Annotated in this window: 50 protein-coding genes, 2 tRNA genes and 1 pseudogene (2 of these 53 running past the window's edge); 32 read left to right on the top strand and 21 right to left on the bottom strand. The window is 55.6% G+C overall.

The genetic code is table 11. From position 1 onward, the window contains the following. The 3 genes from M2418_RS07315 to M2418_RS07305 all read left to right on the top strand — a co-directional run. On the top strand, nt 1–233 hold the 3' end of the coding sequence (locus tag M2418_RS07315; protein ID WP_192487185.1) for a YqgE/AlgH family protein. The gene continues 373 nt to the left of window position 1, outside the view; the window shows 233 of its 606 coding nt (coding positions 374–606); its start codon lies off the left edge, out of view; the stop codon is at nt 231–233. Nucleotides 234–334: 101 nt separating this feature from the next. Continuing rightward, the gene (locus M2418_RS07310; protein WP_192487186.1) at nt 335–526 is read left to right on the top strand and encodes a CsbD family protein; all 192 of its coding nucleotides are present in this window, start codon (nt 335–337) and stop codon (nt 524–526) included. A 106-nt stretch (nt 527–632) separates the two neighbouring features. Then, nucleotides 633–1721 (top strand): putative zinc-binding metallopeptidase, encoded by a 1089-nt coding sequence (locus M2418_RS07305; protein WP_259145701.1) that lies wholly within the window; start codon nt 633–635, stop codon nt 1719–1721. Here the strand turns inward: M2418_RS07305 and M2418_RS07300 are convergent. Genes M2418_RS07300 through thrC form a run of 4 tightly spaced genes read right to left on the bottom strand, consistent with a single transcriptional unit; the run spans nt 1700 to nt 7991 of the window. Next, nucleotides 1700–4612: a sensor domain-containing phosphodiesterase gene (locus M2418_RS07300; protein WP_259145699.1), complete on the bottom strand. Its 2913-nt coding sequence runs from the start codon at nt 4610–4612 to the stop codon at nt 1700–1702. The two genes, M2418_RS07305 and M2418_RS07300, sit on opposite strands and share 22 nt — an antisense overlap. Before the next feature lie 2 nt (nt 4613–4614). Then, nucleotides 4615–5223, bottom strand: a complete 609-nt coding sequence (locus M2418_RS07295; protein ID WP_192487189.1) for a GNAT family N-acetyltransferase — start codon at nt 5221–5223, stop codon at nt 4615–4617. Between the two features lie 51 nt (nt 5224–5274). Then, the gene (locus tag M2418_RS07290) at nt 5275–6573 is read right to left on the bottom strand and encodes a pitrilysin family protein (RefSeq protein ID WP_259145698.1); all 1299 of its coding nucleotides are present in this window, start codon (nt 6571–6573) and stop codon (nt 5275–5277) included. Nucleotides 6574–6593: 20 nt separating this feature from the next. After that, a complete protein-coding gene (gene thrC, locus M2418_RS07285; protein WP_259145916.1) occupies nt 6594–7991 on the bottom strand; it encodes a threonine synthase in 1398 nt (465 codons plus the stop codon). A 240-nt stretch (nt 7992–8231) separates the two neighbouring features. Between thrC and M2418_RS07280 the strand changes: the two genes are divergently transcribed. Then, the gene (locus M2418_RS07280) at nt 8232–8768 is read left to right on the top strand and encodes a PilZ domain-containing protein (protein WP_259145915.1); all 537 of its coding nucleotides are present in this window, start codon (nt 8232–8234) and stop codon (nt 8766–8768) included. A gap of 99 nt (nt 8769–8867) precedes the next feature. Here the strand turns inward: M2418_RS07280 and M2418_RS07275 are convergent, their stop codons facing one another. Continuing rightward, nucleotides 8868–9557 (bottom strand): HAD family hydrolase, encoded by a 690-nt coding sequence (locus M2418_RS07275; protein ID WP_259145697.1) that lies wholly within the window; start codon nt 9555–9557, stop codon nt 8868–8870. A 113-nt stretch (nt 9558–9670) separates the two neighbouring features. On the opposite strand from M2418_RS07275, the gene M2418_RS07270 reads away from it, so the two are divergent. The 4 genes from M2418_RS07270 to M2418_RS07255 all read left to right on the top strand — a co-directional run bounded on the left by M2418_RS07270 (nt 9671) and on the right by M2418_RS07255 (nt 12878). Continuing rightward, on the top strand, nt 9671–10351 hold the full coding sequence (locus tag M2418_RS07270) for a GntR family transcriptional regulator (RefSeq protein WP_192487193.1): 681 nt from the start codon (nt 9671–9673) through the stop codon (nt 10349–10351). Nucleotides 10352–10534: 183 nt separating this feature from the next. Further along, nucleotides 10535–11110 (top strand): biotin transporter BioY, encoded by a 576-nt coding sequence (locus tag M2418_RS07265; RefSeq protein WP_259145694.1) that lies wholly within the window; start codon nt 10535–10537, stop codon nt 11108–11110. Next, on the top strand, nt 11107–11559 hold the full coding sequence (locus M2418_RS07260) for a DUF1284 domain-containing protein (protein WP_259145693.1): 453 nt from the start codon (nt 11107–11109) through the stop codon (nt 11557–11559). The genes M2418_RS07265 and M2418_RS07260 overlap by 4 nt, the downstream gene beginning before the upstream one ends. 173 nt (nt 11560–11732) lie before the next feature. After that, nucleotides 11733–12878: a site-specific DNA-methyltransferase gene (locus M2418_RS07255; RefSeq protein ID WP_192487196.1), complete on the top strand. Its 1146-nt coding sequence runs from the start codon at nt 11733–11735 to the stop codon at nt 12876–12878. 339 nt (nt 12879–13217) lie between these two features. Here the strand turns inward: M2418_RS07255 and M2418_RS07250 are convergent, their stop codons facing one another. Next, complete coding sequence (locus tag M2418_RS07250) at nt 13218–13829, bottom strand: HAD family phosphatase (RefSeq protein WP_259145692.1); 612 nt, start codon at nt 13827–13829, stop codon at nt 13218–13220. Next, nucleotides 13826–14929: an A/G-specific adenine glycosylase gene (gene mutY, locus M2418_RS07245; protein ID WP_259145691.1), complete on the bottom strand. Its 1104-nt coding sequence runs from the start codon at nt 14927–14929 to the stop codon at nt 13826–13828. Before mutY ends, M2418_RS07250 begins: the two co-directional genes overlap by 4 nt. Nucleotides 14930–15087: 158 nt before the next feature. Here mutY and M2418_RS07240 point away from each other — a divergent pair, with 158 nt between their 5' ends. From M2418_RS07240 to smc, 4 genes are all read left to right on the top strand, one after another. Continuing rightward, complete coding sequence (locus tag M2418_RS07240; protein WP_259145690.1) at nt 15088–16308, top strand: O-antigen ligase; 1221 nt, start codon at nt 15088–15090, stop codon at nt 16306–16308. Continuing rightward, nucleotides 16289–16810 (top strand): DUF721 domain-containing protein, encoded by a 522-nt coding sequence (locus M2418_RS07235; RefSeq protein ID WP_192487200.1) that lies wholly within the window; start codon nt 16289–16291, stop codon nt 16808–16810. Before M2418_RS07240 ends, M2418_RS07235 begins: the two co-directional genes overlap by 20 nt. 172 nt (nt 16811–16982) lie before the next feature. After that, nucleotides 16983–17663: a DsbA family protein gene (locus M2418_RS07230; RefSeq protein WP_192487201.1), complete on the top strand. Its 681-nt coding sequence runs from the start codon at nt 16983–16985 to the stop codon at nt 17661–17663. A gap of 84 nt (nt 17664–17747) precedes the next feature. Further along, nucleotides 17748–21212 carry a chromosome segregation protein SMC gene (gene smc / locus M2418_RS07225; RefSeq protein WP_259145687.1) on the top strand — a complete coding sequence of 1155 codons (3465 nt, stop codon included), beginning with the start codon at nt 17748–17750 and terminating at the stop codon, nt 21210–21212. Here the strand turns inward: smc and M2418_RS07220 are convergent, their stop codons facing one another. Beyond that, nucleotides 21213–22190, bottom strand: a complete 978-nt coding sequence (locus M2418_RS07220; RefSeq protein ID WP_259145685.1) for a VOC family protein — start codon at nt 22188–22190, stop codon at nt 21213–21215. Between the two features lie 229 nt (nt 22191–22419). Here M2418_RS07220 and ppdK point away from each other — a divergent pair, with 229 nt between their 5' ends. After that, on the top strand, nt 22420–25095 hold the full coding sequence (ppdK, locus tag M2418_RS07215; RefSeq protein WP_192487204.1) for a pyruvate, phosphate dikinase: 2676 nt from the start codon (nt 22420–22422) through the stop codon (nt 25093–25095). Between the two features lie 13 nt (nt 25096–25108). Here ppdK and M2418_RS07210 read toward each other — a convergent pair whose 3' ends face one another. After that, a complete protein-coding gene (locus M2418_RS07210; protein ID WP_250983149.1) occupies nt 25109–25381 on the bottom strand; it encodes a hypothetical protein in 273 nt (90 codons plus the stop codon). A 244-nt stretch (nt 25382–25625) separates the two neighbouring features. Between M2418_RS07210 and M2418_RS07205 the strand changes: the two genes are divergently transcribed. Beyond that, complete coding sequence (locus M2418_RS07205) at nt 25626–26534, top strand: DUF1499 domain-containing protein (protein WP_259145683.1); 909 nt, start codon at nt 25626–25628, stop codon at nt 26532–26534. An 11-nt stretch (nt 26535–26545) separates the two neighbouring features. Here M2418_RS07205 and M2418_RS07200 read toward each other — a convergent pair whose 3' ends face one another. After that, nucleotides 26546–27454, bottom strand: coding sequence for an MBL fold metallo-hydrolase (locus M2418_RS07200; RefSeq protein WP_259145682.1), 909 nt, complete (start codon nt 27452–27454; stop codon nt 26546–26548). Nucleotides 27455–27471: 17 nt separating this feature from the next. Next, on the bottom strand, nt 27472–27768 hold the full coding sequence (locus tag M2418_RS07195) for a cupin (protein WP_250983146.1): 297 nt from the start codon (nt 27766–27768) through the stop codon (nt 27472–27474). A gap of 173 nt (nt 27769–27941) precedes the next feature. Between M2418_RS07195 and M2418_RS07190 the strand changes: the two genes are divergently transcribed. The 10 genes from M2418_RS07190 to M2418_RS07145 all read left to right on the top strand — a co-directional run bounded on the left by M2418_RS07190 (nt 27942) and on the right by M2418_RS07145 (nt 38052). Further along, a tRNA-Gln gene (locus M2418_RS07190) sits at nt 27942–28016 on the top strand. A 203-nt stretch (nt 28017–28219) separates the two neighbouring features. Further along, nucleotides 28220–30655 carry an EcoAI/FtnUII family type I restriction enzme subunit R gene (hsdR, locus tag M2418_RS07185; protein ID WP_259145681.1) on the top strand — a complete coding sequence of 812 codons (2436 nt, stop codon included), beginning with the start codon at nt 28220–28222 and terminating at the stop codon, nt 30653–30655. 18 nt (nt 30656–30673) lie between these two features. Beyond that, on the top strand, nt 30674–31207 hold the full coding sequence (locus M2418_RS07180; RefSeq protein ID WP_259145680.1) for a hypothetical protein: 534 nt from the start codon (nt 30674–30676) through the stop codon (nt 31205–31207). Nucleotides 31208–31212: 5 nt separating this feature from the next. Beyond that, the gene (locus M2418_RS07175) at nt 31213–32667 is read left to right on the top strand and encodes a class I SAM-dependent DNA methyltransferase (protein WP_259145679.1); all 1455 of its coding nucleotides are present in this window, start codon (nt 31213–31215) and stop codon (nt 32665–32667) included. After that, nucleotides 32664–34316: a restriction endonuclease subunit S gene (locus M2418_RS07170; RefSeq protein WP_259145678.1), complete on the top strand. Its 1653-nt coding sequence runs from the start codon at nt 32664–32666 to the stop codon at nt 34314–34316. Before M2418_RS07175 ends, M2418_RS07170 begins: the two co-directional genes overlap by 4 nt. Then, nucleotides 34313–35806 carry a hypothetical protein gene (locus M2418_RS07165; RefSeq protein WP_259145677.1) on the top strand — a complete coding sequence of 498 codons (1494 nt, stop codon included), beginning with the start codon at nt 34313–34315 and terminating at the stop codon, nt 35804–35806. The genes M2418_RS07170 and M2418_RS07165 overlap by 4 nt, the downstream gene beginning before the upstream one ends. Nucleotide 35807: 1 nt before the next feature. Continuing rightward, nucleotides 35808–36986, top strand: a complete 1179-nt coding sequence (locus M2418_RS07160) for a phospholipase D family protein (protein WP_259145676.1) — start codon at nt 35808–35810, stop codon at nt 36984–36986. After that, nucleotides 36986–37375 carry a winged helix-turn-helix domain-containing protein gene (locus M2418_RS07155; protein WP_259145674.1) on the top strand — a complete coding sequence of 130 codons (390 nt, stop codon included), beginning with the start codon at nt 36986–36988 and terminating at the stop codon, nt 37373–37375. The genes M2418_RS07160 and M2418_RS07155 overlap by 1 nt, the downstream gene beginning before the upstream one ends. After that, nucleotides 37278–37922: a restriction endonuclease gene (locus tag M2418_RS07150; RefSeq protein ID WP_259145672.1), complete on the top strand. Its 645-nt coding sequence runs from the start codon at nt 37278–37280 to the stop codon at nt 37920–37922. The genes M2418_RS07155 and M2418_RS07150 overlap by 98 nt, the downstream gene beginning before the upstream one ends. A 4-nt stretch (nt 37923–37926) precedes the next feature. Next, entirely contained in the window at nt 37927–38052 is a 126-nt protein-coding gene (locus M2418_RS07145) for a hypothetical protein (RefSeq protein WP_259145670.1), read from the top strand. A gap of 80 nt (nt 38053–38132) precedes the next feature. On the opposite strand, the gene M2418_RS07140 is transcribed toward M2418_RS07145, so the two are convergent. Together M2418_RS07140 and M2418_RS07135 are read right to left on the bottom strand one after the other, a co-directional pair. Continuing rightward, nucleotides 38133–39581 carry a hypothetical protein gene (locus tag M2418_RS07140; RefSeq protein ID WP_259145669.1) on the bottom strand — a complete coding sequence of 483 codons (1449 nt, stop codon included), beginning with the start codon at nt 39579–39581 and terminating at the stop codon, nt 38133–38135. A gap of 878 nt (nt 39582–40459) precedes the next feature. After that, nucleotides 40460–40864, bottom strand: coding sequence for a hypothetical protein (locus M2418_RS07135; protein ID WP_259145666.1), 405 nt, complete (start codon nt 40862–40864; stop codon nt 40460–40462). Between the two features lie 265 nt (nt 40865–41129). On the opposite strand from M2418_RS07135, the gene M2418_RS07130 reads away from it, so the two are divergent. Then, a tRNA-Pro gene (locus tag M2418_RS07130) sits at nt 41130–41206 on the top strand. A 214-nt stretch (nt 41207–41420) separates the two neighbouring features. After that, a pseudogene (locus tag M2418_RS07125) lies at nt 41421–41693 on the top strand (flagellin); the annotation flags it as partial. Nucleotides 41694–41728: 35 nt separating this feature from the next. Here the strand turns inward: M2418_RS07125 and M2418_RS07120 are convergent. Then, the gene (locus tag M2418_RS07120) at nt 41729–42547 is read right to left on the bottom strand and encodes an alpha/beta fold hydrolase (RefSeq protein WP_259145665.1); all 819 of its coding nucleotides are present in this window, start codon (nt 42545–42547) and stop codon (nt 41729–41731) included. A gap of 287 nt (nt 42548–42834) precedes the next feature. Here M2418_RS07120 and M2418_RS07115 point away from each other — a divergent pair, with 287 nt between their 5' ends. Continuing rightward, nucleotides 42835–43884, top strand: coding sequence for a LacI family DNA-binding transcriptional regulator (locus M2418_RS07115; RefSeq protein WP_259145663.1), 1050 nt, complete (start codon nt 42835–42837; stop codon nt 43882–43884). 266 nt (nt 43885–44150) lie between these two features. On the opposite strand, the gene cysN is transcribed toward M2418_RS07115, so the two are convergent. The 3 genes from cysN to M2418_RS07100 are packed head-to-tail and all read right to left on the bottom strand — an operon-like array spanning nt 44151 to nt 47385. Continuing rightward, nucleotides 44151–45626 (bottom strand): sulfate adenylyltransferase subunit CysN, encoded by a 1476-nt coding sequence (gene cysN, locus M2418_RS07110; protein ID WP_259145662.1) that lies wholly within the window; start codon nt 45624–45626, stop codon nt 44151–44153. A gap of 1 nt (nt 45627) precedes the next feature. Then, nucleotides 45628–46578, bottom strand: coding sequence for a sulfate adenylyltransferase subunit CysD (gene cysD, locus M2418_RS07105; protein WP_250983140.1), 951 nt, complete (start codon nt 46576–46578; stop codon nt 45628–45630). 36 nt (nt 46579–46614) lie between these two features. Beyond that, complete coding sequence (locus M2418_RS07100; RefSeq protein ID WP_259145914.1) at nt 46615–47385, bottom strand: phosphoadenylyl-sulfate reductase; 771 nt, start codon at nt 47383–47385, stop codon at nt 46615–46617. Between the two features lie 226 nt (nt 47386–47611). On the opposite strand from M2418_RS07100, the gene M2418_RS07095 reads away from it, so the two are divergent. The 5 genes from M2418_RS07095 to M2418_RS07075 all read left to right on the top strand — a co-directional run bounded on the left by M2418_RS07095 (nt 47612) and on the right by M2418_RS07075 (nt 52341). Continuing rightward, nucleotides 47612–48052: an Rrf2 family transcriptional regulator gene (locus M2418_RS07095; RefSeq protein WP_250983139.1), complete on the top strand. Its 441-nt coding sequence runs from the start codon at nt 47612–47614 to the stop codon at nt 48050–48052. A gap of 263 nt (nt 48053–48315) precedes the next feature. Further along, nucleotides 48316–49341, top strand: a complete 1026-nt coding sequence (locus M2418_RS07090; protein WP_250983138.1) for a sulfate ABC transporter substrate-binding protein — start codon at nt 48316–48318, stop codon at nt 49339–49341. A gap of 228 nt (nt 49342–49569) precedes the next feature. Next, nucleotides 49570–50427, top strand: coding sequence for a sulfate ABC transporter permease subunit CysT (cysT, locus tag M2418_RS07085; protein WP_250983137.1), 858 nt, complete (start codon nt 49570–49572; stop codon nt 50425–50427). Then, nucleotides 50420–51292, top strand: a complete 873-nt coding sequence (gene cysW / locus M2418_RS07080; protein ID WP_250983136.1) for a sulfate ABC transporter permease subunit CysW — start codon at nt 50420–50422, stop codon at nt 51290–51292. The genes cysT and cysW overlap by 8 nt, the downstream gene beginning before the upstream one ends. Nucleotides 51293–51303: 11 nt before the next feature. After that, nucleotides 51304–52341: a sulfate/molybdate ABC transporter ATP-binding protein gene (locus tag M2418_RS07075; RefSeq protein ID WP_259145659.1), complete on the top strand. Its 1038-nt coding sequence runs from the start codon at nt 51304–51306 to the stop codon at nt 52339–52341. 2 nt (nt 52342–52343) lie between these two features. Here M2418_RS07075 and M2418_RS07070 read toward each other — a convergent pair whose 3' ends face one another. The 4 genes from M2418_RS07070 to betI form a co-directional block, all read right to left on the bottom strand. Then, a complete protein-coding gene (locus M2418_RS07070) occupies nt 52344–53708 on the bottom strand; it encodes a chloride channel protein (protein ID WP_259145657.1) in 1365 nt (454 codons plus the stop codon). A gap of 122 nt (nt 53709–53830) precedes the next feature. Next, nucleotides 53831–55483: a choline dehydrogenase gene (gene betA, locus M2418_RS07065; protein ID WP_259145655.1), complete on the bottom strand. Its 1653-nt coding sequence runs from the start codon at nt 55481–55483 to the stop codon at nt 53831–53833. 144 nt (nt 55484–55627) lie between these two features. After that, nucleotides 55628–57091, bottom strand: a complete 1464-nt coding sequence (betB, locus tag M2418_RS07060) for a betaine-aldehyde dehydrogenase (protein WP_250983132.1) — start codon at nt 57089–57091, stop codon at nt 55628–55630. 27 nt (nt 57092–57118) lie between these two features. After that, on the bottom strand, nt 57119–57671 hold the 3' portion of the coding sequence (gene betI / locus M2418_RS07055) for a transcriptional regulator BetI (protein ID WP_259145652.1). Its footprint extends 53 nt past the window's final position; 553 of the gene's 606 nt are visible here — the last part of the coding sequence; the start codon falls outside the window, past its right edge; its stop codon occupies nt 57119–57121.

The following is a 57671-nucleotide window of genomic DNA, read 5'->3' as shown; positions in this document are numbered from 1 at the left end:
TCGTGCGTGCCATTTCCAATGGCCGTGGACCGGATCGTGCGACGATGCTGCTTGGGTATGCTGGTTGGGGGCCGGGCCAACTGGAGGAAGAAATCGTCCAGAATGGTTGGCTGAACTGCGAGGCGAATGAAGGTATGATTTTTGACCGCTCGCTCGATAACAAGTACCAGCGTGCGCTTTCATTGATGGGCATTGAGCTTTCTGCATTGTCGACTACGGCCGGGCACGCCTGATGACTCAAAATAATTCAACAGCGTTTGGAACCAGCCTGCGTCGCTGACGTTTTCTCCACGCTGCCGCTACAGACGGCAGAAAAGTTTAAAGGAGAAGTCCAATGGGTAGCATGTCTGATAAGGTTGCTGGCAAGGCAAACGAAGTCGCTGGCAAGGTGAAGCAGGGCGTGGGCAAGGCAACTGGCAATGACCAGATGCGCGCTGAAGGTGCTGTTCAGGAAACCAAAGGTAAGGTCCAGACAGCAACCGGCAAAGCCAAAGATACCGTGAAGAATGTAGTCGACCGCATGTAAACACCCCATGCTTGACTTGCCGTCTGACCGGCAAAGCAACGTTAAGTGCAGGTAACCTTTTACCTGCGCTTTTATTTTGTTTCATTGATGCGACTGCGGGGTTGAAATGAGACTTTTTACATGCGCGACGTGCGGCCAATCCATTCATTTCGATAATAGATATTGCGTGAAATGCGGAAGCCGTCTGGCTTTCATTCCAGACATGGTTGCGCTGGAAGCGTTGCAGCCAGCTGGTGAACCGCTTTGGAGCTTGGTGTCATCTCCTGAGCGACAAGTTCGTTTCTGCGCCAACGAGGTTCACGACATCTGTAACTGGGCGATCCCTGCCGAGCAGGACGGTGAGTTTTGTGAAGTCTGTAAACACAACAGACTGGTGCCCGATGCTTCGACCGCGGTTGGTCTTGAGCGCTGGAGACGTATTAGCCAAGCGCAGCGCCACCTGTTCTATTCGCTTTTACGGTTGAGATTGCCTGTGCCTGACCGCCTACAAGACCCGCAGAGCGGGCTGGTGTTTGATTTCCTGGTGGACGAGGTAACGCCGGATGGCAATATCATTCCCGCCATGACCGGCCATGAGGAAGGGTTGATCGCCATCCGTGCCGCTGAAGCGGATGACGCGACACGCGAGCAGGTTCGCAGCAACATGAATGAGCCCTATCGCACCATGCTCGGGCACTTCAGGCACGAGACAGGGCACTTCATTTGGAACAAGCTGGTACGTGATGCAAATCGGTTCGAAGCATTCCGCGCCGTGTTTGGCGACGAAACGCAAGACTACGCCGAAGCGCTCGAGCGCAATTACCAGAGTGGACCGCCCGAAGGTTGGCAGGAAAATTACATCAGTACCTATGCCGCCAGCCATCCCTGGGAAGACTTTGCCGAATGTTTTGCCCATTACCTGCATATCATCGATACACTGGAGACGGCTGGGTCTTTCGGCATGGCGATCGAACCTGAAGGTCACAAGGAGATGGCCGCAGAAGTTGAGTTTGATCCGTATAATGCCCGCAGTGCAGAACAGCTCGTATCCGTCTGGGTGCCGCTCAGCGTGGCGATGAATTCCATCCACCGCAGCATGGGGCAGGGAGATCTCTATCCATTTGTCGTTACACCGGTTGTTACCGCCAAGCTCCAGTTCATTCACGAACTGGTGCATGGCGATATTTCAACGGATCAGGCGCGTTTGGCTGGCTGAAAACGCTCGCGCAACAGCTTGAGTGAAGCGTCTGCATTTTCCGGTGTGCCGAAAATGAAGCTTTGGCCGTAATGGCAGTTCATGCGTGCCAGTTCGGCTGCGTCTTCTGGCGTTTCGATGCCTTCGGCCACCACATGCATTTCCAGGGCACGGGCCATCGCGATCACCGACATAAGCAGGATATTGCGCTTCTCTGTAGAATTGGCGACCAGCGCCTTGTCCAGCTTGATCGTATCGAATGGAAAGCGGGTCAGATAGGCAAGCGATGAATAACCGGTCCCGAAGTCATCAAGGGCAAGGCTCAAACCTGTGTCCTTGAGCTTGTTGAGGACAAGCCGTGCCTGCTCGGGGTTTTCCATCACGATGGATTCGGTCAGTTCCAGCTTCAACTGCTTGGGATTGCAGTGTGTGCGTGCCAGCATGCTGCGAACATCGTTGTAAAGTTCGTTGTTTAGCAACTGGGCGCTGGAGATGTTGACGGAAACAAAGATCGGCAATTTGTCGATCGCCTGTTGCCATTCCACGAGGTTGGTCGCAGCGCGCTCAAGTGCAAACATCCCGAGCTGTTCGATCAGGCCTGAGGCCTCTGCAATAGGAATGAACTCACTGGGTGGAATATTGCCGCGCTTGGGATGCTCCCAGCGCATGAGAGCCTCGAAGCCTGCAATGTCGCCATTATCCAGCCGGATGATGGGCTGATAGGCGAGGTAAAGCTCCTTTCGCTCCAATGCTCGGCGCAGGTCGCTTTCCAGCTGCAAACGGTCTGTACCGGAACTGCGGAACGCCGGACGGAACGGTTCGACACGGTTGCCGCCAGACCGTTTTGCACGGTACATGGCAAGTTCGGCGTCGCTGAGCAGTCCGGCTGCACTGTCCTGCTGATCTATCCAAGAAACCAGACCAACCGATGCCGTCAGGATGATTTCACGTCCGGCAAAGTTGATCGGCACCATGATCGCCTTGTTCACCGCATCGGCAAAATCAGCAATACGGGCCGGATCTCGTTCGGAAACGAGGATAAGGCCAAATTCATCACCACCCAGGCGGGCGAGCGTATCCTGCGGTTTAAGCAGGCGGCGCAGGCGGCGGGTCAGTGCAATTAGGATATTGTCGCCGGCGGCAATTCCCAGCGTATCGTTGACCAGCTTGTAGCGGTCGATATCGATGGCAAGAACCGTCGGGCGGACACTGTCGCCCTCAGCGGTCAGGTTAAGGATCGATTGCAAACGATCAAGGAAAACCTGACGGTTCGGTAGGCCGGTTAGATTATCGGTGAGCGCATCCTGCAAGAGGCGCTCCACCGAGTTTTTCTGCTCGGTAATGTCAGTAATCGTTCCCACGCAGCGAATGATTTCACCGTTGGAACCGAGCACCGGCCGTGCCCGAATCTGCAGCCAATGGAAATGACCATCTTCGGCGCGAATGCGAAATTCATGATTGAAACGACCCTTACGGTGGTCGAGCAGTACGTCGAGCGTTGCCTTGAACCGGTCGCGGTCGTCGGGATGCAGGCGTGGCAACCAGTTGCGCGCTGCGCCATGCATGCTGCCGGGATGAAGACCCAGCTTGAGGGAAATGTCTGGCGTGGTCACGATGCGGTCACGGGTAACATCCCAGTCCCAAACGGTGTCGCCGCTGCCGGTTAGGGCAAGTGACTGGCGCTCGAGGTCTGAAAACAGGCCTTGCTGGTAGGCGCTGCCAGCAAAGGCATGCTGGATGACTGTAAAGCCGATCAACAGCACGATCAGGACAAGACCACCACCCAGCGCCGGCTGGATAATGTCATTGTCCAGTTGACCGGTAACGGTCAGCCAGCTGCCGAAAAGCCATGCAAGGATCAACGCCCATGACGGCACCAGCAAAATGGCGCGGTCATAGCGGTTGAAGCCGAGATAAATGATCAGGGCAATACCGACGACACCGGTCAGGGCAAAGGAAATACGGGCGATACCCGATGCCACCGACGGGTCGTAGATCGCAACGCCGAACAGAAGTGCCAGACCGACAACCCAAGCGAATGTTGCGTAACCAAGATGGGCGTGCCACCGGTTGAGGTTGAGGTAGGTAAACAGGAAGATCACAAGGCTGGATGCGAGAGCGACCTCCGCCCCCGCGCGCCATATTCGCTGATCGCTTGAGGTCACGCTGATTAGCTTCTCAAGGAAACCGAAATCCACGCAGATATAGGCGAGAACGGCCCAGGCAAGGGCAGCAGAAGCTGGCAAAACCGATGTGCCCTTGACCACGAACAGAATGGTCAGCAGCACCGCCAACAGGCCGGCAATGCCAAGCACGATACCGCGGTAGAGTGTAAAGGCGTTGACGGTGTCCTTGTAGGCTTCCGGTTCCCACAGATAAATCTGTGGCAGTTGCGGCGTGGAAAGCTCGGCAACGAAGGTAATGACAGAACCGGGGTTCAGGGTGATGCGGAAAACGTCGGCATCCGGGCTTGGCTGACGGTCCAGCGCAAAACCTTCACTGGGGGTGATAGCGATGATGCGCTGAGAACCAAGATCCGGCCAGAATACCTTGGAATTCACCAGACGGAAATGCGGGGCAACGATAACGCGCTCAAGCTGCTCTTCGGACACGTTGGCGAGCGCAAAAACTGCCCAGTCACCCTGGTGGGCAGGAGAGCTGGCACGCACCTCGATACGGCGGCGAATACCATCGGGTCCCGGTGCGGTGGATACCTGAAAGGCTTCACCCTGATTGACATGAATATCGGTCGTGGCGGTCAGGTCCAGCGCGGTGGCATCGCGCGAAATCTTCACCGGCTCAAAGGCAGCAGCAGTCGTTGCGAAACCGGCCAGCGCCAGTAGGGCCGAAAAAAAGATGGCGATTGCTGCGATCAGCCGTGAAACTCGAAATTTTGAATACATGCCAGCCATAATCAGTCCGGTTTCCTACTGTCATGGCGACCATCAGCGATTAAGGAGAACATGGCATGATCGCGCCACTCACCATTGATCTTGAGATATTCTCGCAAGAGACCTTCCCGCTGAAAGCCGGCATTTTCGAGCAACCGGATGCTTTTGAAGTTATCTGGAATACAGGCTGCCTCAATTCGGTGCAACTGTAGCCCATTGAAGATGTAGGGTATTACCAGTCTTAATGCGGCAGACATATGACCTTGTGCCGCATATCGTTCGCCCATCCAGTATCCGATCATGCAGCTTTGCGCTGCACCTCTGCGTATGTAGCCGATTGTAAGACCGCCGAGAAGTAACATTTCGGGCTGTTTGAAAACTAGGAGCGCTACAGCGGTGCCGGAGGAGAATTCCTGACCGTTGCGGATAACCCGCGTTCTGAAAGAACCTTCTGTTAACTCATCTGGCCGCCAGGTCGGTTCCCATGGTTGCAGGAACCGACGACTTTCAGAGCGTAGCCCGTGCCATTGCCGGAAATCCGAATATTGCGGCAGGCGCAGCAGATAGGACGAATCGCGAATTTCCGGTTTGTCGCCGTTTCGTGAGAAAAAACGCAACATGGCTCGGCTCATTCAATTCCCCGTTACGACCATCGCCTCCTGATCGTTGTCAGGGGCGTCAACCTAGGCATTCGCTTTTTTCTGTAAGTGCTGCGGTGCTGAGAGGGCAGCGGAGATATCGTCCATGGACGCGAGATTTTCCAACGGGCCGATGGCAGACAGTGTCGGAGCCTTGTCGAAGAACAGGCGTCCGGCAAGATCCGTCAATCGCTCGGTGGTGATGTCACGCAGGCGCTGCATCATCTCGTCATTGGGGATGGGCCGACCATAAAGCATCATCTGCCGTGCAATCTGTCCGGCACGGGCGGCAGGGCTTTCCTGACCCATCAGCAACTGCGCACGAATCTGGGCCCGGGCACGCTCGATTTCCTGATTGTGGATTTTATCAGAAGACTTGCGCAGCTCCTCCAGAATAACTGGAACCAATTCTGGCAGATCGTTTGCGCCTGTTGCTGCGTGGATGCCGAAAATGCCGGTATCGGAAAAGCCCCAGTGGAACGCATAAACCGAATAACACAGACCGCGATATTCGCGCACTTCCTGAAACAGTCGCGAAGACATTCCGCCGCCCAGAATATTGGCGAGAATTTGCGAGCAGTAGAAATCACGGGCGTGGTAGGCTTTGCCTTCAAAACCGAGCAGCACCTGCGCATCCATCAGGTCGCGCGTTTCGCGGATTTCACCGCCGGTGTAGATCGCCTTCTGCATGACAGGCAGCGTACTCGGTGTCTGCGGCAGGCTGGAGAAGCGCTGCTCGACCTGCTTGACAAATGTTTCGTGGTCAACGCCACCGGCAGCAACGACGAAAATACGGTCCGTCGTGTAGTTGCGGGAAAGATAGCCGCGAATTTGTGAGGTGGTAAACGACTGGACCGTCTCAGGCGTGCCAAGAATTGGCCGGCCGATGGTCTGGTTTTTATAGGCAACGCCGGAAAAATTATCGAAGATCACGTCATCGGGAGTGTCGGTGGCAGCACCGATTTCCTGCAGAATGACGTTTTTCTCGCGCTCCAGCTCGTCTTCATCAAACGAGGATTCTGTCAGGATATCAGCCAGAATGTCCACTGCGAGCGGCACATCGTCTTTCAGGACGCGGGCGTAATAGGAGGTGGTCTCTGTGGATGTTGCGGCGTTGACTTCGCCGCCTACGTTTTCAATCTCTTCGGCAATCTGGCGGGCTGTGCGTCTTGCCGTGCCCTTGAATGCCATGTGCTCAAGAAGGTGAGCAATGCCATGCTCATTATCGGTTTCATTGCGTGAACCCGATTTGATCCAAACCCCGAGGGCCACACTCTCAATGTGTGGCATGCGCTCGGTTACGACCGTCAACCCGGACGCAAGCCGGGTTACTTGAACATTCATTTTAACGTCTTTCCGCGTCTCTATTCCTTGGCGCGCGCATGTTTGCCGATAAAGGTTTCAACGGCTTTAAGGTCGGCCTCAAGAATTTCGAAACGCTCCTCCCGGTTCATAAGATCAGCGAGCCATGATGGAAGGGCCGGATCGATTGCGCAAGCGGATTTTACAGCCGCCGGAAATTTTGCTGGATGAGCAGTGGCCAGCGTAACCATCGGGCTGCGTGGCTTTTCATGCTTTTTCGCCACAAAAACGCCGGTCGCCGTGTGCGGATCCAGCAAATAGCCTGTTTCCTGCAGAGTATCGCGAATGGTTGCTGCAACCTGCTTTTCGGTTGCACGGCCTGCGCGGAAGTCGCGACGAATAAACTTCATGGCTTCTTCTGGAATTTCAAAAGAGCCGGACTGCTTGAGACCATCCATGGAATTGCGCACGGCACGCGCATCGCGGTCATAGGCTTCAAACAGCAGGCGCTCGAAGTTGGAGGAAATCTGGATATCCATCGAAGGCGAGGTGGTGGCTTTCACACCACGCATTTCATAACGGCCAGTCTTCAGCGTACGCGCCAAAATGTCGTTGTCGTTTGTCGCAATGACCAGACGATCGATTGGCAGGCCCATTTTCTTGGCGACGTAGCCTGCGAAAATGTCACCGAAGTTGCCTGTTGGTACGGTGAAGGACACTTTGCGATCTGGAGAACCGAGTGTCAGTGCCGATGTGAAATAATACACCACCTGCGCCATGATGCGCGCCCAGTTAATGGAATTGACGCCGGACAGTTTGACGGTGTCGCGGAACTTGGCGTCATTGAACATTTCTTTGACGAGGTTCTGGCAGTCATCGAAATTGCCGTGAACGGCAATGGCGTGCACGTTCGATGCGGTCGAGCTGGTCATCTGGCGCTGCTGCACTGGCGAAACCTTGCCGTGCGGGAACAGGATGAAGATGTCTGTACGTTCGCGACCGGCAAACGCATCGATTGCGGCGCCACCAGTGTCGCCGGATGTGGCGCCAACAATAGTCGCTCTCTGATCGCGCTGCGTCAGGGCATAATCCATCAAACGGCCGATCAGCTGCATGGCGACGTCCTTGAACGCCAGCGTCGTGCCGTGGAAAAGTTCAAGCACGTAGGAGTTGGGGCCGGTCTGCACCAGCGGAGCAATGGCTGGATGTTTGAACGTGGCGTAGGCCTCGTCGATCATCGCACGAAAATCATCAGCCGGAATTTCGCCGCCGGTAAAACGGTAAAGCACTTCAAAGGCGATTTCCTGATAGGATTTTCCGCGCAGCGCACGAATTTCCTTTTTGCTCATCGACGGCCATTTACGCGGCACATACAGCCCGCCGTCGCGTGCCAGACCGGCAAGCAGTACATCGCAAAAACCCAGCGAAGGGGCTTCGCCCCTGGTCGAAACATATTCCACGAGATGGTCCCTTGTCGTAAGCAATCAGGTCGCCGAAGCAAAACAGATATGGTGGTATTCAGTGATGCTGAGGAAAATTCAAGCAAATCCGAACAGGCCAATCGATTTTTTCCGACGTCGCTGCTATAGACCATCGCCAACTGGCGTGAAAGGCCGTTAAACAGGTTCTCCGGTACACCTCGGAGGCAGTGTAGAGGATTGAACAGAGTGTCAGGTCATATTTTGCGTTTATCCGCCGCCATGTCGCTGCTGGCCATCGTTGCCGGATGCAACTCTTCCAGCCCATCGGAAGCGCTCGGCATAGGCGAAACCGGCGGCAGTGCAACCCCGACAGCCGCAGCTGTTACGCCGGTTGTGCAGGCAAACTGCCCCAAGGTAACGGTTCTCGATAGCAATGCCGTTCATCGCGTTTATGCGCGCGGCGCCAAGGATAATCCGGAACAACTGGTTTATCAGGCGTCATTGGCTGACAGCACCCGCGCCTGCACGATGAACATGGACACATTGACTGTCAATGTTTTGGTGCAGGGCCGAATCGTTCCCGGCCCACAGGCAAAGCCCGGTGCGGTGACATTGCCAATTCGCGTCTCTGTAAAAGATGGCGACGGTGAAATTTTCTCCGAGGTAACGCAGTTCCCGGTCAATATTGCGGCTGATGGTGGCGCACAGTTCATCTTCAACAATGACCATGTAGCCATTCCAAATGGCCCTGGCGGTGCACCTAAGACTGTAAACGTCTTCGTCGGCTTCGATGATGGTGTGAAAAAGAAGAAGTAACGACTGGCTGGCCCGCCAGCGTAAATCTGCTTTAGACGGTGGCCAAAGGTTTTGAAAAATGAGCGGAAGAACAAAGTGTTCCTCCGCCCATTTTTTTTATCAAGAAATGCCGCCCCAATCGGACAGCGCTGCAACGACAGCCGGCAGGTCCATCATGCGGGCGATGACGGTTTCTGCACCCGCATCGGTTAGCTTGTCGGCGTGGCCGGGGTAGGTGTGCGAGGCGCCGGTAAAGCCGATAACACGCATGCCAGCCGATTTTGCCGCATGAACGCCGTGAACGGAATCCTCTACAACAACGGTCTTGGATGGCGAGACATTAAACTGGCTGGCGCCGTGCAGGAAAATATCCGGTTTCGGTTTTACCCTGTCCGGACCAAGGTCTTTGGCCGAATAGATATGCGGATCGAAATAAGGCTTCAGGCCGACCTTGGTCAGCATCATATCCAGACGCTTGCTGCTGGAATTGGAGCAGATGCAGCGCTGCAGCGTCAGGCGCGCCAGCGCAAACTTGACACCTTCGATGACTTTTACGTCGCGCTGTAGGCGGGCATCCAGCAGCTTTTCCGATTTGTCGAGCAGCGATGCCGACAGCGGTATGCTTGCTTCACGCTCAACAGCCAGCAGAATATTGTGCCATGTCATGCCGGCAAAACGTTCGCCCATCTCTTCCACGGTAATCGGATAGCCTGCTTCTGTCAGAAGTGCGGATTCGACCTGCGCGGCAATGATTTCGGAATCGACCAGCACGCCGTCACAGTCAAAAATGATAAGGTCGAAGGCGCTCATCTGCGCTCCTTTCAGAATAACAAATCGCGGCGCTTTTAGACCATGCGGCGGTTAAGCTCAACCTGCTTGCGTTTGTTGCTCGACAAGCATTGCGGCGCATTCTATGGGAAGGCATGGCCCCTAAAGAACCCCGCAAGCCGGATGATACAATCGCGGCGCGTATCGCACGCAGTCTCGGCGACCGGATCGTTCGTGGTGAATTGTCGCCGGGTGAGCGGCTGCGGCAGGATCATATTGCTGAAGAGTTCGGTGCCAGTCACGTCCCTGTGCGTGAGGCTTTTCGTCGGCTGGAAGCGCAAGGGCTGGCCATCAGCCTGCCGCGACGCGGCGTAAGGGTTGCAGATTTCGGTCTGAACGAAGTCCGCGAAGTTGCTGAAATGCGCGCGGCTCTTGAGGTTCTGGCCTTGCGTCATGCCATTCCGCACATGACTGCCGCCATTCTTGATGAGGCTGAGGCCGCAACAGCCGAAGGCGACAGCGCGGCAGACGTGCGGAGCTGGGAGGCGGCCAACCGGCGCTTTCACCGGTTGATCATAACGCCCTGCGGCATGCCGCGATTGCTTGAAACGATCGACGGGCTGCATGCGGCGAGCGCGCGTTTCCTGTTTTCGGCATGGCGTGCCGGATGGGAGCGCCGTACAGACCATGACCATCGCGCTATCCTGAATGCCTTGCGTTCTGGCAGGGGGGAGGAAGCTGTGCGTATTTTGGATGGTCACGTGCAATGGATTGGCAGAACCGCCATACGCACACCAGCTGGCTCCACGAAGGATGCCTTTGCTATCGTCGGATAAAATTATAGATAATTTTATTTCCGCGTAATTCACTGTAAATAATGACATTTATCGAAATATCTCCACAGTCTCCCTGGCGGAGATGCGTGCTATTTTTTCAAGTTTTGAAGATTCCATTTGGTTTTTGGGCGGTTTGATCCTTATAACTTCATAATTATCTATAATTTTTGCAAAGGAAAGATAATGTCTGGAAAAGTATCTGCTTTGAACGGTCGTCTTATCGATAATCTCGAAAAGACTCTGCTTGGGAAAGTCGTCCTCGTGGTTGTCGGCACGCTGGCGTTGGCAATCGCATCACAGATTTCGGTGCCGATGGTGCCTGTGCCAATCACCATGCAGACATTTGCTGTGACGATGATTGGAGCGCTTTATGGATGGCGATTGGGCGGTCTGACAGTTTTGGCATGGCTCGCCGAGGCGATGGTCGGTTTTCCCGTTCTTGCCGAATTCAAGTCGGGCATTGCACCTTTCATGGGGCCAACCGCAGGATATCTCGTGGCATTTCCACTAATGGCGATATTTGTCGGTTTCCTCACTGAAAAGGGCATATCGGCCAATCGGTTGTTTGCCGGCTTTTCAATGCACCTTGCCGCGAACCTGCTTTGCCTGCTCTTGGGATGGATGTGGCTGGCACAGGTGATCGGCGCTGAAAAAGCCTGGATCGCCGGCGTTGTACCATTCCTGATCGGCGCGGTCCTTAAATCTGCCCTAGCAGCAACGGTGCTCAAGGCAACCAAAGGCCGGGTAAAGACCTCTTGAGTATACGTCTGCGCGGGCATCATCTGCTCTGCATGTTGACCTTTGTCGGTGAGGGCTACACAGCGGCCTTCACCGATAATTATCGCAAAATCGCCAAACGGCTGTCTTCCGGTGAGACAATCGAGATTGTCGATGGGCCAGACGATATATGCCAACCCTTGCTCTGCAGTCAGGGCGCGCATTGTTACAAGGCAAGTGTCGTGCAGCGCGATATTGCTGCATTGGATGCGGTTGGGCGGTTGCTTGGGAAAACACTGTTGATTGGTGATACGCTGAAACCCGACCACGTGTTTCTGTCACGTTTGCGGTTGGCATTTTCACACAATTCGATTCGCAAAGCCTGTCATGATTGCGAATGGAGTTCGCTTTGCGACAAGGTTGCCGCCTCCGGTTTCAAGGGCGTGAAAATCATCTCTCAAACCGCCGAACCTGCTGCGTGCCATGGTTAATGGCACGCTCGCTTCTTGCATTTGTCACGCTGCGATGACCAACTGAATACAAATGAAATAATGCTTTTTTGTCAGATATTTGCGTTTTTCTGCGCCGCATTCAGTCTTTGATAACCATCTTCGGTAACCATAGGCATCAGTTCAGTTCGAGTAAGCGTATGGAGCGAGTACCGATGGCATCAGTTTATCCGCTGGCCGATTTTCGGCGTGCCGGTTTTGATCGTGCAGGGCAGGAGGATGCCTGGAAAGACAGCATCATAAAGGGCGATTGCGTAGCAGCTCTTGAAGCATTGCCGAGCCAGTCGGTCGATGCGATTTTTGCCGATCCACCCTATAATCTTCAGCTTGGCGGCACATTGCATCGTCCGGATCAGTCTGTTGTCGACGCCGTTGACAATGACTGGGACCAGTTCGCTTCGTTTGAGGCTTATGATGCTTTTACACGTGCATGGCTTCTCGCCTGCCGCCGTGTGTTGAAGCCCAATGGCACGATCTGGGTTATTGGGTCCTACCACAATATTTTCCGCGTCGGTGCGATGTTGCAGGATCTCAACTTCTGGCTCCTCAACGATATCGTCTGGCGCAAAACCAACCCGATGCCGAACTTCAAGGGTCGCCGGTTCCAGAACGCACATGAAACCATGATCTGGGCCAGCCGCGATTCCAAGGCCAAAGGCTATACCTTCAACTACGAAGCGCTGAAGGCATCTAACGATGACGTGCAGATGCGTTCCGATTGGCTGTTCCCGATCTGCAGCGGGCATGAGCGCCTGAAAGGCGAAGACGGCAAGAAAGTTCATCCGACGCAAAAGCCGGAAGCATTGCTGGCGCGTGTCATCATGTCCTCGACCAAGCCGGGCGATATCATTCTCGATCCATTCTTCGGTTCTGGTACCACCGGTGCCGTTGCCAAGCGTTTGGGACGCCATTTCGTCGGCATTGAGCGTGAGCAGGATTACATTGATGCAGCTTCCGCTCGCATCGCGTCGGTAGAGCCGCTGGGCAAAGCCGAATTGACGGTCATGACTGGCAAGCGTGCTGAGCCACGCGTCGCGTTCAATACACTGCTTGAAAGTGGACTTGTTCGTCCAGGCCAGGTTTTGACCGATGTGAAGCGCCGTTATAGCGCCATTATTCGTGCGGATGGTACGATTGCTTCAGGCGGAGATGCGGGTTCCATTCACCGGCTTGGAGCCAAGGTGCAAGGGCTGGATGCCTGCAATGGCTGGATGTTCTGGCACTTTGAAGACGGTGCTGACCTCAAGCCTATCGATGAATTGAGAAGTGTCATTCGTTCTGAACTGGCAAAGGTAGAATAAACGATCCACCGCCGCGCCTGTCTGCCAGTTTCTCTTTCCGGTGTAAGTACCTCTAGTCTCGGAAGGAGATGAACGGCCCCCGAAGCGAAAGCCTCGGGGGCCGCTCTGTTTATAAGCTATTTCTGTATCGTGCTGAAATGTTGGTCATATAAGTATTGCTTTAGATAACAAAACCATGACAGTTTCACACAAGCCTGTGTCTTTATCTCTGTTTTCAGAGGAGACATGGCGAGTTGCGAAAGCATAAACTTCTCACGCATGAATTCTGAAATCCTGCCGTTTACGGCTGGACTGACGCAGGTGGGAGACCGCCATTTCCTGCCTGCGTCAGATATTCGCTCACAGCACGCCGTGCGCTTTCAAATCTTCTCTCAGCTTTTCAATGCCGGTAAAATGCACTGCCTGCCATCCGGCCTTGCGTGCGCCTTCGACGTTTGGATAGGAATCGTCGATAAACAATGTGGCCGAAGGCTCCAGATTAAAAGCCTTGTGATGTGTTTCGTAAATCGCGACATCGGGCTTTATCAATCCAACATCGCCGGAAACGGTGACCCCACGTGGCCGTTTCAAAAAAGGGTACATTTCCTGCGCCTGCCGGAATGTGTCCGACGCAAAGTTGGTCAGCATCGTCACGTCACGACCGTCCTCGATCAGTCCAAGCATGATCGCAACGGAATCGTCATAGGCGTGCGATACCATTTCATGCCAGTTTTCGCGAAACGCACGGATATGTGCTTCTTTTTCCGGATGCTCTGCAATCAGCAACGCTTCAGCATCCTGCCAGGTACGACCTCTGTCCTGCTCCAGATTCCAATCATGCGTACATACATTCTCGAAAAACCACTGGCGCTCTTCCTTGTTGGGAATGATGCGGCTGTAGGGAATGTCAGGATCGTAGTGGATGAGTACTTTGCCAATATCGAAAACAATATGCCGAATAGTCTGGGTCATGCAGAGGTCCCGTTATGATCGAAAGCAAACGGAATAGCCTGTTTGATCGCTTTTTTCATGACTGTTGGCAGCGCTTGCGCATCAAGATTTGTGACTGGCTCCCACCATCCGTCATTGACACGATTTTCGCTGTCGGGAGGAATTTTTGCCCGATAGATCGAAAGTCTCAATTCAAAATGGGTAAAGACATGCACGATTGCGCCTGCGGCCTCCCAGTCCGCTGGCAACGGCGCTTCTTCGGTCCCCGTCGTGCCGTCGATCCTCGCTGTCCAACCCGTTGTTGGCACTTCTGTCATGCCACCCAGCAAGCCGCTTTCAATCCGCCGCCGCAACAGAATCTCGCCGCTGTCATTGACAGCAATAAAGGCTGCACCGAGCCGGACCGGCTTGTCTTTTTTGGGTGCCTTGACCGGAAAGCGCTCCGGATTGTCAGTGGCAAGCGCCAGACAGTGCTCGTTGAACGGACAGAGTGCGCAGGCCGGACGCTTCGGCGTACAGATAGTAGCACCCAGATCCATCATCGCTTGCGCAAAATCGCCGGGACGGCCGGCCGGCGTCAGCGCAACGACCTTGGCTTTCATGGCCGGTTTTGAAGATGGCAGGGGCGCGTCGATGACAAAGAGCCGCGAGATAACACGCTCGACGTTACCGTCCATCACGGCAGCCTGCCGATTAAAGGCGATCGCTGCGACGGCGGCAGCGGTATAATCACCAATACCGGGCAGGGCTCTCAAGCCATCTTCAGTGTCCGGAAATATACCGGCATGGTCACGGGCAACGGTTTCGGCGCATTTCCGCAAATTACGCGCACGTGCGTAGTAACCGAGCCCAGCCCAGGCGGCCATCACATCTTCAACCGGTGCATCAGCCAGATCGGTAACGGTTGGCCAGGCGGCCAGGAATTTTGCGAAATAGGGTTTTACCGCCTGCACGGTTGTCTGTTGCAACATCACCTCAGACAGCCAAACGTGATAAGGGTTAGCTGTGACACCTTTTGCTGCCACGGCAGGGGATGTGCGCCATGGGAGTTCCCTGTGATGCCTGTCATACCATCGCAATAGCAGGTCGGATAATGCTGGACGGTCGTTCGTGAGGAGCATTGCACCTTTTCCGCGATATTTATGTCACGCGACACCCCTGGTGGAAACTGTTTTCAACGGAAAAGCAGGGATATGTCACTGGTAATGGCGCATTCTTTAAACTATGCCAACCATCTCATATAGGGCCATGCAAATCTTAGTCAATGAAAGTGGAATTGATGAAGCCTCTGTCAATGAATGCAAACAACCATGTGTTCATTATTGCCGTGGCGGCCTTGGCAGGTGTCGGCGGCTCGGTCACGACGATCCTGTTGATAGCCTCCATTGTCTGGGCGATTGTTTCTCTTTCTCTGAAACGTTTTCCGCCAGCCTTTTCCAGACAGGATCTTTTCCTGATTATACCGGCCATCGTCTACGTTTTGGTGCAGTTCCTCGCCATGCTCATCAATTCGGATACCGGTTTGATGCCTGTATTGCGCAAGCTGGCACCATTGCTGCCGTTCTTGCTGTTCTGGCTGATGCTGCCGCGTCTGCGCATTACGTCAGGAAGGACCCTTTTTGAGAGTTTTGTCCTGGGTGCTGCGATCTGTGGCATCCTCGCTTTGCCCATTGCCATGTGGCAGGGCGTTATTCTGCGGACTCGTGCAGAGGGCGGAGCGGGTAACGCGCTGCCATTTGCCCTGATTTGCGCTCTGTTTTCAGTGCTTGCATTGTTGAACCTGCTGTCTGAGGTCAAATGGCGCAAGATTGTTGGTTTCATTGGCTTTGTGGCTGGCTTCGTCTGTCTGCTGCTGTCTCAGTCACGCGGCATGTTGCCGGCAACCGTCCTTGCTATCGCTTTGTTCGCAATGTTTTTCCCGGCCACTATCAAGCCGTGGCTGAATATCAAGGGTGCGCTTATTCTGGCTGTTGTTGCCGTGATCATCGTGTGGTTCGGCATCAGCAGTGCCGACAGAATTCGCGATACGATTACCTATATGACCAGCGAAAATGCCACTGCAACCGACACATCATACAGTGTCCGAATGGACTTATGGAAATATGGCCTTGAGTTGGTTCAGCAGAACCCGGTTTTTGGTTATGGTGTTCAAAACAGACGTGCGCTGATCGAACAGACCGGACTGCAGTTCACCCACTTCCACAATGGTTTTCTGACGGCGATGGTTGATTCAGGTATCGTCGGTTTCCTGTCTTTGGTTGCGTTGCTCTGCGCACCGCTCCTGGCCGCGATCAATGCCGCTCGTGATGATTTTTATCGCCAGCGCCTGTTTGTCGCTATCGTTTTGACTGCTACATATGTGGTTGGCGGCATGACGAACTTCATCTTCGGCCACGATATCTACGACAGTATTTTCCTGTGGTCGGCGCTGGTTATTTTTGTCACTCTGCCAGTCACAACTGAAGAGAACACGAAGGGAAATGTGCGTGGCACCGTTTAAGGGACGCAGACCATCTGTTGTCCAGATATCGGAAGTAGCCAACGGTATCATCGACCCGGTGCTGGCGCGCCGGGCAGGGATCAGCACCGCCCTGCTTGGTTCCTGGGATGAAATTGCCGGTGAAGATTTTGCCGACTGCACCCGTCCTGAAAAAATTGCCTGGCCGCGACGCGACGATGCATCCGACGGCAGCGGTTATCAACCCGGTGTTCTGACGATTGCCTGCGAAGGCGCACGTGCGCTTTTCCTGACCCATGCGCAAGGTGAACTGATTGCCCGTATCAATGGATTTTTCGGTTATCCCGCCGTGCGCCAGATCCGTATTGTGCAAAAGCCCGTTTCTCAGGCGATACTGCGCAAGAAAAAACCGCAGCCATTAAAGGGAGACGCCGCGAAGCGTCTTCACGACATGATGGAAGGTATTGAAAGCGAACAGCTTCGCAAGGCGGTGGAGCGATTGGGCACCGCAGTGTTGCAGAAACCTGCGCGCGGACGTTCTTGATCAACGGCAATAGTGTCGGAAAATACTTCCGAATGTGCACTGATATTTTAGCGAAACGAGCTTTGGTCACAATTCTTTGACAATAAGAATGAGAATGGCTGCTTGTTATGAACAGGCCGCCGCGATATCGGAAATACAGACATATCGAGTCTTCACACGAACAGGTGCTTCAATGCCTTCTTCCGAACTTACCATGACCCGCCGTAATCTTCTTGGCAGCGTTGCTTTGGCAGCGGTTTGCGTAACCTTGCCGATTTCGCTGGTTGCGGATTACGCAAGCGCGCAGGAACTGCCGCAATCCATTGGCGATGTGGACATGACGGAAGTGCTCAAGCCTGGCCCTCTGCCAGACAAGGCGCTTGGTGATGCCAACGCACCAGTCAAGATCGTGGAATACATGTCCATGACTTGCCCGCATTGCGCAAACTTCCACAACAACACCTTCGACAAGATCAAGGAAAAGTACATCGACTCCGGTAAGGTGTACTTCGTTATCCGCGAATTCCCGTTCGATCCGCGTGCTGCTGCGGCCTTTATGCTGGCCCGTTGCGCTCCTGAAAACCAGTATTACCCATTCGTCTCCATGCTGTTTAAGCAGCAGCAGACATGGGCGACAGCACAGGATGCACGCGCCGCATTGCTGCAAATGTCGAAACTTGCCGGTTTTTCACAGGAGAGCTTCGAAGCCTGCTTGACGAACCAGAAGCTTCTGGATGATGTGAACGCAACGATGCAGCGTGGTGCTGGCGAGTTTGGTGTAAACTCTACGCCAACCTTCATCATCAACGGCAAGAAGTATGCTGGAGACATGTCGCTTGAATCCATGTCGGCCCTTATCGACAGCCTTAGCTAAACGACGTTCCATTCAAATGGCGGGCGGCGGATCATTCCGTTCGCCCGTTTTTTATTGCTTATGCGGTACCGGGGATAACGATCAATGAAGTTCAACAAGCTACGCCTTGTCGGCTTCAAGTCGTTTGTCGAACCATCCGAGTTCATCATTGAGCCGGGACTGACTGGTGTTGTCGGTCCGAACGGCTGCGGAAAATCCAACCTTGTTGAAGCGTTGCGTTGGGTGATGGGGGAAAACTCCTACAAGAACATGCGCGCCTCCGGAATGGATGACGTCATCTTTTCAGGTTCCGGAAATCGTCCGGCCCGCAACACCGCCGAAGTTGGCCTTTATCTCGACAATGCAGACCGCACGGCACCTGCGGCGTTTAATGATGCAGACGAAATTCAGGTGACGCGACGCATTGAGCGCGAAAATGGCTCGGTCTATCGCATCAATGGTAAGGAAGCCCGCGCCAAGGACGTGCAACTGCTGTTTGCTGATGCATCAACCGGTGCCCGCTCTCCATCGATGGTCGGGCAGGGGCGCATTGGCGAGTTGATTAACGCCAAACCGCAGGCCCGCCGTCAGTTGCTGGAAGAGGCAGCCGGTATTTCCGGTTTGCATTCCAGACGCCATGAGGCGGAACTGCGCCTGCGCGCTGCAGAAACCAATCTTGAACGTTTGGAAGATGTAACGGCGCAGCTGGAAAGCCAGATTGAGAGCCTGAAACGTCAGGCCCGTCAGGCAAATCGCTTCAAGAGCCTGTCTGCCGATATTCGTGCCCGCGAGGCGATGTTGCTGCACATCCGTTGGGTGGAGGCCAAGCAGGCTGAAGGCGAAGCCGAAAGCGCACTCAATCAGGCCACTGTTCTGGTTGCTGAAAAAGCCCAGAAGCAAATGGAGGCGGCCAAGGAACAAGGCATCGCAAGCCTGAAGCTGCCAGAATTACGTGAGAATGAAGCGCGCGCCGCAGCCGCCTTGCAACGCCTGCAAATCGCCCGAACCCAACTTGATGAGGAAGCAGGCCGCCTGCTCAGACGTCGCGATGAACTGACCAGACGCTTGGCGCAACTGGGAGAAGACATCGCCCGCGAAGAGCGGCTGGTAGCCGACAATGCTCAGATCCTGACGCGGCTAGATGCTGAAGAGGCTGAGCTGGTGGAGACACTGGCCGATAGCGGGCGTTATGCCGAGGAAACGCGCGAAGCCTTTGAGGCGGCCGCGGCAAAGCTTAGCGAAAGCGAAAATGCCGCAACGGCACTGACGGCTCAGCGTGCGGAAGCCGCAGCTGCCCGTACCCAGCTTGAACGCGCCATTCGTGATCTCGCCGATCGCAAGATGCGCCTTGAAAAACAGGCACAGGATGCGTCCTCCGAACTGGATGTCATCTCCGAAAAACTGTCTTTGCTGCCGGACCCCGCTGAAAAGCGCTCGGTGGTCGAGGCGGCGGAAGATGCGGTCAGTGACGCGCAGATTGCGGTTGAAGATGCCGAAACGGCACTGACGGAGGCGCGTAGTGGTGAGGCCATGGCGCGTGCACCGGTGGATGCGGCGCGGGCGCGTGTAAACGGCCTTGAAACCGAAGCCCGTACCATTTCACGCATGCTGGCGGCCGGCGCAAGCTCTGGCACATTCACGCCGATCGCTGAAGAATTGACGGTTGGCAAGGGTTTTGAGGTGGCTCTTGGCGCGGCCCTTGGCGATGATCTTGAAAGCTCACTTGATCCGGCGGCTCCGACCTATTGGAGCGTCAGCGGCGACGCAAGCGCTGATCCTGCGCTGCCAACCGGACTTGCCTCTCTGGCCGAACATGTAAAGGGTCCGGGGGCCCTTTCGCGTGCGCTAAAGCAGATCGGCATTGTCGCAAACATTGAAGACGCACTTCGCCTGATGCCGAAGCTGCAAACCGGCCAACGGCTTGTGACGCGTGAAGGTGCGGTGTTCCGTTGGGACGGCCATGTCACCGGCGCAGATGCCCCGGGAACGGCCGCCCTGCGGCTTGCGCAGAAAAACCGTCTGGCTGAGCTGGAAGGCGAGATGGAAGAAGCGCGTTTTGCGCTCTCGGAAGCCGAAGAACTGCTTGCGGCGACGGCGGATGAAATTCGTCTAGCCGATATTCGCCTGAATGAAGCGCGCGAAATGAGCCGTCTTGCCGTGCGGCATCTGGCGGAATCGCGTGACGCGCTGTCCAGTGCAGAGCGCGCCTCCGGTGACCTGATGCGCCGTCGCGATATCGTCAGCGAAGCCGTCAACCAGATCCGGTCGCAGATCGAAGAGGTTGTCATTCAGGAAGAAAATGCGCGTATCGAAATGGATGATGCGCCTGATCTGACGCAGATCGATACCCGTTTGCGCGAAGTCCAGATGGAGGTAGCAACCGATCGTGGCCTGCTGGCCGAAGCCCGAGCCCGTCACGAAGGTCTGAACAGGGAAGCCGAAGCCCGTCAGCGCCGTATCAACGCCATCGCGCAGGAGCGCAGCACGTGGCAGGCACGTGTTGCCAGTGCTTCCGAACATATTTCGACCTTGCGTGAACGTGAGGAAGAAGCCCGCGAAGAAATGCTCGATCTCGAGGTCGCGCCAGAAGAGTTCGATGAAAAACGTCGTGCACTTTTGACCGAACTGCAAAAAACCGAAGAGGCTCGCCGTCTGGCCGCTGACCAGCTGGTGCATGCGGAAAATCTGCAACGTGAAGCAGACCGCACGGCTGCGACGGCACTGTCAGAACTGGCGGAGGCCCGCGAGCGTCGCGGTAGAACCGAAGAACGTCTGGTATCTGCGCGCGAAAGACGCCAGGAAACCGCACATCGTATTCAGGAGACGCTCAATGTCGGTCCACATCAGGCCTACCGCCTGACGGGCCTTGCCGTTGATGCAGCGCTGCCTGATCTGCGCGAAGTGGAGCGTGAACTTGATCGCCTCAAGATCGAACGTGAGAGACTGGGTGCGGTTAACCTGCGTGCGGATGAAGAGCAGGCAGAGCTTTCGGCAAAATTGACCGCTCTGGTCAAGGAACGTGATGACATCATTGATGCCATCAAGAAACTGCGCGCCGGTATCCAGAGCCTGAACCGCGAAGGACGCGAGCGTTTGATCGCTGCCTTTGACGTGGTCAATGGCCAATTCCAGCGGCTGTTCACGCACCTGTTCGGTGGTGGCACTGCGGAACTGCAATTGATTGAATCGGAAGACCCGCTGGAAGCCGGTTTGGAAATTCTTGCCCGCCCACCCGGCAAAAAGCCGCAGACGATGACGCTTTTGTCCGGTGGCGAGCAGGCATTGACGGCAATGGCACTGATCTTTGCTGTGTTCCTGACCAACCCGGCGCCGATTTGTGTGCTGGACGAGGTGGACGCACCGCTGGATGACCACAACGTCGAGCGTTACTGCAATCTTATGGATGAAATGGTGGCGTCAACCGCAACGCGGTTCGTCATCATCACCCATAACCCGATCACTATGGCCCGCATGAACAGGTTGTTCGGTGTGACCATGGCAGAACAGGGTGTGTCGCAACTCGTGTCGGTCGATCTTCAGGCCGCAGAGCGGCTTGTCGAGGTTGCGTGATCAGGTCTTTTGCAGTCTAAGGCCGGTTCCCCAGGGATCGACAGCTTCAGCATCGCCATTCTCAAGCTGGGAAACCTTGTAATCTGCTGCCTCAAGACGCGCCTGCTGCTGCTTGATGTCAGCCGCGTCGGTGATCGTCAGCGAGAACCAGGCAAGCCCGGTCTGTTTGTCATCGCGCGATTCGGCGCCCCGACTGTTCCAAGTGTTGATGGCGACATGGTGATGATACCGTCCGGAAGACAGGAAGGCAGCGTCCTCACGGTTGCCGCGTGTTGAGGCGAGGCCCACTGCATTTTCATAGAATGCACGGCCCTTGGCGATATCGCCGACCCGCAAATGCATGTGTCCGATACGCAGATTATCCGGCGCGATCGTATAATCGTCCTTTGTTGTATCGGTCAGCGACACGATGTCGTCGATATCAAGCTCCTTGGTGCCCATCGTCACTACATCGCCATCCCACTGCCAGCTATCCTTTTGACGGTCACTGTAGACTTCGATGCCGTTGCCTTCGGGGTCGTTCAGATAAACGGCTTCACTGACATTGTGGTCGGCAAAACCGGTAACCGGTGCCTGCATTCTTGCGACATGCACAAGCCAGCGGGCGAGATCCTTGCGGGTGGGCATCAGGTAGGCAATGTGGAATAGGCCCGCAGCACTCTGGCTCTCAAATTCCGCCTCCGGCAGGTGAATGAGATGCAGCAGTGGTATGCCACCGGCACCAACAATGACGGTGTTGCCGTTGCGCGCAATCTCGGTGAAGCCCATCACCTGCCGGTAATAGGCAAGCATGTTATCAAGGTTTTTTACCCGGATTGCGGCCTCGCGGACATGCATTGGCGTGGTCAGAGCAAACGGCAGGGCATCGGTGGAAAGGGTCAGGTTGGTCATGCCTTCGGCTTTGACAGCACCGGCCAGGGCAGCGCTGGCAGATGTCACGCCAGCAAGTTTCAGAATATGTCTGCGAGAAAGGTTCATGGAAAAAATCCGGGAGTGAGATTGATTTCCCTTACGCCGCGTTTTGTGCTCTTGCATCTCACGAATGCGTCAACCGTTTACGGAAAATTCGTGATCCTGAGAGGCAAAGCATGCAATCGCCTCATTTCTGTTGCACTGCGCCGAAGCAGTTATACGGTATCGATTTTAAATAGCCGGATGATGCTATAAAGATTTGAAAAACAAGACCGCTTCTGGGTGGAGAGCGTTGATGAAGAAATGGGTCTACACCTTTGGCAACGGGGCAGCCGAAGGCAGGGCGAGTGACGTCGAGATCCTTGGCGGCAAAGGGGCGAATCTTGCCGAAATGGCAAGTCTTGGCCTGCCGGTGCCACCTGGCCTGACCATCATCAGCGAAGCATGTGGCTGGTACCACGTCAACGGCCGCGATCTGCCTGACGATCTCAAACAACAGGTCATGACAGGAATTGCCGACATGGAGGCCATGTCGGGTCGTAAATTTGGCTGCGGTTCGCAACCTTTGCTGCTTTCAGTTCGGTCCGGCGCAAAAGTCTCGATGCCCGGCATGATGGATACTGTCCTCAATCTCGGCCTCAATGATCAAACCGTGGAGGCGCTGGGCCATGATGCCGGTGACGCACGTTTTGCCTGGGACAGCTATCGCCGCTTTATCCAGATGTATGCCGATGTGGTCATGGGCCTCGACCACGAGGTTTTCGAGGAAGTGCTGGAAGATGAAAAGGCACGCCTCGGTTATGAATATGACACCGAGCTTTCTGCCGTCGAATGGCAGCACATCGTCACGCTCTACAAACAGATCATTGAAGATGAACTGGACGAGGTATTCCCGCAGAACACCGAAGTGCAGTTATGGGGCGCCATCAAGGCTGTTTTTGCCAGCTGGATGAACCCGCGTGCCGTCACCTACCGACAGCTTCACAACATTCCGGCAGCTTGGGGAACCGCGGTCAACGTCCAGGCGATGGTGTTCGGCAACCTTGGCTCTACCTCGGCAACCGGCGTTGCTTTCACGCGCAATCCATCAACCGGAGAAAAAGCCCTTTACGGCGAGTTTCTGGTCAATGCGCAGGGCGAAGATGTCGTGTCCGGCATTCGCACACCGCAATCAATTACCGAAGAAGGCCGTATTGCATCCGGCTCGGACAAGCCGTCCATGGAAAAACTGATGCCGGAGGCGTTCGAAGAATTCGCCGGCATCTGCGGCGACCTCGAGCGGCATTACTGCGACTTGCAGGACATGGAGTTTACCATTGAGCGTGGCAAGCTTTGGATGCTGCAGACCCGCGCTGGCAAACGGACAACACGTGCAGCGCTCAAAATTGCTGTCGATATGGTGGATGAAGGGCTGATCTCCCGTCATGAAGCAGTATCGCGCATTGAGCCCTCGTCGCTGGACCAGCTTTTGCACCCGACGATTGACCCGCGCTCGCAGCGTCCTGTCATCGGCTCCGGTCTGCCTGCCTCCCCTGGAGCTGCCACAGGTGAAATCGTCTTTACCGCAGAGGCAGCCGTTGCTGCGGATGCGGAAGGTCGCAGCGTCATTCTCGTGCGGATGGAAACCAGTCCTGAAGATATTCACGGCATGCATGCCGCAGGCGGTATCCTGACGACACGCGGCGGCATGACCAGCCACGCGGCCGTTGTTGCACGCGGCATGGGTATTCCCTGTGTCTCCGGTGCCGGTTCCATGCGTGTCGATTTGCGCAACAACACGCTGGTCGGGCTGGGCTGTGTGCTCAAAAAGGGTGACATTATCACCATTGACGGCTCCTCCGGGCAGGTATTGCGCGGTGAAGTGCCGATGGTACAGCCGGAATTGTCGGGTGATTTTGCCCGCCTGATGTCCTGGGCGGATGAAGCACGCCGCATGACCGTTCGTACCAATGCCGATACGCCGCAGGATGCACGTGCTGCCCGCGCCTTCGGTGCGGAAGGCATTGGCCTTTGTCGTACCGAGCACATGTTCTTTGAGGAAGACCGCATTCATTCCATGCGGGAAATGATCCTTGCCGACAGTGAAGAGGGCAGGCGGGTCGCACTTGACCGGCTGTTGCCCATGCAGCGGTCCGACTTTACCGAAATATTCAAGATCATGCATGGCCTGCCGGTGACCATCCGTCTGCTGGACCCGCCCTTGCATGAGTTCCTGCCAAAGACCGATGGCGAAATCGTTGAGGTTGCGGCGGCCATGGGCATGCCGCAGACCGTATTCCGTCAACGGCTGGATGCTTTGCACGAGTTTAACCCAATGCTCGGCCATCGCGGGTGCCGCCTTGCCATTTCCTATCCGGAAATTGCCGAAATGCAGGCGAGGGCGATTTTTGAAGCGGCCGTTGCCGCCGCCAAGGAAACCGGCGCGCCTGTGGTGCCGGAAATCATGGTGCCACTGGTTGGCTTGCGCTCAGAACTTGATTACGTGCGTGCCTGCATCGACCGCATCGCTGCCTGCGTGGCGGAAGAAACCGGTGTGAAGATCGATTATCTCACCGGCACGATGATCGAACTGCCGCGGGCCGCATTGCGCGCCCACATCATTGCCGAAGCGGCCGAGTTTTTCTCGTTTGGCACCAATGACTTGACGCAGACGACCTTCGGTATTTCGCGTGACGATGCGGCGCGGTTCATCACGACCTATCAGCGCAAGGGTATCATTGAACGTGATCCGTTCATTTCGCTCGATTTTGACGGGGTTGGCGAATTGATCCGCATAGCCGCTGAGCGCGGCAGGCAGACCAAAAGCGACCTCAAGCTCGGCATCTGTGGCGAGCATGGTGGCGACCCGGCATCGATCCATTTCTGCGAAGATGCGGGGCTGGATTATGTGTCCTGTTCACCGTTCCGTGTGCCTATTGCACGGCTGGCCGCCGCGCAGGCTACTATAGCGGCGAGGGCATTGTCCGCCTGACTGGCGGTTCGCGCTAAGACGACTTCTGCACGATCACCCGGCGTTCAATAACCACCGGCTGGCGGAAGAACATGTCGTTCTGCCGTTGCTGCCAGCTGCGTGCTTCTGCGCGACGGTCCAGATCGATATCGAGCAGGCATCTGGCCATGGCATCTGTTCCAACCTTGAAACCATAACCGCGGCAGGTCGCCTCGTCGGCAGCACGCCGCTCTTCCGGTGTCATGGTTTGGCAGGACGCCAACGTCACTGCCGCGCAAAACAAGCCGATGAGAGAGAAAATACGCATCTGAACACCTCCAATGCCGAATGGCCGTGATGCACATTTTCTACAACGAATAGAATGGCATCTGGTTCGACTGATACGCCCGTTTGATCGCTTTCGGAAGAATTTCTTTTGTCGTCACGTTTGCCGCAAGGCGAATCCGGTCTATTTACTGGCAGATGGTGATTCTTGGGCCATTGGTCTAACCATCCGTCGCCGGATGGTAGGCTTCATATAACGACTGAAAAATATCCGGGTGGCTGTTTCCATGGCTGTGCGCTTCGTTCGACCTGTTTCCCGTGCTGCCGCTGCCTCGCGTTATTTCGGCCTTGTCGCACTGTGCCTATTTGTGTTTGCTGTGCCGCTGTTCCGGTTCGGGCCACTCACCATGCCAGACTTTGTCAGCCTCGTGCTGATTTCGGCAGGCCTGGCGCTTGTCGCAGTGCTTCTGGCATTTTTTGGTCTTTATCGGCTGTGGATGACAGGGGCAAAGGGCGGTCGATCTGCCTTCAAAGCCATCCTGTTGTCAGCTCTGCCTTTGGGCGTCGCGATTTGGGCAGGTTTTCTCTATTGGCAAAACCCGGTTCTTTACGATGTCTCGACCGATATCACTGATATCCCTGAATGGATCGAGGTGCCCACGGCCAACCAGCAATGGTTTTCCCGTCCGCCAATTACAGCCGAAACAAGGGCAGAACAGGCTGAAGCCTATCCCGGCTTGACCGGGCGGCGTTATGAAGGTGCGGTGGACCGTATCTATCAGGCGGCACGTAAAGTCGCGACGGCGCAAGGCATCCGTATCACCGAGACACGCGGGCTTGCAGGCGCCATTCCTGACCAGCCGGAAGCGTTACCCGCGCCGGAAGAAAACCCATCGGGTGAGTCCTTGAATGACGAGCCACCGGCAAATGTGCCGGTGCCGCTGTCGAGGCCGGCGGATGCACCGCGACCAATGTTTGGGACGGGCGGCGATGTGCTGGTGCAGGGCGCCACGCGCTCCTTCATCCTCGGTGCGCGTTTTGATGTCCTGTTGCGGCTGCGGGAAGAAACGGAAACGACGCTGGTCGATATTCGCGTTGCCTCACGTTTCGGGCCGCATGATCTCGGTACAAGCGCCAGTCTGGCGGAAGCCTATCTGTTGGCGCTGGATGCTGAGATGCTCGGCATAGGGGACTGATCCCTTAAGCCTTACGTCGGGAAATAATGCCCTGACAGCGATGGCGGGCCATCGGTTTGAATGCGTCCCTTTTCAAGCAGGTCTTCCAGATGCGCCAGAACCGAAAGTGCTGCAGCGCCGTGCAGACGCGGATCGGTGCTCTGGTAGATAACCTTGACCATGTCGGGTATCCTGCGGTCGCCAGCTTTTATCCGCTCCAGAACGGCCCGTTCGCGCATACGGCGATGGGTCCTCAATCCCCGCATAAAGGAAGAGGGGTCTTTCACCGGGCCTCCATGGCCGGGCAGGAACAAACGGTCATCTCGCGCCAGCAGCTTTTCCAGTGAAGCCATATAGTCGCTCATCGCGCCATCCGGTGGTGCCACAATGGTGGTTGCCCATGCCATGACATGGTCGGCGGAAAATACGATCCCGGTACCGTCAAGCGCGAAGGACGCATGGTTTGCGGTATGGCCGGGTGTGTGCAGCGCCGTCAACGTCCAGCCATCACCTGATATGCTCTCATTGTCGCCAATGGCGATATCTGGCGCGAAGGCGTAGTCCGAGCTCTCGGAAAATGGATTTGTTTCATCGGCATGCAGCGGTCGTGCAGATCGGTGTGGACCTTCAGCCACGACGATGGCACCGGTGGCATCTTTCAACCGGGCAGCAAGCGGCGAGTGATCGCGATGTGTATGGCTGACAAAAATATGGCTGACTTCCCGACCTTTCAGGGCGTCCATCAGAGCTTGGAAATGCGCGTCGTCTTCCGGGCCGGGATCAATGACGGCCACTGAGCGATTGCCAACAATGTAACTGTTGGTGCCGTGAAAGGTAAACGGCGACGGATTGTTGACGGTAATCCGCTGGACATGATCGCTGACCGGAACGGCTGTACCATAGGCGGGCAGAAATTCGCGGCTGAATTCCGGGTCTGACATCTGTCTGGCTAACGCCCTTATTTGTATTCGATTTCGATAAATGACATCGGCTCGTCACCAGCATTGACGACATTGTGCGAAACGCCAGCCTCCCGCCTGTAAGGCATGCCGCGCGGTGTGTCGACACGACGACTGCCATTTTCATCCTCGATCAGGAAGTGGCAATCGGTCATCGGCACAACAACGTAACCAAGCCCGTGGGTATGGTGGCCAGTATCGGCACCTGGCTCAAAGTCCCAGCGGATAATCCGCACGACATCGTCATCGAGCAGTGTGGTTGGCGTGGCTGGGGGACGTGCGCTGTATTTGCTCATGTGCACTTTCAAGCAAAATGGTCGGCAATATCGGTTGCTTTATGAACTACCATGAAGATGGTCCGGTCCTAACAAGAAATATTGCAGTTCTGCAAACTTAATGATTGCCGCTGCCCTTATGCTTTGCTAATCAGGCGCCACTCGAATAGCAGCGCTTCGCCCTGCTGTTTTGTTGGGGCGTCGCCAAGCGGTAAGGCACCGGTTTTTGGTACCGGCATTCCCAGGTTCGAATCCTGGCGCCCCAGCCACCGATTGTAATTCAATTTGATTCTTATCAACGGCTTATGATTGACACTCTGTGAATTCTGATTCCAGATACGTGTTTTTAAAGTGGCATCCTGTCAGCTACAGAACTTTATCGACGAAAATAGAGATTACCTCAGGGTTGTAGTGTTGCTTGGAACTCTATTACTACTGAGTGCATGCCGGAGCAGATGAAGAGTTAAGCTGGATGGACAAGCGCATACTAACCGAACGCGATATCTGCACGAAATTTATCTTGCCAGCAGTGCAACAGGCCGGTTGGGATATGATGCTGCAAGTCCGCGAAGAGGTCTTCTTCACCAAGGGGCGCATCACCGTGCGCGGTAGGCTCGTCGCTCGCGGCAACGCTAAGAAGGCGGACGTTGTCCTATACTACAAGCCCAATATTCCGATCGCCCTGATCGAGGCAAAAGACAACAATCATTCGGTTGGTGACGGCCTGCAGCAGGGATTGGATTATGCCGAGACGCTCGCCATTCCTTTCGTCTTTGCCTCAAACGGTGACGGCTTCGTGTTTCATGATCGTACCGGTCTGCGGAACGTAAAGGAAGAAAATCTCCGCCTAGACCAGTTCCCGTCTCCTGAAGAGCTTTGGCGTCTCTACAGCCGATGGAAGGGGTTGGATGCCGATTCCGAAGCGCTGGTGCTTCAGGACTATTATGATGATGGCAGTGGCAAGACTCCCCGATATTATCAGGTCAATGCAGTCAATGCCGCAATCGAGGCCATTGCCAAGGGACAGGACCGTATTCTCCTAGTCATGGCGACAGGTACGGGCAAGACCTATACCGCCTTCCAGATCATCTGGCGTCTGTGGAAGGCCCAGCGCAAAAAGCGTATCCTGTTCCTGGCCGATCGCAACGTGCTGATCGACCAGACCATGGTCAACGATTTCCGCCCCTTCGGCGGCGCAATGGCCAAGCTCTCTACGAAGTCGAAGACCATTGAACGCCCGGACGGAACGGAAGTGAATATGCCGCTAGCGCTGGATCGCAAACGCCGCATCGACACCTCGTTCGAAATCTATCTCGGTCTCTACCAGGCGATCACCGGCCCCGAGGAGCGGCAAAAACTGTTCCGCGAATTCTCGCCGGATTTTTTCGACCTGATCGTCATCGACGAGTGCCACCGCGGCAGTGCTGCCGAAGATTCCGCCTGGCGGGAAATCCTGGAGTATTTCTCCGCTGCCAGCCAGATCGGTTTGACGGCGACGCCGAAGGAGACAGAATATGTGTCCAACACCGCCTATTTCGGCGAACCGGTGTTCACGTACTCCCTGAAACAGGGCATCAGTGACGGCTTTCTCGCTCCTTATAAGGTGATTAAGGTACATATCGACCGGGATGTCGAAGGCTATCGACCGGAGAAGGGCCAATTGGATCGCGACGGCGAAGAAGTCGAGGATCGCATCTACAACGCCAAGGATTTCGACCGCACTCTTGTGCTAGATGACCGCACCAAGCTGGTTTCTGCCAAGGTGACCGAGTTTCTAAAAGAGAGCGGTGACCGGTACCAGAAGACTATCGTCTTCTGCGTCGATGAGGAACATGCGGCCCGCATGCGCCAGGCGCTGATCAACGACAACAAGGACCTCTGCGACGAGAACTCTCGCTATGTCATGCGCATCACCGGAAGTGATACCCTCGGCCAAGAGCAGATCGGCAACTTTATTGATCCTGAATCACGATACCCGGTGGTCGTCACCACATCGCGTCTTCTTTCTACTGGCGTCGATGCTCAAACCTGCCGCCTCATTGTTCTGGATCGAGCCGTAGGCTCCATGACCGAGTTCAAGCAGATCGTCGGCCGCGGCACCCGCGTGCATGAGGATACGCAGAAGTTCTATTTCACGCTGATGGATTTCCGCGGCGCGACGAACCATTTTGCCGATCCCGACTTCGATGGCGATCCGGTGCAGATTTACGTTGCGGGTGATGACGATCCGATAACCCCGCCGGATGCGGAGCCCCCGGGCTTTGAAGACAACGACCAGGACGACTATACGGCGGAGCCGCCGACTACAGGTGGCGAATACGTGACGTTTCCGCCAGGCGGCGGCGAACGCCAGAAGAAAGTCTATGTTGATGGCATCAGCGCAAAGGTCATCGCCGAGCGTGTCGAATACCTCGATGCCAATGGGAGGCTTGTCACCGAAAGCCTGCGCGATTACACCAAGGCTGCGCTGCTTCGCCATTTCGCCAGTCTTGATGATTTCCTGAAACGCTGGAAATCGGAGGAGCGGAAGGACGCGCTGTTGAAGGAATTGGCGGCTGAGGGACTTCCACTGGATATGATCGCCAAGGAACTTGGCATTGACCTCGATCCCTTCGATCTTGTCTGCCACATCGCCTTTGACCGCAAGCCGCTGACGCGGCAGGAGCGCGCCGACAATGTGAAGAAGCGCGACGTCTTTGCCCGCTACGAAGGGAAGGCGCGCAGCGTGCTGGATATATTGTTGTCCAAATATGCCGATGAAGGCGTCCTGAACCTCGACGATACCAATGTGCTGCGGATACCGCCCGTCAATACCTTGGGCATGCCAGTGGAGCTTCTTCGAGCTTTTGGTGGAAAGGCTAGTTTTGAGCAGGCAGTACACGAACTTCAAGCAGCACTTTATGAATGATTCATTGGGGACGGGAGTATGCCGAACTATCAGGGCCAACTAGATGGACTCTGTGGTCCATACGCGATTGTGAATGCGTTCGAGCGTTGCGGATACGAGGACAACGAGATGCTTTTCAAGGCTGCGTGCGAAGCGTCGGCCGCCCGACGCTGGCCAACCTTGCTGTGGGTAGGCACTTCGTTCGGTGATCTAAAAAAGATGGTCACCAATTGTAGGAAAGCCTTGGGTGGTGCACCTGAACTGAAGGTCAGTTACCCATTTGCAAGCAAAATACCGCCAAGTCCGGCTGAGTACTGGAAACGTTTCGATGCACTTTTTGCAGAGCGACCAAATGCGTGCTGCATGATCGTCGGGATCACGCGCCCATCTTCTCATTGGATCGTCGCCTATCGTGAGGGGAAGGGAACCCGCATCACTTTTGTGGACACAGACCCGCATAAGCCATATCAACGCAAAAACCGCTCCATGCTGCATCCAGGCGTCCGTAACGGGCATCCGAAAAAATGGATCATCGAGAAAAGCGAACTCATCCTCTTCGAAGTCGAGCAATAAATACCATGTCAGTCCGTAATACCGTCAAATCCATTCAAGATATCATGCGTCAGGATGCCGGCGTCGATGGCGATGCCCAGCGCATCAGCCAGCTTTGCTGGATGTTTTTCCTGAAGATCATGGATGATCAGGACCAGGAACTGGAGCTGACCCACGACAATTATGTCTCTCCCATCCCGGAGAAATTCCAGTGGCGCAACTGGGCCGCGGACCCGGAAGGTATCACCGGCGAGGCGCTTCTCGCCTTCGTCAACGGCGAGCTGTTTCCGGCGCTGAAGACGGTGCCGGTCTCCGCCCAGCGGGGGGATCGCCGCCGTGTCGTGCGCGGTCTCTTCGAGGATGCCTATAACTACATGAAATCCGGCCAGCTGATACGTCAGGTGGTCAACAAGATCAGCGACGTCGATTTCAACAGCCTGACGGAACGCCAGCATTTTGGCGAAATCTACGAACAGATTTTGAACGACCTGCAATCGGCCGGCAATGCAGGCGAATATTACACCCCGCGCGCGCTCACATCCTTCATGGTTGATCGAATCGATCCCAGACCCAGCGAAACCCTGTTCGATCCCGCCTGCGGCACCGGCGGCTTTTTGACCTGTGCTATCCGCCATATGGAAAAGAACTATGTGCGCACGCCGGACCAGCGGGAAAAAATGCAGGCCGGCCTGCGCGCAGTGGAAAAGAAACCGCTGCCGCATATGCTCTGCGTCACCAATATGCTGCTGCACGGCATCGAGGACCCGAGCTTCGTGCGCCATGACAACACGCTGGCCCGCCCGCTGATTTCCTGGAGCAAAGATGAGCGCGTTGATATCGTGCTGACCAACCCGCCCTTTGGCGGACGCGAGGAAGACGGCATCGAAAACAATTTTCCGACCTTCCGCACCAAGGAAACCGCAGACCTGTTTCTGGCGCTGATCGTTCGTCTGTTGAAGGATGGCGGCCGCGCCGCCGTGGTCCTGCCGGATGGCTCGCTGTTCGGGGAAGGCATCAAGACGCGGTTGAAGGAACATCTGCTGGAGGAATGCAACCTCCACACCATCGTGCGCCTGCCCAATTCGGTCTTCAAGCCCTATGCCTCAATCGGCACCAACCTGCTGTTTTTCGAAAAGGGCACGGCGACTAAGGACATCTGGTATTGGGAACACCGCGTGCCGGAAGGCCAGAAGGCCTATTCCATGACCAAGCCGATCCGGCAGGAGCATCTGCAGGATTGCGTGGACTGGTGGGGCGGCAAGGAGCGCAAGGGTCGCGAAGAAGGTCCGAAGGCCTGGCGCGTGACCTTGGAAGAGGTGAAGGCACGCGGCTACAATCTGGACTTCAAGAATCCGCATACGGTTGCTGATGATCATGGTGACCCGGAGACCCTGTTGAAAGAGTTGTTGGCTGCTGACACCAGCGCGGCTCGCCTGCGCGATCAGCTGAAGAGCATTCTGGCCGAGGCGTTGGCTCGATGAACGCCTCACTTTTGAACGCCCTATCTGCAGCGATTAGCGACAATACTGTCCATGTTCTGCAATTGCGCAAGATAGTCGTGGCACTGGCAATATCTGGACGGCTTAACGAAGTAGATGCCTCCATAGGCCATGAAGAAATCCTCGCATTGCTTGGCGATGTGAAGCGCAGGCTCATGTCCCAGCGGGTTCTAGCTAAACAGAAGCCGAACGTCGCAATCACTCCTGATCAACTGCCAGAGGATTTCACCGACCCATCGAAGTTTATTTCGCTCGGGCATATCGCTCGGGTCGAAAAAGGCAAGACGGGCATACAGCAGGCTAAGCCTGGACCGTATCCCCTTGTCGTCACAGCTGCTGAGCGGATCACGGCTGATCACTACGACTTCGACGGTGCTGCAGCCATCATCCCACTGGTTTCATCGACGGGACACGGCAACGCCAGCATTAACCGTCTTCACTATCAAGAAGGCCAGTTTGCACTCGGCACCATCCTTGCGGCCGTATTGCCTCATGACCAGGCCCTGTTTTCTGCCCGCTTCCTTTTTGAGTATCTATCCGCATTCAAGGAAGAGCTTCTTGTCTCAAGAATGACAGGTACGGCAAATGTCACTCTCACTCTTGGTCGCATAGAAGAAGTACCGATACCCTTGGTATCTCCTGTAATTCAACAGCAAGTCGATCAATTGATGGCGCTGTGTGACGAAATGGAAGCGGCGCGAACGGAGCGGGAAATGAAGCGGGATCGGCTGGCGGCGGCAAGCCTTGCCCGCCTCAACATCCCAGACCCTAAGACCTTCCGCGATGACGCCCGCTTCGCGCTCGATGCCCTGCCGGCGCTCACCGCCCGACGGGATCAGATCAAACAGCTGCGCCAAACCATACTCAACCTCGCCGTCTGCGGCAAGCTCGTGCCGCAGGACCCAACGGATGAGCCGGCAGTCTTGCCGCCGCAAAAGAAATTCGCGGCATCAAGTGGTCTGGACGTAGCGGTCTTTAAGGAGTTCGAGGGGACCATTTCGTTGCCATATGGTTGGCATATTGCACCGCTTGCTCGGCTTGCAGATAATATTGTCGATTGCCCTCACACCACCCCGAACTGGACCGAAAGCGGCATAATTTGTGTGCGCACAAGTCAGCTCAGGTCTCGTACACTGGATTTGTCTGCTCCAAGATTTGTCAGTCCCGACGAGTATCTTGAACGGATCGAGAGGCTGGAGCCAAAGGCCGATGATATCCTTTATAGCCGTGAGGGCGGTATTTTAGGTGTGGCGTGCCGAATCCCTCGGGGTGTGCGATTGTGCCTTGGTCAGCGCCTCATGCTTATTCGATCGGGAGCGGAAACCAGGGCTGATTTCTTGGAGATCGTTCTGAATTCGCCATTTATCACAGATATCGCCAAGGCTCGCACTACTGGTGGTGCAGCACCGCGAGTGAACATGTCTACAGTCCGTGCATACCCGATCCCGGTTCCACCTCTCGCCGAGCAACACCGTATTGTCGTCAAGGTCGATGAACTGATGGCGCTCTGCGACCAGCTGGAAGCCAGCCTGACCAGCGCCGACGAGACACGGAAAAAACTGCTCGACGCGCTGCTGGCCGAGGTGTTGGCGCGGCCAGAGGCCGATGTGCTACGGGAGGCCGCAGAATGAGTGTGCCAATTGCAACGGCCGAGCGGGTCCTACGCAGTAGATTTGGGACCCCTGCCAAGACACCGACTGATTACGTTATCGGTTTCAAGACGGCCCAGGGCCGGGTTCTGGCGCTGCATCGTACCCTTGCGGAGACGACCTTATGGTTTGAGTCTCCCGCACCACCTGAGATGGATGGGGTGCAGCTGATAGGTTATGCCAAGAACTCCAACCTCAATGGTCCTCTTGCTCCGTTGGCTAGCGCTTCCACCCTGCGAGCAGAGATCGCCACGGAGGGAGCCCTGAACCGTTTCCTCGAGTGGTATGCAGCGTCAGCCACACAGGCACCGCAGCAATCCGGTGCTGCGGCTGGTTCAAACCTTCCTGCGAATTTTAGCACCCTGTATCAGCGCTTCCAGGAGCTCGTCACCGCTCGAACCAAGGGACATCCCTTCACCAATTTTGAGGAGGGTTTGGCGGCGAGCTGGGAAGATTACAAACCGAAGCTCAGGGACTATGCCTTGACGATCCTGGCCTTGGACACCTGGACCGAAGCTGGCATAGGTTCTGGCACGATCCTTCGCAATGCGATCGACGCCATCGAAATCCAGGACAGTCGCCGCAACCTGACGAACAATCTCGTCTTTTGGCAGAACCGCTATGGCCACGCCAATCGCAATCATAATGTGTTCATCGAGGCGCAGACGAACCCGAAACTGCGCAAGCAAATCGAGCGACTGCTCTACGCGCTTTATGTCGGTGGCGGAGATGAAGGCGAGCTTTTCGAGGAACTAAGCGCAATCACGGGCGGCAAGTACCCCCTGCTGGCCTACCTATATTTTCTAAAGGACATAGATCGCTTTACGCCGATCCAGCCGACCGGCTTTGATCGCCTGTTCCGACAGATGGACATCAATTTCTCCACGCTGCGACAGTGCAGCTGGGAGAATTACCGCGCCTTTCTCGACCTACTTCAGCAGATGCGGCCGCTGATTGCGCAAGAAGCAGGCTTGAAGTCTGTTCGTCTGATCGACGCGCATTCCTTCTGTTGGATTTTTTCGACATTGATCGCGATGGAGGCCGAAGGGGATTTAACGCCCGTGGCCGGGTCGAAGGATGATGGACGGGTCCTGGGTGCGTTCGAAAAGTCTATCGTGGCGATGCGCATGTCCGTGGAGAATACCGTCAAGAACGCTAACGGGCAGTTTGTTCAGCGTGTCCTGAAAAACAAAGAGCTGCGGATGACGTCGCAGCAGCTGGAGGCCTTGATCCGTCAGCTTTTGGAGCAACAGGACAACAGATGCGCGCTGACAGGCATTCCGTTCCAGTTTCAAGGCCAGCACGATGACAAGAACCTCCTGCCGTCACTCGACCGGAAAGACAGCAACGGCCACTACGAGGAGGGAAATCTCCAGGTCGTCTGCCAATTCATTAATTTCTGGAAGGGCGATGCCGACAACGAGGAGTTCCGGCGATTGCTGAACGTAGTGCGCGGGATTGAGGAACAGTAGCATGAGCTCGCGCCTTGTGGATGGAGGATGGACTAAGGAGCTGGCCGAAGGTCTCGTGCTCGATTCTGATAATCTTCGCGTGATCTGTCCGTTTATTAAGCGTCGTGCTGTCGAGCGGCTTCTGTCAGGTGCGCCTAAAGCGATGCGCGCAATCACCAGGTTCAGTCTCGCAGATTTTGCGGATGGCGTCAGCGATATCAGCGCGCTGAGGAGCTTGCTTGTAGCGGGCGCTCAGGTACGCGGAATTAGGAACCTTCACGCCAAGCTTTATGTTTTCGGGCAACGGCGCGCCATTGTCACTTCCGCCAACCTCACTGAAGCGGCGCTGTCGAAAAACCACGAGTTCGGAGTTGTTTCCGATGATCCAGAAATCATTTCCGCATCTGAAGCCTATTTTGAAAAGCTATGGGCATGCGGGGGGCCGAATTTGACCGTTCATCAACTGGATGACTGGGAGCGGACGGTCGCAAACCATTTGGCTAGGGGTGCTCCCCATCACTCTAAGGAAAGCTTGGGTGATTTTGGTGCAATGGGAGATGCTGTTCTCGACTCTTCACTGGCTTCAGGAGCCATCGAGGCTGAGCAAGCCTATGTGAAATTTCTTGGTGAAGGCAGCAACCGAGTTCCCTTGTCGTTCCTGGTGCGAGATGAGGTGGAAAGTGCGCTTTGCCACTGGGCTCTGACTTACCCAGCGAACAAGCGACCGACTGCTGTCAAGGACGGCGCCTTGATGTTTATCAGCCGCCTCACACACGACCCAAATGACATCATCATATTCGGCCGCGCCATCGGAATGAAATACGTGCTTGGGCGAGACGATGCATCTGCCGCCGAGATCGAGGCGCGCGGATGGAAGGATGCATGGCCCCGATACATCCGGGTGCATCACGCTGAGTTTGTTGCAGGCACCATGGCAAACGGTGTTTCGTTAAATGCCTTGATGGATGAGTTGAGTCGCGACGCTTTCATCTCGACTCAGCGAAATTATGCGTCAGGTCACGGCAACACCAATCCTTACAATGCTTACAGACAGCAGGCAGCTGTGCAGCTTTCTTCGCAGGGGCAGAAGTGGTTGACCAAACGGCTTCAACTTGCCCTGGATCGTCACGGTAGGTTGCCGCAAGGCGAGCTTGATAAGATTGGGTGGCCAACTTTGCCGACAGAATGGGCGAAAAACTGATGACAATTCCCGATTACCAGTCCCTGATGCTCCCTGTCCTGCGGCTCGCCACCAATGGTGAAACCCGTGTGCCGGATGCGGCGGAAAAGCTGGCCGACCAGCTTGGCTTGTCTGTAGCGGAGCGGGAGGAGATGCTGCCAAGCGGTCGTCAGCGCATTTTCCACAACCGCATCCATTGGGCAAAGTTCTATATGACCAAGGCCGGCCTGATCGATAGCCGCGGCACGCGGCCGCTTCGTGACAAGCCCGGCGGGCAGGGCGCTGCTCACCACCAATCCCGCTGTCATCAATGTGGACACGCTGAAAACCTATCCGGCCTTTGCGGAATTCTACGCGTCCAGCACGTCGGGAACCGGCAGCACGGATGCGGCCCTAGCCGCCGCCGGTGAAACCATAGATGCCTCCACATCCGCAACGCCAGAGGAACAGATCGATGCTGCGCAAGCCGTGCTGCACCAAGCCCTGAAGGCGGACCTGCTGCAACGCATTCTGGCGCAGAGTCCAGCCTTCTTCGAGCGCGCCATCGTCGATCTTCTCGTCGGGATGGGGTATGGCGGTAGTCATGAAAATGCCGCGCGCCGATTGGGAAAATCGGGCGATGGCGGCATAGATGGTGTGATAGATGAGGACCGCCTGGGCCTCGACCGCATTTATGTGCAGGCAAAACGCTACGCGTCGCATATCAGCGTCGGCCGGCCGGAGGTGCAGGGATTTCTCGGCAGCCTTGTCGGCGTGGGGGCCGCCAAGGGCGTCTTCGTCACTACCTCTAGCTTCTCAGCCCCAGCCACCGATTTCGTTCGTCACCTGCCACAGCGCATCGTGCTGATCGACGGCGACAGGCTGGCTGACCTAATGGTCGAGCATGGAGTGGGCGTCCGCATCGCCCAAACGGTCGAGGTGAAGCGGCTCGACGAGGACTTTTTTGTCGAGGAGTGATGGCATGGGCAGAATAGCCGATGCGGAAATCATTTCCGCGTCGGCTATTCTGCCTGCATGCTGGCGCCTGTGTTTCGGCGTCGTGTTTGACGCGACCATAGGCCGCGAACAATCGTCCCGGCACGCCTAAAAAGGTCGCAAATCGACCAAGATGCAAACCTGCCGAGGCCGGGGGCATAGGTCCGCGCCGAGAGGCGTAAAACTCAACGCTTACTCACAGCTAGGCCCGTCTACCTGAATTCTGCCCGCAGCCTCGCCCGCGAGAACATCCGGAAATCTCACGATGCCTGACATTTCGATCAGCGCCACACGGCAGCGGCGAGAAAATTCGTCGTCTGAAGTACCGGCAAGATACTGCGCGGCGGCGTACAATCGGTCGGTTGACACTAATCCGTATGACATAGATTTAGCCGAGGTGATGCACTTGTCGGTGAACTGAGTCTCGCGCTCCGCCGGCTTGGTCAGGCGATAGCCGTTTCCGAACAGAATGCCTTTGGCCGGCTGATTGACTTCTTCGCGCTGCAGGTCTTCGTGCAGGTTTGTTGACAGTTGGCGCAGCTTCTCGATGTTTACTGCTTTGTTGTCTTTGCCTTCAGCTTCACCAAGAAGGCGCCCTTCCGCGCTCTCAAAGACCGCATCGAATTCCGATTTCCCGTCATCATATGGTTCTGCTTTGAAGCCGAGCACCGTCAACGCGGTGATGATCGCGGCTTCCAACGGCTTGCCCTTCTCGAAGAGCAGCGCGCGTAGCTGCCCGGCATCCTCCAACTGGCGAGATAGCTCTTCCTTGGCGCGCTGGGCTTTCTCCAGTTCTGTCTCTGCCTGGAGTAGCTGCCGGCGAAGCTCGATCTCCGGGGCGAGTGCGAATTCGTCAGCCGAGGCCCATTCGGGCTGCGGTGTTTTCTCACCGTCGCTGGCAATTGCCTTCGATAGCGCGACGATTTCCCCAATCAGGGACGCGCTGAACTTTTCTCCTGCCGGTGACCATACCTCCCCCTCCTCTTCATCCTCAGTGAAGAACTCCTCGGCGATAAAATCCATGTCCGGAAGGAGCAGAAGGGCGCCAGCGGAAACCTTGCCCTTAACGAACAGGCCGACGGGCTTCTGTCCGTGTTCGGTCTGAACACAGACGCCTTTAGCGTTGCTTTCCCAGACCACATTGTAATGGGAGGGTTGTCCAAACAGCTTCCAGTAAGGAGCCAGCAAGTCGCGCGTGCCAGCGGCCAGCGTCATCGCGGTGCCCTGCGTTGCCGTCCAGCGTGGCGTAACAGGCAAGCAATCATAGCTCGTGACCGGCTCGACGTGTCGAGTAACCTTTTGATTGCGGCCGGTACCGGAAGTAGATTTCGTGCCGGTTGCGGCGAAGACCTCCACAGGGGGCGGGAGGAATCCTACCACCAGTTTTCCGGCTTCAACCGCCTGGGCGATCTCCCGTCGCCAATGTGCGTTCGCCTCGCGCATCTCGAACGACTTGCGATCGTTGAGGGCCAACTTGCCCATGTACTCGCCGTTATCGTGCTGGTACGTGATGAAATTCGACACGTTTGGCCTGAATAGCACGATGTCCCAATCCAGAAGCGATTTCTTTTCAGTGAAAGCCGCAAACTCAATGTCGTCGCCTGCCAGATAAAAACCGACAGTCAAAATCTTTTTAGGCATGCAACCCCGCCGTGCTGTTGATGGCTCCGAATGTATTCTAGGCCGAATACCCATTCAAGATTGGCGGTTGCGGTCGCCTCGGAAAATGTGACTTTTGAGAGTATAACTTGCTACGGCTGCGTGGTGGTCAGTGTATTGCCCCGACCAGCAATCTCACCCTGACCGATTACCCCAGTCGAGCCTAAAAGTCGCGAACTGATCAGCATGTTAATCTGCCCAGACCATGATCATCGTTCCGCGCCGAACGGGGTTAAACTTAAACGCTTTATCACAGCCCGCTTTTGGGCCCCGGAATGCGCCTTAGTTCGGTGAGTGTCGGCAACTTGCGTCCGACGCCGAGGCGTTGATTGATCGTCAGTGACCGCTATCGAGGAATTATTGCCGTCAATGCTGCAGCTGGAGCTTTCCGAACGGCCTACCGCGCGCGGTCACCGTGCGAAGAAAACGCCGCTTACGCTTCTCGCGCAACGTCATCCGACGGATGATGTTCAAAACCTTTATGTGGACAAAGCCGTTGCCCCGTCGCTCGTCCCTTGTGGGGGGAGGTTCAAATGGCGCAGTTCCCAATGGCAGCTCACCTCGCCAATACCCCGCCCCATCGAAAAAGCTTGATAACGCAAAAATAGTACTGGGCCCCCCGGACTGTCTTACATAAATGTCTTACAAGACTGTCTTACAAGAATATGAGGTGATCAGGATTTATCAACCTTCTCAATAGCTTGAAAAGAGGCGGATTCCTTAGCTGGGAATCCTGGCGCCCCAGCCACATTTTTTCCAAGATGATTTTGAGTTTGAAGTCTGCTGATCAATCGGTCGGGCAGCGTCAATAACAGTACGGCCCCGATGTTACTGCGGGGCCGTATTGGTCGTTGTATGTATTACTCAGCAGTCAGGAATTCTGCGCAGTAGCTTGGACCGTTCACGCCTTGGCGGTCGGCAACCGGGCGGATCGAGCGGATGGTGTAATCTTCTGAAGCTGTGATCTGCACTGTGCACGACAGGTAGAGCGTGCGGGCTGGTGCTGTCTGCTTGCCGCGCTTGCCGTCCTTGGTCTGCTCAAATTGCGCAGGAACGCGTGTGTTCTTGTATCCGCCGCGCCATGTGTAAAGCGTTTCGCTGCCAGATGACGTGTCGCTGATCGGCGGGCCATATTTTGCAAAAAATACGCCTGCGGACTGTCCCTTCCAGCGGCTTTCGATTGGGTTTGTTGCTGGCAGTGACGTTGTGGTGCAGGCGGTGAGGGCAACAGCCAGCCCTGCCAGCATTACGCTGCGAAATCGCATGGTCGAGATCCTTTTGAATTTTGTCCGGCTGATTGCCGTGTATGTGCGTCGCCTAGCAGATTTGTTGCGTCGAATGGAGTGTTTTGCGAGTGCTAATGTGCGATTTATTGACGGAATTGCTTTTTTGTAACGTTTGCGCCCGGCTGAAAATTGCGGATGCGCAAGCCCAAACGAAATGAGCAAAGAACCATCATAAAATTTACATAAAAGCTGCGTTGTCCGCTTGTGGAACGTTTTAGGCTGGTCTATAGAGTGCCGCAGGTAACGGAGTGTAGCGCAGTCTGGTAGCGCATCTGGTTTGGGACCAGAGGGTCGGGAGTTCGAATCTCTCCACTCCGACCATATTATCCCATAAAATCAAATATTTGACCTGCGCTCTTAGCATGATGGCGTGTTATTTTTCGCCTCTGCGGACAGTTTGCAAAGGCGTTTTTGCTCTTTCCAGAGCAACAACTCATGGCTTGCCACTCGTAAATTTTGATGCCGTTGGCGCTGTTCCATTCACGTTGGATTTTGACCTTGCGGAGATTGCTGTCACTTCCACACGGTTCAAGATGACAAAGACATCGAAGGCGTTGAGCACATGTTGCCCGAAACGATTGACAGCGCCGCGACGCTCGGCGCGCTTTCCATGCGTATCGACATGCAGACCGAGTTCGCAAACAGGCTATCTCAGTTCATTGGTCAGAGTATCGGCCGCCTCGTTGATGCTGACATGAACGAAGTCTCGACGCGGTTGAAAGCGCTCCAGACACAGCAGCAATTGGCAATCCAGGCGCTGTCGATTGCCAACTCCAACTCCGAAAATATCGCGCAGCTGTTCCGCTGATCAACCGGCAAACTGAGATCGTGGATGCCAAACCGTCATGCCATTGGATGACGCTTGAGGAAGTCAGTGACAGCTTGCCGAAACAGCGGGTGGGATGTGGCGTTGCCGTGAGTGGCGCCGTCAATTTCCACATGCTCGATTTGCGGGATGCGGCTCTTGAGTTCCCGCATGGCTTCCGCCTGCCAGTCCAGTGAACCGATAATGCCGAGAACCGGTAGCGACGTCCTTTCGATACTCGCCTTCATCTCCTCAACGGTCACAATATGGTCCGGCATTGAGCGTTTGATGGCGGAAAGAGACAATGCATCCTTGCCCGCGAGCCTCTGGCGCGAAATCTCAATAACCTCCGCTGGGTCGGGTTTGGGCGAACCAGTCCACATGCGCAATATGTGCTTGGTCATTGCACCATTGGCCAGTTCATCCGCCTCGTCAGAAATCGCCTGAAGTTCTGCGGCCGTAAAATTCCAGCGTCCGACCCCGCCACCGAGTGTCAGGCTTGCCATACGCTCGGGCGCGATAGTCAGTGTTTGAGCGGCGATATGCGCACCAAGCGAATAGGCTAGAATATGCGCGCGTTCTAGCTTCAGATGATCCATCAGACGCAACACATCCAGCGCCATTTCCCGGCCGTAGTCTTCGCGGCGATGCAGGCTTTGGCTGTTGCCATGGCCGCGATTATCGAGTGCGATGACGCGAAACTGGCTCGGCAAGGAGTCTAATACGCCATCTTTGCCCCACTGGGTGGCGGTGCTGGAGGTATAGCCATGGGTCAGAATAACCGGTTCGCCTTCGCCAGCTTCACCAAAAGCAAGGCGGGCATTGCCGGAGTGGAAAAAATGATCTGTGGTAATCATATGCGTGTTCATTTCCGTAAAATTGTTTGCGAATACTCTACGATATTTTGAAGGGACGAAAACTAGTTTCCATCACTTGCGTGCAATACAGTGTTTGGTTTGGTTTATGATGATTTAATACTGTACCCCCATTTATGGGGGTGTGGCACGTAATGCGTTTTCTTTTAAATATTATGAACAGAAGCGATTCAATTTCCGGCCGATAATATTCAATCTACAACGTTGCAGTTTGAAAATGCGGTTAAAATAGGGTAATTAAGCTGGGATCGTTCTCCAGAGGTGCATGATTGACATTACGCAACAAACGCACGGCGCGTGAAAAGATTACCTTGCAGCACGTCGCAGAAAAAGCTGGTGTCAGTGCAATAACCGTTTCAAGAGCATTGCGGGAGCCGGACAAGGTTTCCGAGACGTTGCGTGAGATGATTCTGCAAATTGTAGCGGAAATGGGTTACGTTCCGGATCTCGCAGCGCGGGCCCTCGCGCGTGGCAGCAGTGGTTTCATTGGCGTGCTTGTTCCATCCCTGTCACATGCTGCCGTACTGAGTGTGGTGCGTGGCATCGAGGAGCGGGTGAGGGGCAGTGATTACAGCATTCAATATGCCAATACCCATTATGATCTGGCCGAAGAAATTGCCAAGATCCGCCTGTTTGCCGCGCAGCGTCCGGCCGGTATCATTCTGGCCGGGGTAGAAGATCACGGCAGTATGGAAGCGCTCATGCGCGAGGCCGCATGCCCCATCGTGCAAACCGTTGATGTCAGTTTTCCATTATCGGAATTTGCAGTGGCGATTGACCATCGGAGTGCAGCACGAGCCGCAACACGGCATATGCTGGCACAGGGCTATCGTCGTTTCGCACTGATCGGTGGCGGCAATGATTTCCGCGTCCGACAGCGCCAGATGGGCTATTGCGAGGCGATGCGCGATGCTGGCCTATACGACGAAAAACTGGTGATCTGGGAGGATACGCCGCCAAGCCCAAGGCTGGGCTCTCGCCTTGCGCGCGCTTTCATTGAGGCCGTGCCGGATGCCGATGGCGTTTTATGTCATAGCGATGATGTGGCGTTGGGTGTTATTTTTGAAGCCCAGCGTCTCGGCATCCGTATCCCCGAAGATTTCGGAATCTGTGGTTTTAACGATTTGGACTTTGCGAGCGTTACTGAACCGCCGCTGACGACGGTGCGTATTCCGCGTTTCGAGATGGGCTACCGCGCTGCCGACATGCTGCTGACGCTGGCGGCAGGAAAAAAGGTTGAGGAGAAAATCGTCAGCCTCGACTATCAGTTTGTCGAGCGGCAAACCACGCGGCGTCTACGCAGCCCTGTATCAATTTGAAATAAGTCTCTGAACTGCTCTGGAACCTTTTCCATCGCCCTGTCGTTATTTATTCGAACAAGCAAGGAGGTAGAAACATGTTAAGAGCAATGCTTCTGTGGGCCATGGGCGTACCGTTTGTTGTTGTGCTTTTGATCTGGATGTTCTTCCTGCACTAGCAGGAATACTTGAAGATCTCCAAACCAAGCGCGGTATGCCGTAACAGGCAAAAATCAAAAAGCCACCTTCCGAGGAAGGTGGCTTTTGCATTGGTTGAACGCGGAACCTCAGCTCAGATCATTGATGATCCGGTTGGCTGCAGTTGCATTTGTCCGGCGAACGTCAATGTCATCACGGCGGTTCGCAAACAGCTCGCTCGACAGCAACTTTTCAGCCAGATCTGCTGGCAGTGATAGGATCACCCGTTCATTGCTACCCAATGCGCTAACATCGCTGCGCTTGGACACGATCATGCCACCCGCAACCGTGTTGTTGGTGTCCGGGTCGATCAGGATGAACGAGCCGGTCGCACGGTTCAGTTCATAGGGATCAAAGATCGCTGTCTCATCAAAGGCCAGATGCACCTTGCCGATGGCATTCATTGCCAGTGCGGTCGAATGCTCTTGCCATTTGCCGTTCTTGAGGTCGAGTTGTGAGACCGGCTCAACTGTTACACGTTGGCGGCGACTGCCGCTTTTCAGCCAGTAACGTTTATTGGGTTCAATGCCACCGGGTTGCAAGGCAACCAGTTGCGCATCAAAGGCAAGCCCGGCATGCGGCTGGCCGTCAATTGAGCTGATGACGTCACCACGGGAAATGTCGACCTGCCGGTCAAGCACCAGTGTCACTGCATCACCAGCCACGGCGGCGTTGCGCACCAGATCGAACGTCACGATCTGCTTGACGTTGGCAACCGTACCGGACGGCAGAATGACGACGGAATCGCCCGGCTTGACTGAGCCACCGGCAATCGTGCCCTGATAACCACGGAAGCTTTCGCCCGGACGCGATACGCGCTGGACCGGCATACGGAAACCAACAGTTTGCGAGGAACGGACAGTTGCCAGTTCCAGTGTTTCGACCAAAGTCGGGCCATCATACCATGGCATGGCGGCATGACCGCTCAGCACCACGTTTTCGCCCTTCAGCGCAGACATAGGAATGGCGGTAATCTGTTTCACACCCAGCGACAGCGCAAATTCGCGGAAGTCATGGGCAATAAGCTCAAAGCCGGCCTTATCGTAATTGGTCAAGTCGATCTTGTTGATCGCCAACACGAACTGCTTGATGCCCATCAGGGCAGCAATCGTCGCGTGACGACGGGTTTGCTCAAGGATGCCGACGCGGGCGTCGATCAGCAGAATGGCAAGGTCGGCGGTCGAAGCGCCGGTTGCCATGTTGCGCGTGTACTGCTCGTGGCCGGGCGTGTCTGCGACGATGAAGGCGCGTTTTTCGGTCGAGAAATAACGATAGGCGACATCGATAGTGATGCCTTGTTCGCGCTCGGCTTGAAGGCCATCCAGCAACAATGCAAAGTCCGGCAGACCAAGGTCGTTCTGCTTGCCGCTGTCACGACGTAGCGTTGCAGCCTGATCTTCCTTCACAGCCTTGGTGTCCCAAAGCAGGCGGCCGATCAGAGTCGATTTTCCATCATCCACGCTGCCGCAGGTAATCAGGCGCAAGGGGCGCGTGTCACGCACTGCCTTGACCGGTTCTGCAAACGGCAGAATTGTTGCGGAGGTGGTTTCGTTATGGGAGGCCATATCAGAAATATCCTTCGCGTTTCTTCTTTTCCATGGAGCCGGACTGGTCACGATCAATGGCGCGGCCTTGCCGTTCGGAAACGGTCGCAATTTCCAGCTCGTCGATAACTTCTGTCAGCGTCGTCGCTGTGGAGCGGATGGCGCCGGTCAGTGGGAAGCAGCCGAGTGTGCGGAAGCGGATCATACCTTCCTGCTTCACTTCGCCCGGCAGGAGTTCCAGACGTTCATCTTCCGCCAGGATCATCATGCCATCGCGCTCAACATAGGGGCGCTTCTTGGCGTAATAGAGTGGCACCAGCGGAATGTTTTCCGCCTGAATGTAACGCCAGATATCGACTTCCGTCCAGTTGGACAGCGGGAAGGCGCGTACGCTTTCGCCACGCTTGATCATGCCGTTATAGATGTTCCACAGTTCCGGGCGCTGGTTGCGCGGGTCCCAGCGATGATCCGGCGTGCGGAACGAGTAGATACGTTCCTTTGCGCGGCTTGCTTCTTCGTCGCGGCGTGCGCCACCGAATGCAGCATCGAATTTGCCGGCATCCAGCGCCTGCTTCAGCGCTTCGGTTTTCATGATGTCGGTGTAAAGCGAACCATGGGTAAACGGCGAAATCTTCTCTGCATCACCACGCGGGTTGGTGTGGGAAATCAGGTCGAGATCATATTCCTTGACCATGCGGTCACGGAACTCGATCATTTCCTTGAACTTCCAACCGGTGTTGACGTGCAACAACGGAAACGGCACGCGGCCAGGGAAAAATGCCTTGCGCGCCAGATGCAGCAGGACGGACGAGTCCTTGCCGATGGAATACAGCATCACAGGATTTTCGAACTCGGCTGCAACTTCACGGAAAATGTGAATGGCTTCGTTTTCAAGGGCTTTCAGATGGGGATCAAGAGGCGGCTTGGGTGCAAGCGGGCTTTTGCTTTCCGTTTCCGGAAGGGCACTGGACATGTAAAAACTCCGGGATTTCTGAATTCTGAGAAAAGGTTACTGCTGGGATGATGAGGGGAGGAGAGAGGCTTGAGGTGCTTCCGCAACATGGAGGCCGCACTCGCGCTTTTCGTCGTTTTCCCACCACCAGCGTCCGGCGCGCTCAGGCTCACCGGGCTTGATGGCGCGTGTACACGGTTCGCAGCCGATCGAGGGATAACCACGTCCGTGCAACGGGTTCACCGGAATGCTCTCCTTCGTCACATGGGCGTGGATCGCATCAATGTCCCAGTCTGCAAGGGCGTTGATTTTGATGAGGTTTCTGTCCGCATCATATTCGGCAAAGGGCGTGGACGCCCGGTTGCCGGACTGACCACGGCGCAGGCCGGTAATCCAGAAAGAAGCACCTTCCAGCGCTCTGGCCAGCGGCTTCAGCTTTCTGACATGGCAGCAGGCATGGCGGGCTTCAACGCTCTCGTAAAAGCCGTTCAGGCCGTACTTTGCGGCATAGGCGTCGATGTCGTCCTGTTCGGGATAAAAGCGACGGATGGCGATGTCGTAGCGTTCTTCGGTTTCCGAAATCAGCGTAACGGTTTCGGCAAACAGACGGCCGGTTTCAAGCGTTGCCACTTCGATTGGCAGCCGGTGGGTGCCGATGGCAGCGATGATAACCTGGTCTTCAATGCCAAGGCTGGTGGTAAACACCGCACGACCGCCAAGCCCTGCCACAAGCGACAACCTCCCGGCCAAATCCAGTGAGGCAAGGGCTTCATCCAGCGACACAATGTCGAGAGGTTTATCGGTCTGCAAAGGCTTAGGCATCGTCATCATCGGCATCCATCTGCGATTTTGGCGATTATCGGTCTTCAGGCCGCTCTTTGTAAGAAATGTGAGTCTTTGGCCTTTGCTTTAGGGAGCAAATATCTCTCACACATGCCAATTCTTAAGCAAAACGTGCCCACGCGTAAGAAGGGCAGTCATCGGTTTGAATTCTTTCGGAAATTGCGCTAATGCGGGGGAACATTTGTTTGTGTGGCGTGTTTTTGGTTTTGTTATGATTTCCCAGAAGGCGAAATATGCGTTGAGGGCGCTGGCCGCATTGGCACAAAGCGATGACGCATGTCCTGTGCAGATTTCCGATATAGCCAAGAAACGAGCCATTCCGAAAAAGTTTCTGGAGCAAATCCTTCTTGAGCTGAAACGCGAAGGTTACGTCGAAAGCCGACGTGGCAAGCAGGGTGGTTATCTTCTGCTGCGCCCAGCCAACGATATTACTTTTGGCGAAATCCTACGTCTGATCGATGGTCCCGTTGCGCCGCTGCCCTGTCTGTCGCAGACGGCGTACCGCCAATGTGAGGACTGTGATGGCGAAAGCCAGTGCGAAATTCGCCACGTATTTGCCCGCGTTGCCGACAGCACCCGCAACATCCTGTTCAACACCACCATCGAGGATTCGGTCAGCGGTGTGATGGTTCCGGAGTTGCTCAAGGCCTGACGCTTGACGCGATTTGTCGGGGAACAATATTCCGCCTGAATGAATTATCCTGCCTGTAGTGCCCCGTTTTTGCATAAAAACGTGAATTCGTTTTGCCTGTGTGTTTGAGTTCAAAGGGCCATATTGCGCAATTTTGCCGTTGTGCACTGTGTTTATTGCCCGCCGGAAAGCCGGGGGGAAACACTTTTGCAATCACAATTCCTGCGATTGACCAAGACGACTGAACCAGTAGAGTTAAGAGGCATCCAATAGGAGGAAAACCTATGTCAAAGCTTCTCTCCGGCTTGAGCGTTCTGGCTCTGAGCCTTTCACTGACGGTTGGCTCGTTTAGCGCCGCCTCGGCCGATACTAAACTGTTGAACGTTTCCTACGACCCGACCCGTGAGCTTTACAAGGATTTCAACGACGCCTTCGCCAAGAAGTGGAAGGCAGATACGGGTGAAGACATTACCATTCAGCAGTCGCATGGCGGCTCCGGCAAACAGGCCCGTTCGGTTATCGACGGTCTTGAAGCCGATGTAGTTACGCTCGCCCTGCAGAGCGACATCGATGCGATCGTGAAGAATGGTGGCAAGATCAATGCCGACTGGCGCACACGCCTGCCGCACAATTCATCTCCTTATACATCGACAATCGTTTTCCTGGTGCGCAAGGGCAACCCGAAGGGCATCCATAACTGGGGTGACCTCGTAAAGGGCGATATCCAGATCGTAACGCCAAACCCGAAGACCTCAGGTGGCGCACGCTGGAACTATCTTGCTGCCTGGGCATGGGCCAATGAAGAGTACAAGGGCGATCAGGACAAGATCAAAGCCTATGTGGCTGAACTCTACAAACGCGCTCCGGTGCTGGACACAGGCGCCCGTGGTTCAACGGTAACCTTCGCACAGCGTCAGATTGGTGACGTGCTGCTGGCCTGGGAAAACGAAGCCTATCTGGCCGGTGAGGAATTCGGCAAGGACGCTTTCGATATCGTTGTGCCGCCGATCTCCATCCTCGCGGAGCCACCAGTCGCTGTGGTTGACAAGAACGTCGATGCCAAGGGTACCCGCAAGGTTGCAGAAGCTTACCTGCAGTATCTTTATTCTGACGAAGGTCAGAACATTGCTGCCAAGCACTTCTACCGCCCATCCAACCCGTCTGTCGTTGCACCTGACCTGTTGAAGCAGCTGCCAGACATCAAGCTGGTCACCATCGACGACCCGTTGTTTGGCGGATGGGCCAAGGCGCAGCCGGAACATTTTGGTGACGGCGGCATCTTCGACCAGATTTACAAGCCCGGCAAGTAAGCGGATGATGTGAACATTCTGGATTGGCAGCAAACCAGTCCAGACCGGATAAAATATCGACCGGCCACAAGCCGGTCGATGGCGCGTAAAGTGCCGGCGTGGATTTTGCCTGACAGCGTGTCCTGACGCCTGGTGCCTGAACAACAGCTGAGAGTGGCGGGATTAGTCCAGTTTTCCCGGCGTTCTGAAAAGGGTGGCTTTCGCCACCAGAGTTTACCCGGAGCATTGATGAGCAATACCCCATCGCCAAGCAGGTGGAAGTGGCGTCAGTCGAGTGTCCTGCCAGGATTTGGCCTGACGCTGGGCTACACGATAACTTACCTTTTTCTTATAATTCTCATTCCTCTTGGCGGCTTGGTATGGTCCACCGCAAAACTCGGTCTGGCAGACTTTATTGCCATCGCCACAGATAGCAGAACACTGAACGCCCTGCGCGTTAGCTTTGGCACGGCCTTCGTAGCCGCCCTGGTCAACGCCGTGTTCGGCGTCATAATCGCATGGGTGCTGGTGCGTTATCGCTTCCCCGGCCGCCGGTTTGTTGACGCCATCGTCGACCTGCCGTTTGCTTTGCCAACCGCCGTTGCCGGTATCGCGCTCACTGCACTTTATTCCAATCGTGGTTGGGTTGGGTCATGGTTTGAGCCCTTTGGCATCAAGATCGCCTTCACACCAACCGGTATTGTCATCGCGCTGATCTTCATCGGTCTGCCATTTGTGGTGCGCACCGTGCAGCCGGTCATGGAGGAAATTGACCGTCAGGTGGAAGAGGTTGCTGCGACTTTGGGCGCCAACCGTTTTCAGACGATCACTCGTATTCTGCTGCCGGGTCTGGTGCCTGCCATTCTGACAGGTTTTGCACTGGCCTTCGCGCGTGGTGTGGGTGAATACGGTTCTGTCATCTTTATTGCCGGCAATATCCCTTACGTGTCGGAAATCGCGCCGCTGTTGATTGTCATCCGTCTGGAGGAATTCAATTACGCAGGCGCGACAGGCATTGCGACGATCATGTTGATCATTTCCTTTGCAATGCTTTTTGTCATCAATCTCATTCAGGCTTGGAGCCGCAAGAGGTACGGATATGCCTGATAACGCGCGCACCATCCAATCCAGACCATTCCGTGATCCGGCAACTGAAGGCCCGCTTGCAAAGTTGGCGCTGTTTGCTCTGGCTTTCCTCTTCCTGGCCCTGTTTCTGGTGCTTCCGCTGGTTTCGGTGTTTTTTGAAGCTTTCCGCAAGGGCGGTGAAGCCTTCTGGGAAGCGATTGTCGAGCCAGATGCTCTGTCGGCCATTCGCCTGACATTGCTAGTTGCGGCCATCTCGGTTCCGCTAAACCTGATCTTCGGTGTCGCAGCGGCCTGGGCCATTGCGAAGTTCGAATTCAAGGGCAAGGCGTTCCTGATCACGTTGATTGACCTGCCGTTCTCGATTTCACCTGTGATTTCGGGGCTTGTTTATGTCATCCTGTTTTCGTCCCACAGCGTGCTCGGTCCATGGCTGAAAAGCTACGGTATCGAAATCCTGTTTGCCGTGCCCGGCATCGTATTGGCCACGGTATTTGTGACCTTTCCGTTCGTGGCACGCGAACTGATTCCGCTGATGCAAGAGCAGGGAACGGGTGACGAAGAAGCGGCCATTTCGCTCGGGGCGTCCGGCTGGCAGACCTTCTGGTACGTGACCCTTCCCAACATCAAATGGGGCCTGCTTTACGGCGTGTTGCTGTGTAACGCGCGCGCTATGGGTGAGTTCGGCGCTGTGTCGGTGGTATCAGGTCACATTCGCGGTGAAACCAACACCATGCCGTTGCATGTCGAGATTCTCTATAATGAGTATAATATCGGCGCTTCATTTGCTGTCGCAACGCTGCTGGCAGGTCTGGCACTGGTTACGCTCGTTCTGAAAACTATTCTTGAAATTCGCTTTGGCGCGGGCAACGCTGCCGGCAAGCATTGAAGGGCATTTTTATGGAAGTCAAAGTTTCCGGCATTACCAAGCAGTTTGATCGTTTTCCGGCTTTGAACGATGTGTCGCTGGACATTCGTTCTGGAGAACTGATCGCGCTTCTTGGACCTTCCGGTTCGGGCAAAACCACGCTGTTGCGTTTGATCGCCGGTTTGGAGCAACCCACGCAAGGGCAGATCTTTTTCGGTGATGAGGATGCCTCGCACCGCAGTGTTCAGGAACGTAACGTTGGTTTCGTGTTTCAGCACTATGCGCTTTTCCGCCACATGACGGTGGCCGAAAATATTGCCTTTGGCTTGAAGGTACGCCCGTCGGACACACGTCCGGCCAAAAGCGAGATCAAGCGCCGCGTGTCGGAACTGCTTGATATGGTGCATCTGAGCGGCCTTGAAAAACGGTATCCGAACCAGCTGTCAGGCGGTCAGCGCCAGCGTGTTGCTTTGGCACGTGCCGTGGCAATCGAACCAAAGGTCCTGCTGCTCGACGAACCATTCGGCGCGCTTGACGCCAAGGTGCGCAAGGAACTGCGCCGCTGGCTGCGTGAATTCCATGACCGTACTGGGCACACCACCGTCTTCGTAACACATGATCAGGAAGAGGCGCTCGAACTAGCCGACCGTGTGGTGGTGATGAGCCAGGGCAAGATCGAGCAGGTCGGAACGGCCGATGACGTGTACGATCGTCCCAACTCACCTTTCGTGTTTTCATTTATCGGTGAATCTTCCAGCCTGCCGGTGTCGATCAAGGACGGCCATGTTCTGTTCCAGGGTGAGCAGATCGGCGTTTCCGATGAAGGCAAGGGTGAGGGCGAGTTGTTCTTCCGTCCGGAAGATGTCGAACTGACTATCGATCAGAGCGCGCTCTACGGCAAGGTTACCACCTGTCGTCGTTTGGCCGGAACACGCATTGCAGAAATCGACATCGCCAATAACGGCCATGATTCCTATCATCTGGAAATCGAAGTGCCGCTGCATGCGTCGATCGTGGTTGGGCAGGAACTGCGTTTCCGCCCAACGCGCTGGAAGATTTTTCAGAAGTAATCTTAGGGGCTCGGTGTGCTGGCCGGAGCATCGTGACGTTGCGTCGCGCGTTTGTCACGAATGCTCTGTGCCAGGAAAACTCGGGAGAGGCCATGATAAAGTGGTTCATGCGAAATGAACCGCGACGTCAGATAGCCCAGCATGGCGGCTGCCATGATGGGTAGAACGCCTTCGTGGTTGCCGGTCATTTCCAGAATGATCACGAAGGCTGTCATAGGCGCTTGAACGACACCGGCAAAATACCCCGCCATGCCGACAATCGCACCAAGGCCGATGCTGGCGCCGAGCATCGAGGCAACCGTGCTGCCAAAACCTGCTCCAACCGACAGCGATGGAGCAAAAATTCCACCGGGAATACCGGACAGCATGGCAAGCAATGTTGCGGCAAGTTTTTCGACGAAGAACAACTGACCGGTTCCATGTCCTTCAATGGCCGCACGGGCCTGTTCATAGCCGGTGCCGAATGTTGCGCCACCGGTCATGACGCCGAGCAGTGCGGAACCCAAACCGCATATCAGGGCAATGAAGAGCACTTTTCGCAGGGGTGTATAGCGGTTCCATCGACGTATACGCTGCGAAATCTTCAAGGCGAGTGCGCTGAACAAGGCACCGAAAACGCCACCGCCAACACCGCAAACCAGAACCAGTGCCCAGTCTTTTGCCGTGGTGGCCAAGACAGTGCTTGCACCGAAATAAGTGTAGCTGCCGACCAGCGCAAGCGAGGCAAGACCGGAAAGAATGACGGCCATGAGCACCAGGCCGTTGGCACGGGATTCGTACGCTCTGCTCATTTCCTCAATGGCAAAAACGATGCCGGCAAGCGGCGTGTTGAAGGCCGCCGCGATGCCCGCAGCAGAGCCAGCGAGAATGAGGCCGCGGGCTTGCGCTATACCGCCCCAGCGGGCGGCTTGCAGCATGATGGATGCACCCACTTGGACGGTCGGGCCTTCACGTCCGATTGACGCGCCGCACAGCAGACCGGTGATCGTGAGAATGATTTTTCCCGTGGCGACTTTCAGATTTAAGAGCCGTGAGCGATCTTCGACATCACGCAAATGGCGCGCAGCAATAGCCTGCGGAATGCCACTGCCCTGAGAGTTGGGAAAAATGGTTGCTGCAATCCATGCACAAAGCATGAAGCCGGCAGGTGTAATGATCAATGGCAGCAGGAAGGTGTATTCGCCTGCAGATGTCATGGCAAAAAACAGGTGCTGCGCGGCATCCGCCATTTTTGCAAAGGCAACGCTGATGACGCCGACTGCTATTGCACCCAGCCAGAAAATTCCTCTGGGTTTCCACACACGCCAAGATCCCCACATCACGCGTGAGCGACGCAGCATTTTCAGCTTCTTGTAATTCATGGGCATCGGAAACGATCTTTAGTCAGTCAACGATCAGGCTGCCCTCTTATCTGCCTCGTGTAATACCATTGCAAATAAAAATCCCCGCATATCTGGCGGGGATTTTCGATTTTGACGGTAGCACTCGTTTATCTGTCACTGACGGCAGCGCGTGGATTGGTCCATGGCTGCTGGTTGGAGCGCGGCAACGGCTGGCGTCCAAGAATATGGTCAGAGGCCTTTTCGCCAGTCATGATCGATGGGCCGTTCAGGTTACCATAGGTGACATGCGGGAAGATCGAGCTGTCGGCGACACGCAATCCTTCCACACCAATCACCCGGCATTCCGGATCGACGACCGCCATTGGGTCATCACGATCGCCCATCTTGCAGGTGCCACAAGGGTGATAGGCGCTTTCAAGATGTTCGCGAAGGAAAGCATCGATATCATCATCGGATTGTACGGTATTTCCCGGCTGAATTTCAGGGCCGCGATAATCGTCAAATGCCTTCTGGCCAAAAATCTCGCGCGTAAGCCTTACGCAGTGGCGGAACTTCTCCCAGTCTTCCTCATGGCTCATATAATTGAATTGGATAACCGGATCGGCCTTCGGGTCGGCGGAGCGCAAGGTCACGTTGCCACGCGACTTCGACAGATTGTAACCGACATGAACCTGAAAACCGTGGCTCTTGGCGGCAGCACGGCCATCATAGGAAATGGCCACCGGCAGGAAGTGGTACTGGATATCCGGTTGTTTGAGGCCCGGCTCTGAGCGCAGGAAGGCGCAGGCCTCGAATTGGTTGGAAGCCCCAAGGCCACCCTTCGATAACAGCCACTGTGCGCCCGCCACGCCCTGCCAGAACCATGGCAGCCAGGAATAAAGCGATACTGGCTTGGTGGATATCTGCTGGAAATAGAATTCCATATGGTCCTGCAGGTTGGCGCCGACACCCGGTCGATCTACCTTTACCTCAATGCCCATATCCTGCAAATGCTGAGCCGGGCCAATGCCAGACAACATCAGCAATTTCGGCGAGTTGAACGAGGAGGCCGACACGATCACTTCGCGGCCAGCCTTGATGACCTCGACACGGCCTTTTCGCTCGATCTCCACGCCGGTCGCGCGACCGTTTTCAATGACGATCTTGCGGGCAAAACCATGCACCAGCGATACGTTGGGGCGCTTGAGCGCTGGCCGCAGGTAAGCATTGGCGGCAGACCAGCGCCGACCATCATGGATGGTCTGCTCCATCAGGCCAAAACCTTCCTGCTTGGAGCCGTTATAGTCCTCGGTCATTTCAAAACCGGCCTGCTGGCCGGCCTGAATAAAGGCGTGGAACAGCGGGTTTTTGACCGGACCGCGCTGCACATGCAACGGACCATCGGTGCCGCGCCAGCCTTCTTCCCCGCCATGGCTGTGCTCCATGCGCTTGAAGTAGGGCAGTACGTCGGCATAGGCCCAGCCTCGTGCACCAAGATCTTCCCAGCGGTTGAAGTCTTCCGCATGGCCGCGCACGTAGACAAGGCCATTGATCGAGGATGAACCGCCAATCACCTTGCCGCGGGGTGCGGTGATCCGGCGATTGTTAAGGTTGGGTTCCGGCTCGGACAGGTAACCCCAGTTGTAGCGTTTCATGCTCATCGGCCAAGCAAGGGCTGCCGGCATCTGGATGAAGGGGCCAAAATCACTGCCGCCAGCCTCGATCACGATGACGGAGTATTTGCCGTCTTCCGACAAACGATAGGCCATGGCTGAACCGGCCGAACCCGAGCCGACGATAACGAAATCTGCTTGCTGCATTGGTATCAATCCCAAATATCAATCGCTCAAGGGTAAATTGCGGTCCAGAGTCTTTTCCACGCAGCAGACGCTGCGTGGCTGGTTTCCTGTGACAAGCACAGGAATGAGGGGGAGAAGACGTTCCTACAACGAGTAGGGATCGCTTCAGTACGGCGCGTCCACCTTGCCCATGCCGACATAGACCGTCTTCAATTCGCTGTAGTGGTCCAGTGCCGCAACCGAATTTTCACGGCCAAAACCGGACTGTTTGGAACCACCGAACGGAATTTCGACCGGGCAAAGATTGTAGGTGTTGATCCACAATGTACCGGCCTGGATTTGGTCGACAACGCGGTGGGCGCGCGACAGATCGCTGGTGAAGACACCACCGGCAAGACCAAGCTCGGTCGCATTGGCACGTGCGATCACATCTTCTTCGCTGTCGAAATCCAGCACGCACATCACCGGCCCGAAGATCTCCTCGCGGGCAATCGTCATATCGTCTGTGACATCGGCAAATACGGTTGGCTGAACATAATATCCGGTGCCGGAGACCGTGTTGGGAATGCCACCGCCGGTCACCAGCGTTGCGCCTTCGGCCTTGCCTTTTTCAATGTAAGCCAGAACCTTTTCACGTTGAGCGAGCGAAACGAGCGGGCCAAGCTGAGTTTCTTCATTCATCGGATCGCCAACCGACATGGCCTCGGTACGCACCTTCAGCTTGGCAAGGAACGTATCCTTGATCTTGCGATGGACGAACACACGCGTACCATTGGAGCAGACCTGACCACTCGAATAGAAATTGCCAAGCATCGCGCCGCCAATGGCGCTGTCGATATCGGCATCATCGAATACGATCAGCGGCGACTTGCCGCCAAGTTCCATGGTGACGTGTTTGAGGTGGCTGGCAGCCGCAGCTGCGACCTTGCGTCCAGTCGGCACGGAGCCGGTCAGCGAGACCTTGGCAACGTCGGGGTGGTTGACAAGAAGCGGGCCGGTATCGCGGTCGCCCTGAATGACGTTGAAAACGCCCTTTGGCACACCGGCTTCTGCCAGAATTTCTGCAATCTTGAGGGCGCCAAGCGGTGTGTTTTCCGAAGGTTTAAACACCATGGTGTTACCGGCTGCAAGAGCAGGTGCACCTTTCCAGCAGGCAATCTGCTGCGGATAATTCCATGCGCCGATACCCACGCAGACGCCAAGCGGCACGCGCTTGGTGTAGGCAAAATCGGAGCCTAGCGGAATGTAGTCGCCGTTGAGAGCTGCCGGTGCAATGCCGCCGAAAAACTCAAAGGCATCGGCGCCAGAGGTCGGATCGGCAACGATGGTTTCCTGAATGGGCTTGCCGGTATCGTAGGTTTCCAGTTCGGACAGTTCGCGGTTGCGCTCGCGAATAAGGTCAGCAGCGCGCTTGAGAATTCGGCCACGCGCCGTCGGGCTCATCGCGGCCCATTCCGGTTGCGCACGCTTGGCCGCAGCAATCGCCTTTTCGACGATAGCAGGGGTTGCGGCATGCAGCTTTGCGATCACGTCACCGGTCGCAGGATAAATGCTTTCGAAAGCAGTACCCTGCTGGTCTTCCACATATTCGCCGTCAATGAAATGCGAGGCAGTTGGTTGGGTTTTCATGTCGAGAACTCCGGAAAAGAAATTCGTTTATTGTTTAGGGGCAAGGGCATCGGTGAAGGGGACGAGTTTTGCGTCCAGATAATCCTCCACCAGGGCGATTGCCGATTTGATGTCAAAGCGCGCGGCGCGCAGGCTGTGACGGATGTAGAGACCGTCAATCATCGCAGCGGCACCTTCGGCGATGCGCGCCGCATCATCCAGCGGGCAGAGCCGCTTGAGATCCGCCAACAAGTTTGAGCGCAGCCGGTGTGTATAGAGAGACAATAGCCGTCTGGTTTCCTCCGAACGCTGTGCCTCGACGTAAAAGGCAAGCCATGCGGCAATCGTTTCGCTGGTGAACTGGTCTTGCTGAAACGAAACACGGATAATGGCAGAAAGCCGCTCGCGTGGACCACAGGCACTGTTGAGTGCCGCAATCGCGTCAACGCGCAAATCCCGCAGCATGCTGCGGATGCTTTCCAGCAGAAGCTGTTGTTTGCTGCCAAAATAATGGTGTGCCAATGCCGCAGACACACCGGCTTCCCGGGCAATCTCGTTCATTGTGACATTGAGCGAACCGTGATGGCCGATTGCCCGCAAC

It is taken from the genome of Rhizobium sp. BIGb0125 (assembly GCF_024810055.1).
GTDB lineage: Bacteria > Pseudomonadota > Alphaproteobacteria > Rhizobiales > Rhizobiaceae > Agrobacterium.
This window is presented reverse-complemented; position numbering and strand designations above follow the sequence as displayed.

Coding starts and splice junctions, on each gene's coding strand:
- M2418_RS07275 (WP_259145697.1), bottom strand. CDS start 9,557: ATGAGCGCCTTCGACCTTATCATTTTTGACTGTGACGGCGTGCTGGTC.
- M2418_RS07095 (WP_250983139.1), top strand. CDS start 47,612: ATGATTTCCCAGAAGGCGAAATATGCGTTGAGGGCGCTGGCCGCATTG.
- M2418_RS07120 (WP_259145665.1), bottom strand. CDS start 42,547: ATGATTACCACAGATCATTTTTTCCACTCCGGCAATGCCCGCCTTGCT.
- ppdK (WP_192487204.1), top strand. CDS start 22,420: ATGAAGAAATGGGTCTACACCTTTGGCAACGGGGCAGCCGAAGGCAGG.
- M2418_RS07145 (WP_259145670.1), top strand. CDS start 37,927: ATGGGCAGAATAGCCGATGCGGAAATCATTTCCGCGTCGGCTATTCTG.
- M2418_RS07265 (WP_259145694.1), top strand. CDS start 10,535: ATGTCTGGAAAAGTATCTGCTTTGAACGGTCGTCTTATCGATAATCTC.
- M2418_RS07240 (WP_259145690.1), top strand. CDS start 15,088: ATGAAGCCTCTGTCAATGAATGCAAACAACCATGTGTTCATTATTGCC.
- betA (WP_259145655.1), bottom strand. CDS start 55,483: ATGCAGCAAGCAGATTTCGTTATCGTCGGCTCGGGTTCGGCCGGTTCA.
- M2418_RS07230 (WP_192487201.1), top strand. CDS start 16,983: ATGCCTTCTTCCGAACTTACCATGACCCGCCGTAATCTTCTTGGCAGC.
- M2418_RS07300 (WP_259145699.1), bottom strand. CDS start 4,612: ATGGCTGGCATGTATTCAAAATTTCGAGTTTCACGGCTGATCGCAGCA.
- M2418_RS07160 (WP_259145676.1), top strand. CDS start 35,808: ATGAGCTCGCGCCTTGTGGATGGAGGATGGACTAAGGAGCTGGCCGAA.
- M2418_RS07270 (WP_192487193.1), top strand. CDS start 9,671: ATGGCCCCTAAAGAACCCCGCAAGCCGGATGATACAATCGCGGCGCGT.
- M2418_RS07295 (WP_192487189.1), bottom strand. CDS start 5,223: ATGAGCCGAGCCATGTTGCGTTTTTTCTCACGAAACGGCGACAAACCG.
- M2418_RS07180 (WP_259145680.1), top strand. CDS start 30,674: ATGCCGAACTATCAGGGCCAACTAGATGGACTCTGTGGTCCATACGCG.
- betB (WP_250983132.1), bottom strand. CDS start 57,091: ATGAAAACCCAACCAACTGCCTCGCATTTCATTGACGGCGAATATGTG.
- cysD (WP_250983140.1), bottom strand. CDS start 46,578: ATGTCCAGTGCCCTTCCGGAAACGGAAAGCAAAAGCCCGCTTGCACCC.
- M2418_RS07220 (WP_259145685.1), bottom strand. CDS start 22,190: ATGAACCTTTCTCGCAGACATATTCTGAAACTTGCTGGCGTGACATCT.
- M2418_RS07100 (WP_259145914.1), bottom strand. CDS start 47,385: ATGACGATGCCTAAGCCTTTGCAGACCGATAAACCTCTCGACATTGTG.
- M2418_RS07305 (WP_259145701.1), top strand. CDS start 633: ATGAGACTTTTTACATGCGCGACGTGCGGCCAATCCATTCATTTCGAT.
- M2418_RS07200 (WP_259145682.1), bottom strand. CDS start 27,454: ATGTCAGACCCGGAATTCAGCCGCGAATTTCTGCCCGCCTATGGTACA.
- smc (WP_259145687.1), top strand. CDS start 17,748: ATGAAGTTCAACAAGCTACGCCTTGTCGGCTTCAAGTCGTTTGTCGAA.
- M2418_RS07070 (WP_259145657.1), bottom strand. CDS start 53,708: ATGCCCATGAATTACAAGAAGCTGAAAATGCTGCGTCGCTCACGCGTG.
- M2418_RS07255 (WP_192487196.1), top strand. CDS start 11,733: ATGGCATCAGTTTATCCGCTGGCCGATTTTCGGCGTGCCGGTTTTGAT.
- M2418_RS07140 (WP_259145669.1), bottom strand. CDS start 39,581: ATGCCTAAAAAGATTTTGACTGTCGGTTTTTATCTGGCAGGCGACGAC.
- M2418_RS07175 (WP_259145679.1), top strand. CDS start 31,213: ATGTCAGTCCGTAATACCGTCAAATCCATTCAAGATATCATGCGTCAG.
- M2418_RS07280 (WP_259145915.1), top strand. CDS start 8,232: ATGTCGCTGCTGGCCATCGTTGCCGGATGCAACTCTTCCAGCCCATCG.
- hsdR (WP_259145681.1), top strand. CDS start 28,220: ATGGACAAGCGCATACTAACCGAACGCGATATCTGCACGAAATTTATC.
- M2418_RS07195 (WP_250983146.1), bottom strand. CDS start 27,768: ATGAGCAAATACAGCGCACGTCCCCCAGCCACGCCAACCACACTGCTC.
- cysT (WP_250983137.1), top strand. CDS start 49,570: ATGAGCAATACCCCATCGCCAAGCAGGTGGAAGTGGCGTCAGTCGAGT.
- M2418_RS07170 (WP_259145678.1), top strand. CDS start 32,664: ATGAACGCCTCACTTTTGAACGCCCTATCTGCAGCGATTAGCGACAAT.
- M2418_RS07250 (WP_259145692.1), bottom strand. CDS start 13,829: ATGACCCAGACTATTCGGCATATTGTTTTCGATATTGGCAAAGTACTC.
- M2418_RS07135 (WP_259145666.1), bottom strand. CDS start 40,864: ATGCGATTTCGCAGCGTAATGCTGGCAGGGCTGGCTGTTGCCCTCACC.
- M2418_RS07205 (WP_259145683.1), top strand. CDS start 25,626: ATGGCTGTGCGCTTCGTTCGACCTGTTTCCCGTGCTGCCGCTGCCTCG.
- mutY (WP_259145691.1), bottom strand. CDS start 14,929: ATGCTCCTCACGAACGACCGTCCAGCATTATCCGACCTGCTATTGCGA.
- M2418_RS07075 (WP_259145659.1), top strand. CDS start 51,304: ATGGAAGTCAAAGTTTCCGGCATTACCAAGCAGTTTGATCGTTTTCCG.
- M2418_RS07210 (WP_250983149.1), bottom strand. CDS start 25,381: ATGCGTATTTTCTCTCTCATCGGCTTGTTTTGCGCGGCAGTGACGTTG.
- cysN (WP_259145662.1), bottom strand. CDS start 45,626: ATGGCCTCCCATAACGAAACCACCTCCGCAACAATTCTGCCGTTTGCA.
- M2418_RS07165 (WP_259145677.1), top strand. CDS start 34,313: ATGAGTGTGCCAATTGCAACGGCCGAGCGGGTCCTACGCAGTAGATTT.
- M2418_RS07310 (WP_192487186.1), top strand. CDS start 335: ATGGGTAGCATGTCTGATAAGGTTGCTGGCAAGGCAAACGAAGTCGCT.
- M2418_RS07090 (WP_250983138.1), top strand. CDS start 48,316: ATGTCAAAGCTTCTCTCCGGCTTGAGCGTTCTGGCTCTGAGCCTTTCA.
- M2418_RS07290 (WP_259145698.1), bottom strand. CDS start 6,573: ATGAATGTTCAAGTAACCCGGCTTGCGTCCGGGTTGACGGTCGTAACC.
- M2418_RS07235 (WP_192487200.1), top strand. CDS start 16,289: ATGTGCGTGGCACCGTTTAAGGGACGCAGACCATCTGTTGTCCAGATA.
- cysW (WP_250983136.1), top strand. CDS start 50,420: ATGCCTGATAACGCGCGCACCATCCAATCCAGACCATTCCGTGATCCG.
- M2418_RS07155 (WP_259145674.1), top strand. CDS start 36,986: ATGACAATTCCCGATTACCAGTCCCTGATGCTCCCTGTCCTGCGGCTC.